This is a genomic window from Streptomyces sp. NPDC055103 (assembly GCF_053607625.1).
Genome location: NZ_JBSGTX010000051.1, coordinates 1 through 42,782, shown reverse-complemented (window position 1 = coordinate 42,782; position 42,782 = coordinate 1). Strand labels below are relative to the sequence as shown.

The window sequence follows — 42,782 nt, the reverse complement described above, 5'->3', positions numbered from 1 at the left end:
ACGCGAAGGTCGAGGAGGCCACGAAGGCCATCGCCCGCATGATGCGTCGGGTCGCGGGATTCCGCGACCCGGCCCTTCCGTACGTGTGGTCAGCGCATGAAGTCGAACATGAGGTCGAGGGTGGCCAGCTCGTCCTCGGCGGCGGTGTAGCCGCGGACGTTCAGGGTGAACTTGGCCTGCGGGATCTCCTTGGGGAGATGCATGGCGATGGTCAGCTCCAGGTCGCCGGGCTTGATGGGCCCGCCGGCCGGGTCGGGGCTCGCGGTCCACGTGGTGTTGAGGGTCTTGGCGCCGCGGAGTTCCTCGAAGAGGTCCAGTCGCTTGTGCATCACCTTGATGAGGCCCAGCTTGACCGTGACGTCGAAGTAGGCGCCGTCCTCGATGGCCTCCAGGGCGGTGCCCTTGATGGTCAGCGTGGTGTCGCTGTACGCCCGCGGAGGGTCAGGGGTGAGGGTGATGGTCTCGATCTGCAGCGGGTCCGTGGGAAGGCCCGCGTTCGTGTAGCTCCAAGCGGTCATGTCGCGGAGCGTATATCGCCCGTCGCTTACCGTGCGTGACGTCGGATGGGCCCGTCTGCCGGGTCCTGAGAGGGCGCGACGCGGTAGTCCGGTACATCTCCCAAGTACCTGGGCAAGTACCAACCCCACCTGTCCCAACCCCCGGCGGTCACCTGCGGGGCGGGTCACCCACACGAGGGAACTCTGCCAACTGGGCTGGATCTGAGGCGGGTTACCTGGCATATGCTCACGGCGACCCCAACTGAAAACAGTTCGGCCCCCGGCCGGGACTCGCAATCCCGATCGAGGGCCTGACCACGAGGAAGAGATCGCTTCCCGATGGATACCCAGCACTTTAGCGCTCCCGTTTCTCGCGGGGGCGTCATCCACGTCAACGTGCCCCACACGAGGGACTACGTCGTCGTCGGCAACCACCTCGCGCAGAACAACGACCTCTCGTTCATGGCGAGGGGCGTGGGCCTGTACATCCAGTCGCTGCCCGCCGGTACGGGCATCGGCATCAAGGAGCTGGCGAAGGATGCCAAGGAGGGCGAGATCAGCATCGCCGCCGCCCTCCGCGAACTGGAGGCCGTCGGCTACCTGAAGCGGATCCGCGTCCGGCTCCCCACCGGCCACATCACGACGGTGACGCACTCGTACAACAACCCCGGTGCGGTAGGGGGCTTGCACCCGAGCCCGGTCGGCACTCCGAAGCCGGACCCGGACCCGGATCCGGTCGGCACTCCGAAGCCGGACCCGGACCCGGATCCGAACGGCATTCCGAAGCCGGACCCGGACCCGGATCCGAACGGCATCCCGAAGCCGGATCCCGAAGGCCACCCGGAATCGATCCCCGCACCGGCTCCCGCACCGGCCCCCGCCCCCGCGCATGCCGAGGTGGCTGCCCAGCTCCCCAACGGCGCCGCCGCCGACCTCCTCGCGGGCCTGCGCGCCACGGACCCCCGCCTGCTGCTGTCGGTACGGGACATCCGGAGACTGGCCCCGGCCGTGGACGACTGGTTCGCCCGGGGAGCCACCCCGGAGGCCGTCGTGCGTACGCTGACGGCCGCGCTCCCGGTGCCCCTCCAGCGCCCGGCGGGCCTGCTGGCCCACCGCCTGGCGACCCTCCTGCCACCCCCCGTCCCCGCCCTGCCCCGCGCGGCGGCCCCGCACCCGATCCAGTTCTGCGTGACCTGCGACGAGACGGCCTTCCGCGCCCCGGAACCGGGCGAGTGCCCCGACTGCGCGGCGCTGGCGAGAGAGCGCGCGGCATGACCGGTACGAGCCCCACACGGAGTTGACGGACGACGGCCTTCGGTCTGATGGCACGTGTTAGCTTGACGGCCGATCGTCGATCATCCCGGGGGGGATACCGTGAACCGTCGAACCTTTCTGAAGAGCGCCGCCGCGCTCGGCATGGCGGCGCCGCTCGCCGCCGTCGCCGCCGCGACGCCCGCCCACGCGGCCGGCAACTACGACGTGCTCGTGACGGAGCAGCTGAAGAACAAGGCCATGCTGTTCCGCGCCATCGATCTCTGGACGCCGGACAACCTGGGGTGGGAGTGGCAGGCGCCCGCCCAGGCGGAGTGGGCCCGCCTCAACGACGCACGCTTCCGCGACACCGACCGCTTCGGCTGGGTGTGCATGGTCGCCGCCGGCGGCGGCAAGGTCGGCATGGTCAACTTCGGTGACGACGACGCCCTGTTGTGGTCGGCGACCCCCGGCGGGAACCCGCACGCGGCCGAGTACCTCCGCAGCCACGGTGTCGTGGTCGCGGCCTCGTCGGCCGCGTCGTCCGGCGTGGACTACCCGGGTTTCCTGACCGTGTACGCCCCCACGAACGCCGACGACCCCGCCACGCTCGGGAAGGTCCAGGAGATCTCCTTCCAGGGCGCGCACGGTCTCTGGTGGGACGGCTCGCACCTGTACGCCCTGGGCACGTGGACGCTCGCCAAGTACCGCGTCACCGGCAGCCTCCGGAACGCCCGGCTCGAACTCGTCCAGAAGCACGTGTGGGCGACCGAGTTCGGCGGCCACAGCCTCGACATGGACTTCACGAACTCGAACAGCCTCGTGCTGAACGGCGGCCAGGCCATCTGGACCGTCGACAAGCAGAACCTCGCGCTCACGAACATCCGGCCGGCCAGCTACGGGGTGAAGTCCTACTCCCGTGCCGTCGACGGCGAGTCCTTCTGGGTCCAGGCGATCGACGTGACGAACCCGGGCGAGACGGGCTGGTGGAACGAGTACGTACAGTTCTTCGACGCCGCCGGGAAGCCGACGTACCGCCGCGGCCTCGACTACTACGGGTACGAGGGCAGGTTCTACCGCTCGCGGATCTCGAGCATCAGGCTTTCCTGACTTCGCGACGGCCGCGGCGCGCGTGCGAGCATGCTCCGGTGCGTGAACTGAGTGAGCTGATCGAGGTCGAGGACCCGGCGTGGCCGGTGCTCGGCGAGGAGTTGCGGGGCGCGGCCGTGCCCGTCGCGGTGCTGGAGGCCGACGCGGAGCGCGCCGCCGCCGCGCTGGTGCAGACGCAGGTGACCGTGCGGTCGTTCCTGGGGGCGTTCGTGCTGCACAGCGGCGGGGCGTTCGTCGACGACGGCTGGCTGCGGGTGTACGGCAGTCCGGCCGCCGACAACGACCGGCGGCTGCCCTCGCTCGCGCGGGTCAACGGCTACCCGCCGGTGACGATCCCCGACTGGCGGCCCCAGGCCGGGCTGGTCGTGGCGCACGACGTGCTGGGCGGGGTGTTCGTCGTCCAGGGCGGGCCCGCCGAGCAGGTCGGCCTGCCGGGACAGCCCGGCGAGATGGTCTACTTCGCGCCGGACTCGCTGCGGTGGGACGCCCTGGGCGCCGGGTACGGGGCCTGGCTGTCGTGGATGCTCGCCGGCGGCACGGAGGAGTTCTACGAGGGGCTCCGCTGGCCCGGCTGGCGCGACGAGGTCCGCGAGCTGGACGGCGACCGGGGGCTCACCCTCTTCCCGCCGCTGTGGTCCGCCGAGGCGCACCAGGACCTGGCGGCGACGAGCCGCCGGATCGTGGCGATGGCGGAGCTGCTGGACTTCGAGCGGGAGACGAGCCTGCAGTTCGACGAGGCCGACCCCGGGTTCCTGGGGGCGGTGTGAGGGAGACGGCCGTACGGACCGAGCGGCTCGAACTGGTGCCGCTGGCCGTCGCGCACGCGGAGGAGATGGCCGGGGTCCTGGCCGATTCCGCCCTGCACGCCTTCATCGGGGGCGCGCCGCTGACCGCGCCCGAACTCCACGCCCGCTACGAGCGGTTGGCCGCCGGATCACCGGACCCGGCGGTCGTCTGGTGCAACTGGGTCGTGCGGCTGCGCGCCGAGGACCGGCTCACCGGGACCGTCCAGGCGACGGTCACCGACGGCGGGCGGGTCGCGGAGATCGCGTGGGTCGTCGGTACGGAGTGGCAGGGCCGGGGCATCGCCCGCGAGGCCGCCCGGGGGCTCGTCGGGCTGCTCGCGGCGGAGGGCGTACGGACGGTGCTCGCACACGTCCACCCGGAGCACGCGGCCTCCGCCGGCGTCGCCCGCGCGGCCGGACTGGCCCCGACGGAGGAGGAACACGACGGGGAGACCCGCTGGCGGCTGGAGCTCCCGCAGCCCTAGACGCCGGTCTGTCCGTCGATGAGTTCCCGTACGACATCGAGGTGACCGTTGTGGCGGGAGATCTCCTCGATGAGGTGGAGGATCACCCAGCGCAGGTCCACGTGGCGGCCGTCGCCGATGGGGCGTGCGGCCGTCGCGTCCAGGTCGGTGTCGGCGACCAGGCGGCGGTAGCGGGCGCTCTGTTCCTCGTACTCGGTGAGCAGTCGCGGCAGCGGGACGTCGACCGCCGTGCGCATCTCGGGGTCGGGGTCGTCCTCGGTCGCCAGCGTGAGCGGCCCCTCGGGCTCCTCGCCGAGGAACATCACGTGGATCCAGTGGTGCTCGACCCACCGCAGGTGGCTGATCAGCCCGCACATCGTCATCAACGGTGAGTGCGGGAGCGGTGCCTTGCGGGCGTCTTCCTCGGACAGGCCCTCGCACTTGGCTCGCGCCGTGTCACGGGCGTAGTCCAGGAACGTGGCCAGCTGCGTGCGTTCGTCCCACGTGGGGGGTGTATCGCTTCGTTGTGTCATCGTGGCCGAGGCTCCCACGGCTCGGAGGTGGTGTCGCGTGATTTGACGGCCGCGCGGGCACGCTGACCGGCCGTCAAGCCTGGCCCTCCCCGCCCCACACCGTCGTGATCAGCGCGTCCGCCGTGGTGGGGTCGCCCGCGAGGCGGCCCGCCTCGCGGACCTGGTCCGGGGTGACGCCTCCGGACTTCGCCAGTTCGATCGCCTCGTGGACGCCGTCCCCGTCGCCGTGGGCCAGCATGGCGAAGAACCAGCGCACCGCCCGCACCGGGTCCGGGTCGGTGCCGAATCCGTCGCGGTACCAGCAGGCGGCGGCGTTCATCGCGCCTGTGTGGCCGCGCTCGGCCGCCCAGACGTACCAGGTCAGCGCCTCCTCGTCCCGGTCCAGCTCCGACAGGCGGTCGGCGAGCAGGGCGCCCGCGATGTCGATGCCCTCCTCGGTGGCCTTCTCCAGGAGGCGCCGGGACTCGTCCGGGTCGTCGACGAGCTGGGCGAGGTTCAGGCACGCGTAGGCGTCCCCCGCGTCGGCCGCCGACCTGAACAGGGCGGCCGCGAGGCCCTGGTCCTCCTCGACGCCGATCCCTTCGAGCAGCATGTAGCCGTACGTGCGCTGCCCGGCCGGGTGGCCCGCCTCGGCCGCCGCGCGGGCGTACCGCACGGCGTCGGGCAGCGCCGACTCGTCGAAGTACTCCAGATAGATCCCGGCCAACAGCGCGGCGGCCTCCGCCGACCCCGCGTCCGCCAGCGGGACGAGACCGACGGTCACCTGCGTCGCCAGCTCGGCGCCCTCCGCGCTGCCCTCCATGGCGGCCCGCACGAACGCGTGCCCGGCCGCCACCCACTCCCCGGCCTCGGCGGCCTTACGTCCCTCGTCCAGATGCATGCGACGACCTTAAGGCCGGGGCCGGGACCTCCTGAGGGCGGCCGGGCGCCGGAGCGGCAGCACCACCAGCGCCGCCAGCCCCACCAGCGCCGCCGCCCCCGCCGCCAGGCCCGCCCGCAGGCCCGGTGGGCGGAACGCGCAGTCGACGGTTCCGGACGCCGGCACCGGGAGGGCGAGGAGGCCGCCGTACGCCGTCGTCCCGGTTCCCCCGGCGCAGTGCCAGCCCGCGATCGCGGGGGCCGCGACGACGACCGTGCCGGAGGAGGCGGGGACCGTCGCGGTGATGCCGTCCCGCGTGGGCCTGATCCGGGTGGGCGCCTCCGCGCGGAGGGAGCGCACCGCCGCACGCAGCCGCTCGTGGTCCAGGCAGCCGGTCTCGGCCCTCCCCCCGCCGGGCGGGACCTCCACCCTCGTGCCCGCCGTCCGCTGGACTCCCAGCGACGTCATGGCCGCACCGCGCTTCGGCCGGCCGCCCAGCAGGTCGGCCGTGCGCGCGCCCAGGCGGGCCAGGCCGGCGGCGTCGGGGGCCCAGAGGAAGACCTCGGTGCCGACCGGGCAGGCGCCCGCGCGCGGAGCCTCGTACACCTTGGCGCCCAGGAGGAGTTCCTGGTTGCGGAAGGGCGACGGGCCGTAGGCCGGGGGCGGGCCCGGCGGACGTACCGTCACCAGCGGGAGGTACGTCTCCGTACGGTGGACGGCGCCGTCCCGCCAGCGCGCGCCCACCCCGAAGACCGCGTCCGTCACGGGGTTGTCCAGGCTCAGCAGGTTCCGGCCCCGCGAGGTCCAGCCGCCGCCGAGCGCCGTCAGCGTCTCCGTGAGGACCGCCGGGGTGTGGCTGCTGTAGTACGCGGCGCCCTGACCGCCCAGGAGGAGCGGATCGTTCCCCGCGAAGCGGGGGAGGCCCGGATCCGTGCGGTACGCGGGCCAGCCGTCGGCCGCCGACAGAGCCGCCGCCCGCCGCTCCTCCTCCGCGCCCAGGGGCGGGTAGTCGTCCAGACGGATCAGCCGCTCCCGGTCCGCGTACGCCGTCGTCGCGGCCGCCTGGCCCAGCAGCGTGCCCGTGACCAGGAGCGCGGCCAGGATCCCGTACCGGCGCCGGCGCGGCAGGAGGAGCGCGCCCGCCACCGCCACGAGGCCCGCGCCCGCGAGCAGCAGCGCCCAGCGGGTGACGACCGGGCTCGGCAGCGCGCCCGCCGCGAGGGCCACGACCACGCCCGCGCCGCCGAGCAGCGCCCGGCGGTCCGGGAGGCCGTGGGAGACGGCCGTCCAGGCGGTGAGGACGAGGACGCCGGACAGGACGAAGGTCTGCCGGTACGGGCTGCCGTTCGGCGTGGCGAACACATGCCAGAGGAGGTGTGTCGGGCCCCATTGCATCGACAGCGCGACGGCCGCGCACAGGGCCGGCCACAGCCATCGTTCACGCGCCGGGACGTCCCGGCGGAACAGCAGCGTGCCCACGAGCAGCGGCACCGCCGTGCAGACGAAGGCCGCCGGGGTGGCGAAGCCGTACGTCGCCGGGAGCAGCCGGGCGAGCACGTCCGTACCGGCCGCCGGGGCGAACTCCCTGACCACGCCGGGGTGCGCGTGACGGGAGCCGAGGAAGACGGGGACGAGGACGGGGGCGGCGAGACCGATCCCGATGCCGGTGGTCACGGCTGCCCGGAGCAGCGTCCGGAGCGCGGTCCGGGGCGGTGTCCTGAGCGGTGTCCGGAGCGCGGTCCGGGGCGGAGTCCTGAGCGGTGTCCTGAGCGGAGTCCTGAGCGGAGTCCTGAGCGGTGTCCGTACGGGGGAGGCGTCCGTCGTCGTCGCGAGTCGGACCAGGAGCACGAGCGCCGCGCCGAGCGTCGCCATGTACGCGGTGTAGAAGTTCGCCAGCCAGCAGACCGCGACCACCAGCGGGCCCAGGAGCGGCCTGCGGCCCTCCCGTACCCACTCGCCGACCAGACAGAGCAGCGGGAAGGCGATCAGGCCGTCCAGCCACATCGGGTTGTACGTGCCCTCCGCGAGCGACCAGCCGCACAGCGCGTACGCGGCGCCGAGCACCGCCGCCCACCACCAGGCGCCCGGGCCGACGCGGCGCAGCAGGAACGTCATGGCCGCCGCCGCGACCGCCGTCTTCAGGACGGTCAGCGCGTACACCGCGTACTCGATGTCCGCGCGGGGGAGGAGGGCGACCAGCGGGGCGAAGGGGCTCGACAGATAGGTGCCGTAGTCGGGGAGGAAGCTCGTGCCCCAGCCCGCCCGCCAGTCGAGCAGCAGCCCGCCGTCCGCGTCGCCGCGCAGCAGGTCCCAGAGGTGCGCGTGGAACGGCACGAACTGGTTGGCGAGGTCGTTGACGGCCCGGTGGCGCGGCCCGAAGGGGAAGACGCGGGCGACGGCGTCCCCGGCGCAGACGGCGACCGCCGCGAGGAGCGCGGCCAGCAGGGACGAGCGCCCGCTGCCCGCGAAGGCGCGGGCGGCGGGAGCGGCCGGGGTGGCGCGGGCGGCGGGGGCCTCGGGGGTGGCGCGGGCGGTGGTCTTCGGCATGACGGGTCGAATATGCCAGCGCCCACCCGGGAAAGACCCGGCCCCTCGGGCCAGTTCACGCGATGGTCGCCTGGCCGTCATCCGTGCGGACCGGCCGGGTCACCGGGCTCCGTTGTCGTGGTCCGCGTGCTGCTCTCGATCGTGGTCCCGTGCTTCAACGAGGACGACGTCCTCACCCGCTTCCATGCCCGCGTGACCGAGGAATTCTCCCGTCTCGACGGGGAGTTCGAGCTGGTCTACGTGGACGACGGGAGCCGGGACCGGACCCTCCCGCTCCTCCAGGAGCTCGCCGCCGCCGACCCCGGCCGCGTCCGCTACGTCTCCTTCAGCCGCAACTTCGGCAAGGAGGCCGCGATGCTCGCCGGCCTCCGGCACGCCGCCGGCGACGCCGTCGTCATCATGGACGCCGACCTCCAGCACCCGCCGGAGCTCGTGCACCGCATGGTCGCCCTGCACGCCGAGGGGTACGACCAGGTCGTCGCCCGCCGCACCCGCGAGGGCGACCGGGTCACGCGCACCCTGACCGCCCGCCTCTACTACCGGGCGATCAACCGGCTCGTGGACGTCGAGCTCGTCGACGGCGTCGGTGACTTCCGGCTGCTCTCCCGGCGGACCGTCGACGCCCTCCTCGGCCTCGGCGAGTACAACCGCTTCTCCAAGGGCCTCTTCGCCTGGGTCGGCTTCCGCACCACGACCTTCTCGTACGAGAACGCCGTGCGCGAGGAGGGCCGCTCCAAGTGGACCTTCGGCAAGCTCCTGAACTACGGGCTCGACGGGCTCCTCTCCTTCAACAACAAGCCCCTGCGGGCCGCCGTCTACCTCGGCCTCCTCCTCGTCTCCCTCGCCTGCGTCTACGCCGCCTGGATCGTCGTCGACGCCCTCGCCAACGGTGTCGACACACCCGGCTACGTCACGCTCCTCGTCGCCGTCACGGCGCTCGCCGGCGTCCAGATGGTGATGGTCGGACTCATCGGCGAGTACGTCGGCCGCATCTACTACGAGGTGAAACGGCGCCCCCACTACCTGGTGCAGGAGACGGAGACGGGGCACGAGGAAGAGGAGTCGCGGGCCGACACCCGGGTGTCCGGTGACTCGTTGTGGGAAACAGTCGCTCCGAAGTAGTGGCTACGGCCCCGGCGACTCCCTACCATCGATCACCGCAAGGTCGTTCACCTGACGCACGACCAGCCCGGGAGGCTCCTGTGCACCGCCGCGATCGCCGCATTGCTCTCTCCGTCTCCGCCGCGCTCCTCGCGGCGCCGTTGCTCACCGCCTGCGGGAGCGACGCCCATCCAGGAGCGGCGGCCGTCGTCGGCGGCGAGCGGATCGAGGTGTCCACTCTCCAGGCGCAGGTCAAGGACGTGCGGGCCGCGCAGGCCGCCTCCCCGCAGGCGGCCCAGCTGCTCGGGACCAGCGGCGACCTCAACCGCCGCAAGCTCAACGGTCTGATCTTCGACCGGGTCGTGAGCAAGGTCGCCGACGACAACGGCGTCACCGCCACCCGGGCCGAGATCCAGAAGACGCGCACCGCGTTCGTCCAGCAGAGCGGCGGCGAGGACCGGCTCGCGGCCGTCCTCCTCCAGGAGCAGGGCGTGGCCCCCGACCAGATCGACGAGGTCGTCCGCCGCAACGTCCTCATGAACAAGATCGCCGCCAAGCTGGGGATCACCGAGACGCCCGAGGGCCAGAAGAAGCTGACGGACGTCTTCACCGCCGCGTCGAAGTCCCTCGACATCGACGTGAACCCGCGCTTCGGCGCCTGGGACGACGCACAGGTCCAGCTCGACGGCTCCTACGACGGGAGCCCGTGGCTGCGGCAGATCAGCCAGGACCCGGGCGCGTCCCAGGCCGGGGCCTGAGGGCTGCGTCCCGCGCCCTGGTCCCGAGGCCGGGCCTGAGGCCGGGCCTGAGGCCGGGGCCCGGGCCTGAGCCCCGCGCCCTGGTCCCGAGGCCCCTGCCCGAGGTCTGGTCCTGGGTCCGGTTCCCGTACCGGATCCAGGTAGGTTCGAGGGGTGACTTCTGAGAGCCCCGGCCGCATCGTCCTGCTGACCGCCAGCCACCGCGTGGCGCCCGGACTGCTGTCCTGGCCCGCGTGGCAGGCGCTGCACGGCGCGGACCGGGTGCTCTGCCCCGACGAGCACCACCCCCAGCTGCCCTACCTGAAGGACGCCGGGGTCGCCGTCGAGCACGTCCTGCCGACCGCGCAGGAGCTCGTCGAGGACTGCGCCGGAGGCCGGACGATCGTGCTGCTGCCCTCCGGCGAGGGCGACCGCGCCCTGACCGACGGGCTCGCCCGCCTCGCCGGCTCCGGCCGGGTCTCCATGCCCGACCTGGAGCTGCTCCCCGGCTCGTACGACCTGCCCGGCTCCCGCCTGCTCGACCTGGTGCAGGTCATGGACCGGATCCGCCGCGAGTGCCCCTGGTCCTCGCGGCAGACGCACAAGGACCTCACCAAGTACGGCCTCGAGGAGGCGTACGAACTTGCCGAGGCCATCGAGGAGGGCGACCGCGAGGAGCTCCGCGAGGAGCTCGGGGACGTCCTGCTCCAGGTCGTCTTCCATGCCCGCGTCGCCGAGGACGACCCGGAGGAGCCGTTCTCCGTGGACGACGTCGCCGCGACGATCGTCGAGAAGCTGATCCTCCGCCACCCGCACGTCTTCGGGGACGCGACCGCCGAGACGCCGGAGGAGGTCCGGGAGCAGTGGCTGCGGGTCAAGGCCGTCGAGAAGCAGCGGGAGTCCGTGACCGACGGCGTGCCGCTCGGCCAGCCGGGGCTCGCGCTCGCCGCGAAGCTCGCGAGCCGGGTGCGCACGGCGGGGCTCGACGTGCCCCTGCCGAAGGGCGAGGGCATCGGCTACGAGCTCCTCGGCCTCGCCGTACGGGCCGAGGCGGCCGGTGTGGACCCGGAGGCGGCCCTGCGCGCGGCGGCCCGGACGTACCGCGACGCGATCCGCGCGGCGGAGGGGCTGTGACGGAGGATCGGAAGGAGCTCCGGCGGGCGGGTGCCGCCAAGGAGTGGTCCGAGCCGACCTTCGTGGCCCTGTTCGCTGCGGTGGTGATGCTGGACGACAGTGCGCCATGGTGGGAGCTGGGCCTCTCCTCGCTGTTCGGGCTGTGGGCCCTCGCGGGGCTGGTACGGGCCACAGCGCGGCGCCTGCGCACCCGGGCGCGCGCCCGCGCTTGAGCCCCCCGCTCAACCCCCCTCGCGCGGCGCCCGCGCTTGAGCCCCCCGCTCAACCCCCCTCGCGCGGCGCCCGTGTCTCGGGGTGGTGCCAGAGGAGCTGGGGCGGGCCGAGGAGGCGTTCGGCCGCGGTGCTCGGGCGGGTCGTGAAGCGGCCGATCGCCGGGAGCGTGTCGTGGTGGATCCGGTCCGGGGCGGTGCCGAGGTCCGTCAGGACCTCGACGACCTCCGTCAGGAAGCCGGGCGGCCCGGCCGCGTACACCTCGTGCGAAGGCCACTGCTCGCAGGCCTGGAGCGCGTGGACGAGCCGTTCGGTCGCCTGGTCGCTTCGGCGGCCGGGGGCGGCGGTGATGTAGGTGACGTTCAGGCCGGGGAGACGTTCCTTCAGGGCCTCGACGTCGGGACGCCCGTACAGATGGTCCTTCGCGCGGGCCACGACGAACAGCCGGCCCTTAAGCTCCGGCTCCGCCTCGGCGGCCTCCTCCAGGAGGGCCTTCACCGGGGCCCAGCCCGTACCCGCGCATATATAGGAGCGGAGTCCGCCCGCGGGCCTGCGCGCGGTGAGGGCGCCGCCGGCGGCGCTGAGCCGCAGGACCTCGCCGGGACCGGTCTCGGCGACGAGCGCCGTGCTCATCGCGCCGCCGGGGATCCGGCTCACATGGAGGTCGAGCGTGCCGTCCGGGCGGGGCGCGTTCGCGACGGAGTAGGTGCGCCAGACGCGCGGGACGCGCGGCGAGCTGACGCTGACGTACTGGCCGGGGACGTAGGGGAAGGGCTGCCGGGGCCGCAGGGTCAGGACGGCCAGGCTGTCGCCGTACCGCTCGTGCCGGACGACGTCCGCGTCCCACCAGGCGGGCTCCCCGGCCCCGGTGGCCTCGTCGGCGCCCGCCTGCATCAGCTCGACCACGACCCCGTACGCCTCGGTCCAGGCCTTCTCCGCCTCGATGGACCACGCGGAGCCGGCGGCGCGCGCGAAGGCGCCGATCAGGCTCTCGCCGACGGCGGCGTACAGCGCGGGCGAGGCCAGGAACTTGCGGTGGTCGCGCCCGAGGTGCCCCAGATAGGCGGCGAGGGCGGGGTCCTCCAGGTGGGTCACCACATGCGTCAGCGCCGCGAACAGCCGGTCCCGCTGGGGAACCATGTCCTCGGGGAAGAGCGCCCGCACACCGGGGTTGTTCCAGAACAGGTGCGAGTAGAAGAAGGTGACGGCTTGCTCGGCCCGTCTCTCGACGATCGCGAACGTGCTTCTGATCAGCTGGGGATCCACTGACATGAATCTAGGGCACGCCGGACACCACTTGATCACGCAGTCTCCACATATCGGTGCTCCGAGGGCCGCCCTGTACGGTCGGGGAGTGAGTAACGACCCCGCCCCCGAGCTCTTCACCTGGGAGTTCGCCAGCGATCCGTACCCCGCCTACGCCTGGCTGCGGGAGCACGCGCCCGTGCACCGGACGAAGCTGCCCAGCGGGGTCGAGGCCTGGCTCGTGACCCGGTACGGAGACGCCCGCCAGGCCCTCGCCGACCAGCGTCTCTCCAAGAACCCGGCGCACCACGACGAGTCCCCGCACGCGAAGGGGAAGACGGGCATCCCGGGGGAGCGCAAGGCCGAGCTGATGACGCATCTGCTCAACATCGACCCGCCGGACCACACCCGGCTGCGGCGGCTCGTGTCGAAGGCCTTCACGCCGCGCCGGGTCGCGGAGTTCACGCCGCGCGTGCAGGAGCTGACCGACCGGCTCATGGACGAGTTCGTGGAGAAGGGCAGCGCCGACCTCATCCACGAGTTCGCTTTCCCGCTCCCCATCTACGCGATCTGCGACCTCCTCGGCGTGCCGCCGGAGGACCAGGACGACTTCCGGGACTGGGCCGGGATGATGATCCGGCACGGCGGCGGGCCGCGCGGCGGGGTCGCCCGGTCGGTGAAGAAGATGCGCGGCTACCTCGCGGAGCTGATCCACCGCAAGCGCGAGGAGCCCGGCGAGGACCTCATCTCGGGGCTCATCAGGGCCTCCGACCACGGTGAGCACCTCACCGAGAACGAGGCGGCCGCCATGGCCTTCATCATTCTCTTCGCCGGTTTCGAGACGACCGTGAACCTGATCGGCAACGGGGTCTACCAGTTGCTCCGCCATCCCGAGCAGCGGGAGCGGCTCCAGGCCTCGGTCGCGGCGGGGGAGACCGGGCTCCTGGAGACGGGGATCGAGGAGCTGCTGCGGTACGACGGGCCGGTCGAGATGGCCACCTGGCGGTACGCGACGGAGGCGCTGACCATCGGCGGACAGGAGATCCCGGCGGGCGACCCGGTGCTCGTGGTGCTCGCCGCCGCGAACCGGGACCCGGAGCGGTTCGCGGACGCGGACACGCTGGACCTGTCCCGGCGCGACAACCAGCACCTCGGGTACGGGCACGGCATCCACTACTGCCTGGGAGCGCCGCTCGCCCGCCTGGAGGGCCAGGCCGCGCTCGCGACGTTGCTGACTCGTCTGCCCGATCTGCGACTTGCCGCCGATCCGGCCGAACTCCGGTGGCGCGGAGGGCTCATCATGCGCGGATTGCGCACACTTCCAGTGGAATTCTCCCCTTCCGTACGGGTGCGGTGAACTGACGAGTCGTCAGGACTGTGATCTTTACGTGATCGGGGGTCCATCGACTTGTGACGAGCGTTCGAATGCCGCTACGTTTCCCGGCAGTCTCAGCCGTCACGCGAAAGGCCTCCGTATGCGCTCCGGGAACGGACGACACCGTCGACCCCGTCAGGCCCCCGCCATCGTCGTCGCCGCGGGAGTGACCGGATCCGCCCTGGCACTGCCGTTGCTCGCCGCCGGCTCCGCCTCCGCCGCCGACGCCGCGACCTGGGACCGGGTCGCCGAGTGCGAGTCCGGCGGCCAGTGGAGCGCCAACTTCGGCAACGGCATGTACGGCGGCCTCCAGTTCACCCAGGACAGCTGGGAGCGGAACGGCGGCCTCGCGTACGCGCCCAGCCCCGACCTGGCCAGCCGCGCCCAGCAGATCGCGATCGCCGACAAGGCTCTCGCCGCCGGCAGTACCGACTGGGCCACCTGCGCGCCCATCGCCGGACTGAGGAACGACGGCGCGGCCACCGGCATCGACCCCGGCCCGGCCGCGGCCACGAAGGCGCCCACGGGGCCCGTCGCGGAGTCGAACCGCACCGCGGGCGTCCCGGCCACCTCCTCGGAGGCCACCGCCGCGGCGAAGGCCGCAGAGGAGGCCGAGAAGGCGGCCGAGGCCGCGAAGGGCGCCGAGCCGTCCCGTGACGCGTCGACGGCCCCCGCCTCGCCCACCACGCCGGTCAGCCCGACCGCGCCGGTGACGGGGGCCACGCCCACCGCTCCGGGCGCCGCGGCCACCCCGGGGACTCCCGGCAAGCCCTCGGGCCCGGTCTCGCCGACCGCCCCGGGCGCACCGGCCACCCCGACCACGCCCGATGCGTCCCTTACGCCCGTATCGCCCGGAACGCCGACAGGTGACGCCACGTCGGCCGCGCCCGGCGGTGGCAAGCACCGGGGCGAGGCCGCCTCGGAGGAAACCGGCAAGGCGGACACTTCAGCCGAATCGGGCCGACACGCTTCATCGACGGACAAGCTGGCGGAAAACCCTGCCGCGACGCCGACGGCTGACGAGGTGAAGAATCCGGGCACAACGGACAGTCAGGACGCTTCGGGCGCCTACACCGTGCAGCCCGGTGACAACCTGTCCGAGATTGCGCAGGAGAACGAACTCCCCGGCGGCTGGAACGCCCTCTACGACGCCAACCGCGGGACCGTGGGTACCGATCCGGACCTCATCGTCCCTGGTCAGAGCCTCGACCTGACGGTCGGTTCGAAGGCGGCGGCGGGGTAGTTCGGGAGCGTATGTCCGGTTCTGGGCAAGTGAGACATGGGTCTCTTCGCCTCAACTGGCGTGTCCCGTCCGCGAACTTTGCTCCCGTCACCTCCCACCTGCGCAAACACCCCCCACCGGAAGGCAAGTAGGGGCGATATTTCCGCAATATGCCTCTTTGAACTTCCGGTGGGTCTGTGTCTACGGTCGTAACCGCTCGCCACCGCGGGCCCCGTCGACCGAAACGCCGAATCCTGCCGTCGGCCGATGGGAACGTCGCGTAAGCGCCGTAGGCAGGAGCGGGGGACCCAAGGTAAGTGCCGACCCCGGCCGTTGAAGCAGACGGCCGACGATCGGCTAGGGGTTAAGTCGCGTGCTAGGACACGCGGCCGGACAACTCATTGGTCCGAACCCGACAGCTCACCTCGTAGGCGTCGGTGAGGAGAATCTCCATGCTGTTTTCCGGCAAGGGCAAACACCGCCGTCCCTCCAAGGCCACCCAGGTCGTCACGCTCGTCGGCGTCACCGGTGTCGCCGTCGCCGCCCCGCTGATGACCGCGGGCACCGCCTCGGCCGCCACGTCCTCCGAGTGGGACCGCGTCGCCCAGTGCGAGTCCGGTGGCAACTGGTCCATCAACACCGGCAACGGCTACTACGGCGGCCTGCAGTTCTCGGCCTCCACCTGGGCCGCGTACGGCGGCACCGCCTACGCCTCGACCGCCAACCAGGCGTCGAAGTCCCAGCAGATCGCCATCGCCGAGAAGGTCCTCGCGGGCCAGGGCAAGGGCGCCTGGCCGTCCTGCGGCGTCGGCCTCTCCGGTGCCTCGTACGACGGCGGCTCCGCCGAGAGCGCGCCGCAGCAGAGCACCGAGCAGCCGCGGCAGCAGTCGCAGCGCTCGACCGAGCAGCCGACGACCCGCAGCGAGCAGCGCCAGGCCCCGAAGAAGGCCACGCAGCAGTCCGCCGCGCCGAAGGCCGCCACCAAGAAGACGGTCACCACCCCGACCGGCAAGGTCGTCAAGAAGGGCGACGGCGAGTACAAGGTCGTCGCCGGCGACACCCTCAGCAAGATCGCCCAGGCGCACGGCGTCAAGGGTGGCTGGGCCCAGCTCTTCGAGCTGAACAAGGACGTCGTCGACGACGCCGACCTCATCTACGTGGGCCAGCAGCTCCACCTCAAGTGAGCCCGGCGGCTCGGGTGAGTCCGGCGGCTCACCCGGCCCCTACGACCCTCCCGCGGTGACCACCCCGGTCCGGCGCGCCCTTCCCCCGTGCGCGCCGGACCGGGGTTCCGTGTGTCCGGGGTCCCCCTCCTCTTGTCCGGGGCCCCCTCCTCTTATAGGGCGACTTCCGCACCGGCGCCTCTCTCGGGCGACTTCATGGTTACTGTCCAGTAGATCTGGGGTCCTTCGTCCCGAGATGCCTGCCCTTGGGTCCTTTTTCGTCCCAGCGGGCGGGCGCACGGCTGGCCGCAGCCCCGGAGCCGGTTAGGCTCTTGTCGCAAGGCCGAGCGACCCTGCACCGGCCATGCGTCACATCCAGCGTCACATCCCAAAAAGGAGATGCTCGTGCCGTCCATCGACGTCGTCGTAGCCCGGGAAATCCTGGACTCCCGAGGCAACCCCACGGTCGAGGTCGAGGTCGGCCTCGACGACGGCAGCACCGGTCGTGCTGCTGTTCCGTCCGGCGCCTCCACCGGTGCGTTCGAGGCCATCGAGCTTCGCGACGGTGACCCGAACCGCTACCTGGGCAAGGGTGTCGAGAAGGCCGTCCTCGCCGTCATCGAGCAGATCGGCCCGGAGCTCGTCGGCTACGACGCCACCGAGCAGCGCCTGATCGACCAGGCCATGTTCGACCTCGACGCCACCGAGAACAAGGGCTCCCTCGGCGCCAACGCCATCCTGGGCGTCTCCCTCGCCGTCGCGCACGCCGCGTCCGAGGCCTCGGACCTCCCGCTCTTCCGCTACCTCGGCGGCCCGAACGCGCACCTGCTGCCCGTTCCGATGATGAACATCCTCAACGGTGGGTCGCACGCCGACTCCAACGTCGACATCCAGGAGTTCATGATCGCCCCGATCGGCGCGGAGTCCTTCTCCGAGGCCCTTCGCTGGGGTGCGGAGATCTACCACACCCTCAAGGCCGTGCTGAAGCGCAAGGGCCTCTCCACCGGCCTCGGCGACGAGGGCGGCTTCGCGCCGAACCTCGAGTCGAACCGCGCCGCCCTCGACCTCATCGTCGAGGCCATCAAGGAGGCCGGCTACACCCCGGGCTCCGACGTCGCGCTCGCGCTCGACGTCGCCGCGTCCGAGTTCTACAAGGACGGCAAGTACGAGTTCGAGGGCAAGTCCCGCTCGGCCGCCGAGATGACCGAGTACTACGAGGAGCTCGTCTCCGCGTACCCGATGGTCTCCATCGAGGACCCGCTGTACGAGGACGACTGGGCGGGCTGGAAGGTCCTCACCGACAAGCTGGGCACCAAGGTCCAGATCGTCGGCGACGACCTCTTCGTCACCAACCCGGAGCGCCTCGCCCGCGGCATCGAGGAGGGCACCGCGAACGCCCTCCTGGTCAAGGTCAACCAGATCGGCTCGCTGACCGAGACCCTGGACGCCGTCGAGCTGGCCCAGCGCAACGGCTTCAAGTGCATGATGTCCCACCGCTCCGGCGAGACCGAGGACGTCACCATCGCCGACCTCGCCGTCGCCGTGAACTGCGGTCAGATCAAGACCGGCGCCCCGGCCCGCTCGGACCGCGTCGCCAAGTACAACCAGCTGCTGCGCATCGAGGAGATCCTCGACGACGCCGCGGTCTACGCCGGCCGCAGCGCCTTCCCGCGCTTCAAGGGCTGAGCGACAGAACGACCGGTCAGCTGATCAGCTGATCAAGGACGAGCTTCTCTGAAGCCGCCTCCGTACGTCCCCGTACTCGGTCCCGTACCGTGTGCGGGGACGTACGTATGAACAGGGGAGGCGACACGACATGGCCGCGAAGGACCGGGACCGGTTCTCGACCGCGACCCGGATCAGGCTGCTCGGCGAGCAGACCGCCGCCCGTGTCTACCGCTCCCAGAACCGCCGCCAGGCCCGCCGCTCCCGGCTCACCGGCCGCGCGGCCTTCCTCGCGCTGGTCGTCTGCTCCCTCGTCGTCGCCCTCGCCTACCCGATGCGGAGCTACGTCTCCCAGCAGGGCGAGATCGCCGACCAGGAACGCAGGGCGGCCGAGGCCGCCGAGCGGGTCGAGGAGCTGCGGGACGAGAAGGCCCGCCTCCAGGACCCGGCCTACGTCCGCCGCCTCGCCCGCGAGCACCTGCACTACGTGCTGCCCGGCGAGACCGGCTTCACCGTGAACGACCCCGACGCGGAGCAGCGGCCCCGCGCCGACCAGGGAGCGGCGGAACGCCCCTGGTACGACAACCTCTGGGACGGCGTCGACCACGCCGACCGCCCCTGACCCCTCCGCTCCGCGACAACGATCAAGGCAACCGAAAAAACATGGAAACGCCCCCTCCGCAGACCGACCGCACCGAGCCCACCGACGCGGACATCGCCGCCTTCGAGCTGCAGCTCGGCCGGCCGCCCCGCGGCCTGCGCGCCATCGCGCACCGCTGCCCGTGCGGCAACCCGGACGTCGTCGAGACCGCGCCGCGGCTCCCCGACGGCACGCCGTTCCCGACGACGTACTACCTGACCTGCCCCCGGGCGGCCTCCGCCATCGGCACCCTTGAGGCCAACGGGGTCATGAAGGAGATGCAGGCCCGGCTCGCCACCGACCCGGAGCTCGCCGCCGCCTACCGGGCCGCGCACGAGGACTACATCGCCCGCCGTGACGCGATCGAGGTCCTGGAGGGCTTCCCGAGCGCCGGCGGCATGCCGGACCGGGTCAAGTGCCTGCACGTCCTCGTCGGCCACTCGCTGGCCGCCGGCCCCGGGGTCAACCCGTTCGGCGACGAGGCGCTCGCGATGCTGCCGGAGTGGTGGGCGAAGGGCGCGTGCGTGACGCCGTGCGCGGACAAGACCGAGGGCAAGACCGAGGACAAGGCAGAGGGGAAGGGCGAGTGACCCGGGTCGCCGGAATCGACTGCGGTACGAACTCCATCCGCCTCCTCGTCGCCGACGTGCACCCCGATACGGGTGACCTCGTCGAGCTGGACCGGCGGATGACGATCGTCCGGCTCGGGCAGGGCGTCGACCGGACGGGCCGGCTCGCACCCGAGGCCCTGGAGCGCACCTTCGCGGCCTGCCGCGAGTACGCCGCGGTCATCAAGGAGCTGGGCGCCGAGAAGCTCCGCTTCGTCGCCACCTCCGCCTCGCGCGACGCCGAGAACCGCGACGACTTCGTGAACGGGGTCATGGACATCCTGGGCGTCGAGCCCGAGGTGATCACCGGCGACCAGGAGGCCGCGTTCTCCTTCACCGGCGCCACCGGCGAGCTGCACGGCGACGACCGGCGGCTGGTCGTGGACATCGGCGGCGGCTCCACCGAGTTCGTGGTCGGCAACAAGCACGTCGAGGCCGCCCGCTCCGTCGACATCGGCTGCGTCCGGCTGACCGAGCGGCACGTCCGCCACGACCCGCCGACCGCCGAGGAGGTCGCCGCGATCCGCGCCGACGTCCGGGCCGCGCTCGACCTGGCCGCGGAGACCGTGCCGATCGGCACGGCGGAGACCCTCGTCGGGCTCGCCGGCTCGGTCACCACCGTCGCCGCGATCGCCCTCGGGCTCACGGAGTACGACTCGGAGAAGATCCACCACTCCCGGATCTCCGCCGAGCAGGTCGCCGAGGTGACCGACCGGCTCGTCGCCTCCACGCACGACGAGCGGACCGCGATCGCCGTCATCCACCCGGGCCGGGTCGACGTGATCATCGCCGGAGCGCTCGTCCTCAGGGAGATCGTGGAGCGCGTCGGAGCGACCGAGGTCGTCGTCAGCGAGCACGACATCCTCGATGGGATCGCCCTATCCGTCGCATAGTGGGCAGCTATCGAGCGTCCTGACGAGATGGCGTCGGGAAAGTTCGTGAAGTTCTTCACAAGGAAAAGGGTCCTGATGGCGCCCGAAGGGGGTTCGAGGGGGTTCTTTGGGCCCTCCGAGGGGCGTCTCAGGGCCCTTTCGTAGGCGCGGGGGCCACTTCGCTCGTTGTTTCCATCGTGTGAACGCACCCGGTGGTTCAGCGTTAACGAGGCCTCTCCAGGCCAGTTCACGGGGGGTGAACAACGTTCGCCCCCGCACCGCGGTTCCTTTGCACTGTCATGACATGGATCACGTGGGCGGCGGAGTGTAGCAGAGGTGCGCCAGGACCTTGTGAAGGGGCGCACGAGCAACCCCCCATGGCTGGGTGGATACTCGATCCCATGAGCACCACGGAGCGTCCCAGGATCCTCGTAGTAGGCGGCGGGTACGTAGGCCTGTACGCAGCTCGGCGCATCCTCAAGAAGATGCGCTACGCGGAAGCGACCGTCACGGTCGTCGACCCGCGGTCGTACATGACCTACCAGCCCTTCCTGCCCGAAGCCGCCGCCGGCAGCATCTCGCCGAGGCACGTCGTCGTCCCGCTGCGACGCGTCCTCCCCAAGGCCGAGGTGCTCACCGGTCGGGTCACCACCATCGACCAGGACCGCAAGGTCGCCACCGTCGCGCCGCTCGTCGGCGAGGCGTACGAGCTGCCCTTCGACTACCTCGTCATCGCGATGGGCGCGGTCTCCCGCACCTTCCCGATCCCCGGCCTCGCCGAGCAGGGCATCGGCATGAAGGGCATCGAGGAGGCCATCGGCCTGCGCAACCACGTCCTCGAGCAGCTCGACAAGGCCGACTCGACCACCGACGAGGAGGTCCGCCGCAAGGCGCTGACCTTCGTCTTCGTGGGCGGCGGCTTCGCCGGCGCGGAGACCATCGGCGAGGTCGAGGACCTGGCCCGTGACGCGTCGAAGTACTACCAGAACGTCAAGCGCGAGGACATGCGCTTCGTCCTGGTCGACGCGGCCGACAAGATCCTCCCCGAGGTGGGCCCCAAGCTCGGCCAGTACGGCAAGGAGCACCTCGAGGGCCGCGGTATCGAGATCTACCTCGAGACCTCGATGGACTCCTGCGTCGACGGCCACGTCGTGCTGAAGAACGGCCTCGAGGTCGACTCCAACACGATCGTGTGGACCGCCGGCGTGAAGCCGAACCCGGCGCTCTCCCGCTTCGGTCTGCCGCTCGGCCCCCGCGGCCACGTGGACTGCAACGAGAAGCTCCAGATCAACGGCCTCGACTACGCGTGGGCCGCGGGCGACAACGCCCAGGTGCCGGACATGGTCGGCCGCAGGGCCGGCAACCCGAACGCCTGGTGCCCGCCGAACGCCCAGCACGCGCTGCGTCAGGCGAAGGTCCTCGGTGACAACGTGGTGGCCGGCATGCGCGGCTTCCCGCAGGCCGAGTACAGCCACGCCAACAAGGGTGCCGTGGCCGGCCTCGGCCTCCACAAGGGCGTCGCGATGATCGTCATGGGCAAGGTGAAGATCAAGCTCAAGGGCCGTCTCGCCTGGTACATGCACCGCGGCTACCACGGCATGGCCATGCCGACCTGGAACCGCAAGATCCGCGTCTTCGCGGACTGGACCCTCGCGATGTTCCTCAAGCGCGAGGTCGTCTCGCTCGGCGCCATCGAGACGCCGCGCGAGGAGTTCTACGAGGCCGCCAAGCCCGCCCCCGCCCCGGCCGCGCCGGCGCAGGAGAAGGCCAAGGCCTCCTAAGGCACCGCGGTACACGCAACACCCCGAAAGGGCCGTCCGCCATCCGTGGTGCGGACGGCCCTTCGCGTGTTTTGCCGACTCGTTGCGCTGCGCCGGGAAGGCAAACGCCTACCCAGGGTGTTCCCTTGGTGACGAGCATTTCTGGGGCACGAGATCACGGAGGTGTGCACCATGGCCGACGCCGCGTCGCGGCTGACGACTCTCGCCGAGGAACTCCTCGGAGGACCGCTCCCGGTCCGTCTGCGAGCCTGGGACGGCAGTGAGGCCGGGCCCGCGGGAGCCCCCGTCCTGATCGTCCGCGACCGCCGTGCCCTGCGGAGAATGATCTGGAAGCCCGGCGAACTGGGCCTGGCCCGCGCCTGGGTGGCCGGGGAGCTCGACGTCGAGGGAGACCTGTACGAGGTCCTGGACCGGATCTCGGGCCTCCTCTGGGAGCGCCCCGAGGACACCAGGAGTCGCCTGAAGGCCCTGCGCGACTCCGTACGCGACCCGAGGCTCCGCGCCGCCGCCCGCGCCCTGCTGCGGCTCGCCGGGCCCCTGCCGCCCCCGCCGCCGCCCGCCGAGGAGATGCGCGGCCGCAGCGGCCACAGCCACAGCAGGCGCCGCGACAAGCAGGCGATCAGCCACCACTACGACGTGGGCAACGACTTCTACGAGATCGTCCTCGGCCCGTCCATGGTCTACTCCTGCGCCTACTGGACGGAGGACGGGACCCTGGAGGACGCCCAGCGCGACAAGCTGGACCTCATCGCCCGCAAGCTGAACCTCCGGGAGGGCGACCGGCTCCTCGACGTGGGATGCGGCTGGGGCTCCATGGCCCTGCACGCCGCCCGCGAGTACGGCGCCCGGGTCGTCGGCGTCACCCTCTCCCGCGAGCAGGCCGCCTACGCCCGCAAGCGCGTCGCCGACGAGGGCCTCACCGACCTCGTCGAGATCCGCGTCCAGGACTACCGGGACGTCTCCGACGGCCCGTACGACGCGATCTCCTCGATCGGCATGGCCGAGCACGTCGGGGCGGTGAAGTACCGGGAGTACGCCGACACCCTCTACGGGCTCCTCAAGCCCGGCGGACGCCTTCTCAACCACCAGATCTCCCGCCGCCCCGAGCCCGACGAGGAGGCCTACGAGATCGACCCGTTCATCGACGCGTACGTCTTCCCCGACGGTGAACTCGCCCCCATGGGGCGGACGTTGTCCACCCTGGAGGAGGCCGGCTTCGAGGTCCGTGACGTCGAGGCGCTCCGCGAGCACTACGCGCTGACGCTGCGCCGCTGGGTGGCCAACCTGGAGCGGGAGTGGGACCGGGCGGTCCGGCTCACCTCGCCCGGCCGGGCGAGGATCTGGCGGCTCTACATGGCGGCGTCGGCCGTCTCCTTCGAGCGGAACCGGATCGGCGTGAACCAGTTCCTCGCGGTGAGGACGCCGCCCGTGGGGACGAGCGGGACGGCGCTGCGGCCGCGCGTCTGGAACGAGAAGTCGGACTGACGAGAGGTCGGACTGACGAGAAGTCGGACTGACGAGAAGTCGGACTGACGAGAGGTCGGGCTGGCCGACGAGAAGACGGACCGACGAGACGACGGACCGCCGTACGTACGGCGAAGGGCCGGGCTCCCGGGTGGGAGACCGGCCCTTCGCCGTATCCGCGTCTACTCGGCCTTGATGGCGGAGAGCATGTTCAGCCTCGCCGCGCTCCGGGCCGGCCACAGGGAGGCGAGGACGCCGACCAGGGCGGCCAGGACCAGGAAGAGGCCGATCCGGTCCCAGGGCAGGACCAGGGAGTAGCCCGGCAGGCTGTCGGCGAAGGTCTCGCCGAGCGCCCAGCCGAGGAACGCTCCCAGACCGATGCCGACGACCGCGCCGAACACCGAGATGACGACGGCCTCCAGACGGACCATCCGCTTCACGCGGCGCCGGTCGAGACCGATCGCCCGCAGCATGCCGATCTCCTGCTGCCGTTCGAAGACGGACATCGCGAGGGTGTTGACGACGCCGAGGACCGCGATGAGCAGGGCCATGCCCAGCAGGCCGTACATGATGTTGAGCATGATGTTGATCGGGCCGCCGAAGGAGTCACGGATCTCCTTGTGGTCCATGACGGTGATGGCCGGGTTGTCGCCCATGGCCTTCGACAGGGCCTTCTCGTGGGCGTCGGAGGCGCCGCCCTCCGTGGAGACGTAGATCTCCCGCGTGTAGGGCTGCTGCTCGTGCGCGGACAGCGTCTTCTTGTCGATGAGGACGGGCGAGACGAACTCGCTTCCCTCGTAGATCGCGCCGACCGTCAGCGTGGCCTTCTGCTTGTCCATGTACGCGACCGGGACGGCGGCGCCGACCTTCAGGCCGCGCTTCTCCGCCGTCTTCGACTCGACGGCGATCGCGCCCTTGCCGAGGGAGCCCAGCGAGCCCTCCACGACGTGGAGCTTCAGCACCTTCTCGACGGCGCCGGGGGTGACGCCGGAGGCGGAGACGAAGTCGCCCTTGATCTCCAGGGCGCCGGCCTGCTGCGGGGAGACCGCGGTGACGCCGGGGGCGTTCTCCAGGGCGGTCAGTGCCTCCGGGCCGAGACCCTGGCCGGCGCCGTCGGCCATCGTGATCATGTAGTCGGCCTTGATCTGGTCGACCGTCATCTTGTCGATGGCCGTGCCGACCGTGGCGCCGATCACCGAGAGGCCGGTGACGAGGGTGAGACCGATGGCGAGCGCGGAGGCGGTGGCGCCGGTGCGGCGCGGGTTGCGGACCGCGTTGAGGCCGGCGAGCTTGCCGGAGACGCCGAAGACGTTCACGAAGAGCGGCCGGAGTACGGCGATCACGGGCCGGGACAGCATCGGGATCAGCACGATGACACCGATGAGGGTGACGAACGCGCCGCCCGCGATGAGCATGCGGCCCTCGTCGCCGCCCTGGCCGGCGCCGAGCACGATCAGGACGACACCGAGCGCGGTGAGCGCGGCGCCGATGGAGTTCCGGACGACGAGCGACTTGGTGCTCGCGGTGGCGTGGACGCTGCTCATGGCGGCGACCGGCGGGATCTTCGCGGCGCGGCGGCCGGGCAGCCAGGCGGCGAGCATCGTGATGAGGACACCGACGGAGAAGGCGGCGACGAGCGGGGTGGCGCCGAGGACGAGATCGCCGGCCGGGACCTTCATGTCGAAGGCGCTCATGGCGGAGCGGAGACCGGCCGCGAGGCCGACGCCGAGGACGTAGCCGACGGCGGAGGCGACCAGGCCGACCAGACCGGCCTCGGCGAGGACGGAGCGGGTGATCTGCTTGCGCGAGGCACCGACCGCGCGCATCAGGGCCAGTTCCTTGGTGCGCTGGGCGACCAGCATGGTGAAGGTGTTGGAGATCAGGAAGATCCCGACGAAGAGCGCGATGCCGGCGAAGCCGAGGAGGATCTGGTTGAGCATGCCGAGGCCGGCCTCGATGTCCTTGGCCTGCTGGTCGGCGAGGGCCTCGCCGGTCTGCGCGGTGGCGGCCTTCGGTACGACCTTCAGGACCTCGTCGAGGAGCTTGTCCGCGTCGGCGCCGGGGGCGGCGGTGACGGCCAGGTCCTGGAAGTAGCCGGGCTTCAGGTAGAGCTTCTGCGCGACGGCGTTGTCGAAGACGACCAGGCTGCCGCCGGCGTTGACGGCGCCGTCGTCGGTGGAGAAGACACCGGAGAGGGTGTACTCCTTCACCGGGCCGTTGGTGGCGACGCGGACGGTGTCGCCGACCTTGTAGCCGCCCTTCGCGGCGGTGTCCTTGTCCAGGGCGACCTGGCCGGCCTCGACCGGTCCGGCGCCCGCGGTGAAGGTGTACGCGCGGTCCTCGCCGTCCTTGCCGGGGGCGAAGTTGGCGCCCTTGTTGGCCCAGCCGAGGCCGATCAGCTTGCCGTCCTTGTCGGGCACTCCGGCGAAGCCGTCGACGCGCGGGGTGACGGAGGCGACCCCGTCGAGGCCCGCGACCTCGTCGACGACCTGCTGGGAGAGGCCGGGGGTCTTCCGGGCCTCCTCGGGGTCCGGCCGCATGCTGACGGCGACGGCGACGTCGTCGTAGCTCTTCGCGGACTGGTTGCGGAAGGCCTGGGAGAGGGTGTCGGTGAAGACGAGGGTGCCGGAGACGAAGGCCACGCCGAGCATCACGGCGAGGACGGTCATCAGCAGTCTCGCCTTGTGCGCGAGGACGTTGCGCAGGGCGGTACGGAACATGGGTGTGTCCTGAAGGAGGGTGGGGCGGGACGGAGGTCGGGGCGGCGCGACGCTGCGGCGTCGTCCGCGTCAGCTCGTACGGCCCTTGGCGTCGAAGGCCTTCATGCGGTCGAGCACCCCGTCGGCCGTCGGGTGCAGCATCTCGTCGACGATCCGGCCGTCGGCGAGGAAGATCACGCGGTCCGCGTAGGAGGCGGCGACCGGGTCGTGGGTGACCATGACGACGGTCTGGCCGAGCTCGCGGACCGAGTTGCGCAGGAAGCCGAGGACCTCGGCGCCGGAGCGCGAGTCCAGGTTTCCGGTCGGCTCGTCGCCGAAGATGATCTCGGGGCGGGAGGCCAGGGCGCGGGCCACGGCCACGCGCTGCTGCTGGCCGCCGGAGAGTTCGGTCGGGCGGTGGCTGAGCCGGGCGGAGATGCCGAGCATGTCGATGACCTGCTGGACCCACTGCTTGTCGGGCTTGCGGCCCGCGATGTCCATCGGCAGCGTGATGTTCTCCAGCGCCGTCAGCGTCGGCAGCAGGTTGAAGGCCTGGAAGATGAAGCCGATCTTGTCCCGGCGGAGCTGCGTGAGCTGCTTGTCCTTGAGGGTGGAGAGTTCCGTCTCGCCGATCCGTACGGAGCCGGAGGAGAAGGAGTCCAGGCCGGCGACGCAGTGCATCAGCGTCGACTTGCCGGAGCCGGAGGGGCCCATGATCGCGGTGAACTCGCCCTGCCGGAAGTCGACGGTGACGTGGTCGAGCGCGACCACCTGGGTCTCGCCCTGTCCGTAGACCTTCGAGAGGTCCGTGGCGCGGGCGGCCACCGCGGTGGCACGGGACACGGTGGGGGTGGTGGTCACGAGGGGACTCCTGTCACTGCGGGGCTGCTGCGGGAACCCCTTCATCGTGTCGGGCGTTCCGGCCCGTGGCGTCCGTCCACGTGCCCGTTCTCGGGGCAGCCTGGAGTCGGACCGGAGCCCCGGATCGTCCTCCTGAGGTATGACGGCGACCCTGACGGGCGGCTTCGAGCCGAGGTGACAGACGTGCGACGACTTTTCGTCATTCCGGTGGGCGCGGCTTTGCGCCTGCGACCCCTGTCACAGTTCGGCGAAAACGCCCTCACCTGCACTGACGCACCCTCAGGCGTCAATAAAATAAGACAACATCGGGCCGATGTTCCGCTGAACGAGGGAAGGGGCCCGGATAGGCTCCTGTGCCAACGCGGAGCCTCGCGCAACGCCCGGATGGTGGAATACGCAGACACGGCGAGCTTAAACCTCGCTGGCCCTCGGGCCGTACCGGTTCAAGTCCGGTTCCGGGCACCACCCCGGGCCGCAGGCGAGTGCCTGGGGCCCGGCGCAGGAGGGCGGGGCGGAGCCCGTGAGCCGGCCGGGGCGGAGCCCGTGCGGCGGCCGGCTCCGGTGTCGGGGGAGGCCGAAGCCTTCCGGGAAAAGATCCTCCCCGAGCACTAGGGAGTTTCTTTTGCCTACGCATTACTCTTGACGCAAGGCCGCGCCGTGCGGTCTGCCATGGAGGAGTGAGATGAGGAGCAGTAACCCGGTCTTCTCGCGACGGGGGTTCAGCCGCGACAACGGCTACGCGGTGAACGCGCAGCAGCCGCAGGCCGGGGGCCCCGCCGTCGGAACCAACCCGTACGCCACCGGTAACCCGTACGCCGCCGAGGGTGCGACGAACCCGTACGCCACCAACCCGTACGCCCCGCAGGACGCCCAGCTGGGCGCCCCGCAGCAGGCCCGCGGCAACGTGATGACGATCGACGACGTCGTGAGCCGTACGGCCATGACGCTCGGCACGGTCGTGCTCACCGCCGTCCTGTCCTGGTTCCTGCTGCCGGTGGACTCGGCCAACCTGGGCAAGTCCTACGGCATCGCCATCGGCGCCGCGCTGGTCGCGTTCGTCCTGGCGATGGTGCAGTCCTTCAAGCGCAAGCCGTCCCCCGCGCTGATCCTGTCGTACGCGGCCTTCGAGGGCGTCTTCCTCGGCGTGATCTCGGCCGCCGTCTCGACGTACATCGCCGACGGCGTGGTCATGCAGGCGGTCCTCGGCACGATGGCGGTCTTCGCCGGTGTCCTGATCGCCTACAAGATGGGCTGGATCCGGGTCAACCGACGCTTCTACGGCTTCGTGATGGCCGCCGCCATGGGCTTCATGCTGCTCATGCTGGTCAACCTGCTCTTCGCGGTCTTCGCCGGCGGTGACGGCCTCGGCTTCCGCAGCGGTGGCCTCGGCATCGTCTTCGGTGTCATCGGCGTCATCCTGGGCGCCTGCTTCCTCGCCCTCGACTTCAAGCAGGTCGAGGACGGCGTGAACTACGGCGCGCCGCGCGAGGAGGCCTGGCTGGCCGCCTTCGGTCTCACCATGACCCTGGTGTGGATCTACCTGGAGATGCTGCGTCTGCTGTCGATCCTGCAGGGCGACGACTGACGCGTCTGAACTCGGGGGAAGGGCCCGTCCGGCTTCGTGCCGGGCGGGCCCTTTCCGCGTTCCCGGTCGGGGTGCGTTCCCTGGCCGGGGTACGTTCCCGGGTCGGGTCTACGTCGCCGCGTCGATCAGGACGCGGGCCGCGGCCTTCGCCTGGGCGGCGGGCTCGGGGGAGCCCGTGATGCCCGCGACGGCCATGGCCCCGTTGGCGAGCAGGGCGAGCTGGTCGGCGAGGGCGGGCGGGGCGCCGAGGGCGTCCGTCTGGGCGGCCAGATAGGCCCGCAGAGCCTCCTTGTGGTCGCGGGCGAGGGCGGCGACGTTCGGGGCGACGCCGCCGAGCTCCCCGAAGGTGTTGATGAACGCGCACCCGCGGAACTCCGGCTCGGCGAACCAGTCGCCGAGCCAGTCGAAGACCGCGAGCGCCCGCTCGTACGGGCCGTCGGCGACCCGGGCGCCGTGCGCCACGAGGGCGTCGCGCACGGCGGCGTCGCGGCGCCGCAGGACCGCCTCGACGAGGACGTCCTTGGAGGGGAAGAGCTGGTAGAGCCGCTTCAGCGAGACCCCGGAGGCGGTGCGGAGCGCGTCCATGCCGACCGCCTGCACCCCGCGCTCGTCGAAGAGCCGCTCGGCGGTGTCGAGCACTTTCAGTTCGGCGGTTTCCGCGTCCACCGGCCATCACCCCTTGCGTAGAGAACCATCGTTCTCGTAGCCTACAGGGCATCGGGAGAACGACCGTTCTCTCGGTTCGGAGCACGAGAACGGGGAGTCCCATGTCCGCCTTCGCCCTGCGCGCCCGCACCGTCACCGTCGACGGGATCGACGTCTTCTACCGGGAGGCCGGCGACCCGGCCCACCCCACCCTCGTGCTGCTGCACGGCTTCCCGTCCAGCTCGCACATGTACCGCGGGCTGATGGCCGAGCTGGCCGACACGTACCACCTCATCGCCCCCGACCACATCGGCTTCGGCGCCTCGGCCGCGCCGTCCGTCGAGGACTTCGCGTACAGCTTCGAGAAGCTCACCGAGGTCACGCTCGGGCTCCTCGACCAGCTGGGCGTCGAGCGGTTCGCCCTCTACATCCAGGACTACGGAGCCCCCATCGGCCTCCGGATCGCCTCCCGCCACCCGGAACGGGTCACCGCGATCGTCAGCCAGAGCGGCAACGCCTACCTGGAGGGCTTCACGCCCTTCTGGGACGTCCTCTTCGCCCACGCCACGGACCGCGAGGCGAACGAGGCCGGTGTGCGGGAGCTGCTGACCGCCGAGGCCACCCGCTGGCAGTACACCCACGGCGTGCCGGCGGACCGGCTCGACCGGATCGGCCCGGAGGCCTGGACCCTGGACCAGGCGGGCCTGGACCGGCCCGGCAACAAGGAGATCCAGCTCCAGCTCTTCTGGGACTACCAGTTCAACCTCGACGGCTACCCGGCCTTCCAGGAGTACTTCCGCACCCACCGGCCCCCGCTCCTCGCCGCCTGGGGGCGCGGCGACGAGATCTTCGGCCCCGCGGGCGCCGAGGCCTTCGCGCGGGACCTGCCGGACGCCGAGATCCACCTCCTGGACGCCGGACACTTCGCCCTGGAGACGCACGGCGAGGAGATCGCCGGCCTCGTCCGCGAATTCCTCGGCCGCCATGTGAAGTGAGGGGCGGGAAGGGGGTCCCGGGCGGCGCGTAGGGTTGCGGGGTGCGTGATACGAGTGAACTGACCGCGGCCGTCGAGCGCTTCGCCGACCGGCTGCGGGCCGCCCCGCAGAGCCGCCTCCAGCGCGGGGCGGCGGCCGAGGGGCTCGCGCTCGCCCGGGAGCTCTCGGTGCGCGCCCAGCGCGCCGAGGACCCGGAGCGGGAGCCGCTGACGATGCCGGACGCGGGGGTGTTCACCGTCGCCGATCAGCTCGTCGTCGCCGGGAACGACCTGGCGGAGATCCTGCGAACGGCCCCGGCCGATTCCCGCGAGGGGGAACTGGACGAGGCCGTGAGGCTGGTACGGGAGGCGGCGGAGCGCTCGGGGCTCTGAGACCTCCGGACGTTCCAGAGGCCGACGCCGCCTTGCTGCGGTGCTGCGGGGGTTACAGCGAGGCGATGACGCGGTCCGCCAGGATGTAGACGTTCTCCTCGTCCGTGTCGCCGTACGAGAAGGTCAGCGCGAAGGCGCCCGAGACGCCCGAGCCGCCGAGCAGCACCGGGGCGCGGCCGGAGCGCAGGGCCTCGGCGAGGCGCTCCGCGGTCTCGCGGTGGCCGGGGGTCATGCAGAGCGTCGTGCCGTCCGCGAAGACGTACACGTCCAGGGTGCCGAGCGGGCCGGGGCGGACGTCGGTCAGCACGGTGCGGGTGTCCGCGAGCTCCTCGAGGCGGGCCACCGTCCGCTCGTGGTCGGTGACGACCGGGGTCTGCACCGGCACGAAGTCCGGGTGCGAGGGGTGCCGGCGGCGGGCCGCGGCCAGCTCCGCGGAGTCCTCGGGGAACTCGTCCAGCGCGTCGGCGAGGTCGGCGCCGCCGTCGAGGCCGCCGACACCGTCGAGCGCGGCCGCCTCCGCTTCCAGGGCCTCCAGGGCCATCGCCTCCAGGCCCACGAAGTCGGCCTGGCGCGGGACGAAGAAGGTGCCGTCCTCGACCGGGCCGCCGAGCCCGCCGAGCAACGACGGGGCGTCCGCCGCGTCACGGGCCTCCTGCGCGGCCCAGAAGGCACGGGCCTCCGCGAGCTCGCGCTCGCGCTCCTCGGCCAGCGCTTCGGCGACCGCGGCCCGTATCTCCGCGGCGGGCGTGGCCCTGGCCGCGGGGACCGTGATGCCGCGGGCGGCCGCCAGCTCGCTGCGGAGGCCGGTGACCTCCTTGCGGAGACCGTGGACGGCGTGCAGGGCAGCAGCGCCCACGGCCGTGGCAGCGGCCGTGGTCAGCAGCAGGGCAAGAGACATGGCGCTCACTGACGTACTCCCGATTCCGAGTCGATCCCCCGACTTCCTACATCAGCTTGTCCTGGGGTGGTGCTCGCTGTCAGTGCATTACGTCACGAATTGGACAGGTATTTCGGCCGGGCGTTTAGTCCCATTACGGCTCTGACCTGGGAAAACGAACTCCCCCGGGACGTAGGTCACATCCTGGGGGAGATTCGGTCACGGCTCGGACGCGGTGGGGTTAGCCTCGGGGCGTCAGGACAGGCGCCCGATCGGCTCGGGCGCCCGCTCCGCTCGGCTCAGGCGCGTGATCAGCTCAGGCGCTCGATGACCATGGCCATGCCCTGGCCGCCGCCGACGCACATGGTCTCCAGGCCGAACTGCTTGTCGTGGAACTGGAGGCTGTTGATGAGCGTGCCGGTGATCCGGGCGCCCGTCATGCCGAAGGGGTGGCCGACGGCGATGGCGCCACCGTTGATGTTCACCTTGTCCAGGTCCAGGCCCAGGTCCTGGTAGGACGGGATGACCTGGGCGGCGAAGGCCTCGTTGATCTCCGCGAGGTCGATGTCGCCGATGGTCAGGCCGGCGCGCTTGAGGGCCTGCTTCGACGCCTCGACCGGGCCGAGGCCCATGATCTCGGGGGAGAGACCGGAGACGCCGGTGGAGACGATGCGGGCGAGCGGGGTCAGGCCGAGCTCGCGGGCCTTCGTGTCCGACATGATCACGAGCGCGGCGGCGCCGTCGTTCAGCGGGCAGCAGTTGGCGGCGGTGACCAGGCCGTCGGGGCGGAAGACGGGCTTGAGGCCCTGCACGCCCTCCAGGGTGACGCCGGCGCGCGGGCCGTCGTCCGCGGAGACGACGGTGCCGTCCGGCAGCGTCACCGGGGTGATCTCGCGCTCCCAGAAGCCGTTCTTGATGGCCTGCTCGGCGAGGTTCTGCGACCGTACGCCGAACTCGTCCATCTCCTGGCGGCTGATGCCCTTCCAGCGGGCCAGGTTCTCGGCGGTCTGGCCCATCGCGATGTACGCGTCGGGGACGATGCCGTCCTCGCGCGGGTCGTGCCACGAGGAGCCCTCGGAGGCGGCGACCTCGGCCGTACGGGCCTCGGCGTCGGCGAAGAAGGGGTTGTGCGTGTCGGGCAGCGAGTCCGAGTTGCCCTTCACGAAGCGGGACACCATCTCGACGCCCGCCGAGATGAAGACGTCGCCCTCGCCGGCCTTGATGGCGTGCAGCGCCATGCGGGAGGTCTGGAGCGAGGAGGAGCAGTAGCGGGTGACCGTGCAGCCCGGCAGGTGGTCCATGCCCATCTGCACGGCGACGATCCGGCCCAGGTTGTTGCCCTGCTCGCCGCCGGGCAGACCGCAGCCCAGCATCAGGTCGTCGATGTCGCGCGGGTCGAGCTCGGGCACCTTGGCCAGGGCGGCCTGGATGATGGTCGCGGTGAGATCGTCCGGCCGCAGGTCCTTGAGGGAGCCCTTGAAGGCCCGGCCGATGGGCGAGCGGGCGGTCGAGACGATCACGGCTTCGGGCATCACGGCTCCAGGAGGGTGCGGAGAGGGCGGACTGAAAGGGAAGTTACCCGTACGTACCGCACGGGTCACCGGGCCGGACGTGTGATGAGGGCCTCTTTTCTAAGCGGACGCTCAGTTGGTGGCGGTGTCAGCCGGCGAGGCGCTCCCGGCCGGTCCCTCGACCGCCCCGTCGGTCACCTCTTCACTGTGCAGCGGCAACCGCCTCCGGCGGCGGTGCTTCAGCAGGGCCCACGGCGCCCGTGCGCCCGTGACCTCCGTGCCCGCCTCCTTCGCCGCCTCGGCCGCCGCCTTCGCCACCGGCAGGATGTTCTCCCGGCGCGCGGGCTCCAGCCGATCGGTCCCGGGCCACATGCCGAGCGACGCGCACAGCGTCGGCAGCACCGCCATCGCCGCCGTCGCGTACCCCTCCGCCGACGGGTGGAAGTTGTCCACCCCGAACATCTCGCGCGGATTCGCCGCGAACTCGGGACCGAGCAGGTCGCCCAGCGACACCGTCCGCCCGCCCTGTTCCACGACCACGATCGTCTGCGCCGCCGCCAGCTGCCGCGAGGCCCGCCGGGCCAGCCAGCGCAGCGGCTGGTAGACCGGCTCGATCGTCCCCAGGTCGGGGCAGGTGCCGACCACCACCTCCGCGCCCGCCGTCCGCAGCCGCCGCACCGCCGCCGCGAGATGCCGCACCGACTCCGTCGGCGGCATCCGGTGCGTCACGTCGTTCGCCCCGATCATGATCACGCAGACGTCCGGCGGCCCCACCGGCTGGGCGAGGAGCAGCGACACCTGACGCTCCAGGTCGTCCGAGCGCGCCCCCGAGAGCGCCACGTTCCGCAGGACCACCGGCCGCTCCGCCACCGCCGCGAGCCCCGAGGCGAGCAGCGCGCCCGGCGTCTGACCCGCGCGGCGCACCCCCTGACCCGCCGCCGTGGAATCACCCAGAAGGGCCAGCCGAAGGGGTCCCTCCGTACCGAAGGGCCGGCCGTAGAGGCCGTCCGTCACCGGAGGCAGGGGCGCCGTCCCGTTCCCCACCGTCCTCTTCGCCAGCTGCATCTCGGTCAGCAGCAGCCCGACCGCCGCCACGCCCAGCAGCCCGATGCTCCCGCCGCCGTACGCCGCTCCCGCCGCGATCCGCCGCGCCACCCTCGCCCTCGACATGAGGCCGTCACCTCCTTCAAGCCGTTCAGGGTCTAACTGCCCCGTAAGCCGCTCCGACTACGCATACGCTGGCCACACCATTACGGAGACCCCGGAGATTACGGTGCAATTCCACGACTCGATGATCAGCCTCGTCGGCAACACCCCGCTGGTGAAGCTCAACAGCGTCACGGCGGGTATCCAGGCGACCGTCCTGGCCAAGGTCGAGTACTTCAACCCTGGCGGCTCGGTCAAGGACCGGATCGCCCTCCGCATGATCGAGGCCGCGGAGCAGAGCGGCGAGCTCAAGCCCGGCGGCACCATCGTCGAGCCCACGTCCGGCAACACCGGCGTCGGCCTCGCGATCGTGGCCCAGACCAAGGGCTACAAGTGCATCTTCGTCTGCCCCGACAAGGTGTCCCTCGACAAGATCAACGTGCTGCGGGCGTACGGCGCCGAGGTCGTCGTCTGCCCCACCGCCGTGGATCCCGAGCACCCGGACTCGTACTACAACGTCTCGGACCGGCTCGTCCGTGAGACGCCCGGTGCCTGGAAGCCCGACCAGTACTCCAACCCGAACAACCCGCGCTCCCACTACGAGACCACCGGTCCCGAGCTCTGGGAGCAGACGGACGGGAAGATCACCCACTTCGTCGCGGGTGTCGGCACCGGCGGCACCATCTCCGGCACCGGCAACTACCTCAAGGAGGTCAGTGGCGGCTCCGTGAAGGTCATCGGCGCCGACCCCGAGGGTTCCGTCTACTCGGGTGGATCCGGCCGGCCGTACCTGGTCGAGGGCGTCGGCGAGGACTTCTGGCCGACCGCCTACGACCAGAACGTCACGGACCGGATCGTCGCCGTGTCCGACAAGGACTCGTTCCAGATGACCCGCCGCCTCGCCAAGGAGGAGGGCCTGCTCGTCGGCGGCTCCTGCGGCATGGCCGTCGTGGCCGCCCTGGAGGTCGCCAAGGAGCTCGGGCCCGACGACGTCGTCGTCGTCCTGCTTCCGGACTCCGGCCGCGGCTACATGTCCAAGATCTTCAGCGATGAGTGGATGGCCGGCCACGGCTTCCTGGAGGACACCTCCACCGCCACCGTCGCGGACGTCCTGCGCCACAAGGAGGGCGTCATGCCCTCCCTCGTCCACATGCACCCGGACGAGACCGTCGGTCAGGCCATCGAGGTGCTGCGCGAGTACGGCGTCTCCCAGATGCCCATCGTCAAGCCCGGCGCCGGCCACCCCGACGTCATGGCCGCCGAGGTCGTCGGCTCGGTCGTCGAGCGCGAGCTCCTCGACGCGCTCTTCACCAAGCGGGCCTCCCTGGAGGACGCGCTGGAGCGCCACATGAGCGCGCCGCTGCCGCAGGTCGGCTCCGGCGAGCCCGTCGCCGACCTGATGTCCGTCCTGGGCGAGGCGTCCGACGCGGCGATCGTCCTGGTCGAGGGCAAGCCGACCGGCGTCGTCAGCCGCCAGGACCTGCTGGCCTTCCTGGCCAACGGCGGCGCGAAGTAGTCCACGGCAGCGGCGCCGCGGGGTACGTGCAGTCGTTCGTACAACTGGTACGAGGGCGACACGTACCCGCAGCACCCGCTTAACACGCGTCCGGCACATTGGTCGTTGTCGGCGTCACGGACTTCCGGAGCGGCTCCCGGGCCTCCACAGACGCCGCGGACACGGAGGCCGGCCCTGACCCGGGCCCGTGTCCCTCGCGGGGACCGCCGTCGTCCCGCCCCCCTTCACCGGGGGTGCGGCGGTCCCCGCGCTACTCTTCCCGGCCTCCCCCGTTCCCTCGCCCCACCCGGCTGCATATCCTTATGCAGAGATATTCATGGGTGAATAAGCGGAAGGGGGACGGCATGAGCGACAGCCCGGCCGGACGGCTGCAGACGCTCTTCGAGGGGCACCGGCTGACGCCGACACAGCGACGGATCGCGCACTGCATGGTGCGGCGCGCCGCCGACGTGCCCTTCCTGTCCAGCGTCGAGCTCGCCGACCTCGCCGGGGTCAGCCAGCCCTCCGTCACCCGCTTCGCCGTCGCGCTCGGCTTCGACGGCTACCCGGCGCTCCGCAGGCACCTGCGCGAGGTCGCGCCGCCGGAGCCCGGCGCCGCCGCCGAGAGGGAGGGCGAGGGGTACAACGAGTACCAGCAGGCCGTGCTCGCCGAGATCGAGAACCTCCAGCACCTCGCCGGGCTGCTCGCCGATCCGAAGCCCGTCGAGCGGGCCGGGCGGGTCCTCGCGGCCTCCCGCCCGCTGCTCGTGCTCGGCCTGCGGGCCGCCTCCTCGCAGGCGCGCGGCTTCGCCTACTTCGCGGCCAAGGTCCACCCCGACGTCCGGCTCCTCGACGAGGGCGGCTCGATGCTCAAGGACCGCGTCGACGCGGCCGTACGGGCCGGGGCCACGGCGCTGCTGTGCTTCGCCCTGCCCCGGCACCCCCGGGAGGTCGTCGAGGCCCTGGAGTACGCGCGGGCGGCCGGGCTGACGGTCGTGGCCGTCGCCGACTCGGCCTTCGCGCCCGTCGCCGCCCACAGCGACCTGCTGATCCCGGCCGCCGTAGGCACCGGGCTCGCCTTCGACACCGCCTGCGCGCCGATGATGCTCGGCCGGGTCCTCCTGGAGGCCATGGCGGACGAACTCCCGGACGCGCAGGCGCGCCTGGAGGAGTTCGACACGAAGGCGGCCGCGCGGGGCCTGTTCGTCGAGTAGCCGAGGAGGGGCCCGGTCAGGCCTGGAGCCCGGTTCAGACCTGGAGTTCGGTGGCGATCTTCTTGAGCTGGTGGCGGGCCATCGCGAGGTTCGCGCGCTCCTTGTCCAGGGCGAGGTACAGGAACAGGCCGTTCGTGCCCTGGTTCCTGAGCAGCCGGAGCAGGTGGTACTGCCGGCCGAGGGTGATCAGGATGTCCTCGATCTCGTCGCCGAGGCCGAGCATCTCCATCGCCCGGACCTTGGCCCGGACCACGTCGGTGTTGCCCGCCGCGGCCACGTTCAGGTCGAGCTCCTTGCCGCCGCCGATGGTGCCGAGCGCCATGCCGCTGGTGTAGTCGACGAGCGCCGCGCCGATGGCGCCCTCGATCGCGACGGCTTCCTTGAGGGAGGTCTCGGTGTTCGCCATGGTGTCGCACTTCCTTTTCGTGATCTTCTGCGTGTTCTTCTTGAGCTTGTTCGGACGTCGGTTCAGATCGGGTCCTTACGCTCCAGCGCCCCGTCGACGAGCTCTCCTATCCGGGTGCTGGACCTGCGGGCCTCCAGGTGGAGCCGCCCGACGTTGATCCGTGGCTCCGCGAGCAGCGTCAGGACGGCCGCGCCGCCCGCCGCGTACGTCGCCACGTAACCGTTCTCGCCGCGGACGAGGAGCTCGCGGAAGCGGCCCTGTCCCGTGCAGTCGGTCAGCCGCTGGCCGACGCCGAGCGCCGCCGCCGTCAGCGCGGCCACGCTCTCCGCCTCGCCGTCGACGGTGTCGTGCGCGAGCACGAGGCCGTCGGCGCTGGCCGCGAGGGCTCCGGTCAGCTGGGGCAGCCGGGCCCGCAGCCGTCTGAGTTCGCCGAGGACCTCTGTCTCCGCGGTCATGAGCTGTCTCCTCTCGGCGCGCAGGCGCAGGGCACGCCTCATCACAGATGTGCCTCCAGGGCGTCACGGAGCCGGCGCAGCAGGGCGATGTCGGGGTCGGCCATCGGCGGGGCCGCCAGGAGTGGCGGCGATGGCGGTACGGGGCCGGGGCCGGGCTCCGGCGGGGTCTCGACGAGCCCGGCGGCGGCGAGCCGCCGGACGTCGAGAAGCGTGTGGAAGGCGGGGCGGCCGAGGAACCGGGCGAGGTCCGCCGGGGTCCGCTCCCCGTCGGCCGCGGCGAGCAGCGCGCGCTGCCGGGCCCCGACGGTCTGTCCGGGGGCGGCGGGGCGCGGCACGACCGGGGCGCCGTCGACGGAGGCGTACGGCCAGACGGCGTCGAGGAGTTCGCGGCGGCGGACGGTCTCGCGCTCGACGGCCTCGGCGGAGACCGGCCGGACCGTGCCGAACCAGTGCCCCACCCCGTACCGGAAGCGGGTCGGCCCGCTGGTGGGGGAGAGGGCGAAGAAGGCCGCGTCGAAGACGGCGCCGAGGTGGCAGATCTCCAGCTCGCCGTCGTGCAGCCGGCCGCTGTCGACGAGGAAGCGGCCGACGGCGCGGTGGGCGCCGGCCCGGTCGACGGCCTCGTCCCAGCCCTCGCGGGGCAGGCGTCCGCCGGTGGTCAGGAGGACGTCGACGCCGGGGGCGGCGGGGCTCTCGGCGTGCACGACGCGGCCGTCGACGAGGTAGAGCGTGCCGTGGTCGCGCAGCAGCGCGCCGGTGGCCTTCTCGGCGGCGAGCCGGACCAGCATGGGGGAGACCGGGGGAGCGGGGGGCGCGGGCGGCGCGGGCGGCGCGGCGACGGGGCTCATCCGAGGACCAGCCTCTCGGCGAGGTCGCGCAGGCGCATACGGGCGAGGGCGAGGTTCCCGGTGTCGCGGTCGAGCCAGAGGTGGAGGAAGACGCTGCTGTCGAAGGACGTCTCGACGAAGCGGAGGACGTGGTAGCCGGCGCGGGTGGTGACGATCAGGTCCTCGACGGGCGGCCCGGGCGGTGGCTCCGCGGCGCCGGCCGTGTTGTCCCCGGTCGCGCTCCCGGACCTGTCCCCGGCCCTGTCCCCGGCCGTGCCCCGCGTCGTCCCGCCCGTCGTCCCCGTCGCGTCCCCCGCCGTAGCGAAGGAGTCGAACTCCGCTGCGGCGCGGGCGAGTTCGGCGGTCTCGGCGGCCGTGGTCTCGTGGTCTCCGGTGGGGGACTCGCCCGCCGTCCCGAGGGCGAGCCCGCTGGTCCAGTCGACCAGGGAGGCTCCGCGAGCGCCTGGCAGGGCCATGGCCTCCAGCAGGCACTCGTCGATTCCGGGCACGCGGATTCCCCTCCCGATACGGCGCGCGAACGAACGGCGGTGACGGTGACGTTACTGAACGTTCGTGCCCTCGGGAGGCGTTCTGGCATTTTCCATCGGAACATGCCTGAGGCTGGCGGGAATTGACCGGTCCGGTTCCCTCAGGAGCGGGACTCCACGGCGTTCGCGATCTCGGACAGGTCCTTCGCGAGCGCCCTGGCGACGGCCTTCGCGCCGAAGCGGGCGAGCAGCCGGGCGACGAATCCGGGGGTGCGGTCGTTCGCCGGGCGGGCCGAGAAGGCCATCCGCAGAGCCGTGCCGCCCGTGTCGTCGGCCGTGAGGGTGAGCTCGGAGACGTAGTGCATGCCGTGCGAGTCGGCGACCGTGACGTACCGGTCGGGCGGCTCGCACTCGGTCACGGTCATCTCTTCCGTGGCCTCCTTGCCGAGCATTCGCCGCGTCTCGCGCCAGCGCGTGCCCACGCCGAAGCCGCCCTCGGTGAGCACCTCGACCTTCTCGACGCCCGAGAGGACGCGGGGCATGTCCCGGAGGTCGGTGATCGCCTCCCAGACGCGCCCGGGGGAGGCGGCGACCCGGCGCTCGACGACGACGGAGGTGGTGTCCGTACCCGTTCCAGTCATGGACTCATCGAAGCCGGGCCGCCGCGCCCGCGCTACCCGACGAGCGCGTTCGCCTGTGCCCCGCCCGCCTCCGCGACGATCTCGTCGAGCGTCTGGGCCCTCCGCACCGTCGAGAACGTCACCGACCCGTCCTCGGCCACCGCGAAGCCGTGGATCCCCGGCCGAAGAAGGCTGTTGTACGCGTAGTGGTGGGCGAAGTAGTAGGCGCCGGTGTCCGGGACGGCCACGACGTCGCCGGGGTGCAGCAGCGGGAGCTCCCGGCCGACCGCGAGCAGGTCCCCGGCGAAGCAGGCGGGACCCGCGACGTCCTGGACGGTGACGTCCCCGGCACGCGGGCGGCCCTCGGCGTCGTACGCGAGGATCCGCAGCGGCCAGGAGTCGGGGGCGTAGACCGTACGGGTGGCGAGCTGGACGCCCGCGTGGGTGACGGCGATCGGGCGGCCGCCGGAGGTCTTCGTGTACTCCACCCGGGCGAGGACCGTGCCGTGCTTGGCGAGCAGGGAGCGGCCGAACTCGGTGACCAGGCGGTAGCGGCCGTCGAAGAGCCCCGGCGCGGTGTCGGCGAGCAGCCGGGCGTACTCGGCGTACGTCGGCGTCTCCTCGTCGGAGGCGAAGTTGACCGGCAGGCCGCCGCCGATGTCGAGGGTGTCGATCTGCTGCCGGCCCGCCTTGTGGTTGATCTCCTCGGCGAGGGCGTAGGCCTCCCCGACGCCTTCGGCCATGAGGGCGAGCGGGACGCCCTGGGAGCCGGTGTGGGTGTGCAGCCGGGTCAGCCAGGGCCGGTCCAGGTAGGCCTGGACGACGGTCTCGCGGGCGCCCTCGTCGCGGAGCGCCACGCCGAACTTGGAGGTGGCGGTCGCGGTCGAGAGCGCGTCGATGGAACCGGCTCCGACCTGCGGGTTCACCCGGATGCCGAGGGGCGAGGCGGTGGGCGCGGAGGCGACGAGCGCGTCGAGGCGGTCCAGCTCCTGGAGGTTGTCGGCGTTGACGGCGATCCCGAGCGCGAGGGCCTGGCGCAGCTCGGCCGGGGTCTTGGCGGGGGAGTCGAGCACGGTGTGACCGGGCGGGATCCCGGCGGCGCGGGCGAGGGCGAGCTCGCCGGGGCTGGCGACCTCGGCGCCGAGCCCCGCGTCGTGGAGGAGGCGCAGGACGGGGACGAGCGGGGCGGCCTTCACGGCGAAGGCGTGCAGGACGTGGGCGTCGGTGACGGCGGCGAAAGCACTGGTCAGGGCCGCGGCGGAGGCGCGGATGCCGGCGGTGTCGAGGAGCGCGACGACCGGCTCGGCGGGGGAGAGGAGTCCTTGGTCGACGGAGGCTCGGACGGCGAGATCACGACGGTAGGAGGCCATACGGTCCATCCCATCATTCCGACTCACCGGCACGGGTGAAGCCGACCCTGTTGACTACAAGTATTCATCGAGTCAAGATGTGAATATCTGATCGACATTCGAGGAGGCACCCCCATGTCAGGACCCCGCCCCGTCCGAGCAGCGCGCGGTACGGAACTGAGCGCCCTGGGATGGCAGCAGGAAGCCGCCCTCCGGATGCTCCAGAACAACCTCGACCCCGAGGTCGCCGAGCACCCCGACAAGCTCGTCGTCTACGGCGGCACCGGCAAGGCCGCCCGCGACTGGCGCTCGTACGACGCCATGGTCCGCACCCTGCGCACCCTGAAGCAGGACGAGACGATGCTCGTCCAGTCCGGCCGCCCCGTCGGCGTCATGCAGACCCACGAGTGGGCCCCGCGCGTCCTCATCGCCAACTCCAACCTGGTCGGCGACTGGGCGAACTGGGAGGAGTTCCGACGCCTGGAGCAGCTCGGCCTCACCATGTACGGCCAGATGACCGCCGGCTCCTGGATCTACATCGGCACCCAGGGCATCCTCCAGGGCACGTACGAGACCTTCGCCGCCGTCGCGGCCAAGAAGTTCGGCGGCACCCTCGCAGGCACCATCACCCTCACCGCTGGCCTCGGCGGCATGGGCGGCGCCCAGCCCCTCGCCGTGACGATGAACGACGGCGTCGCGATCTGCATCGACGTCGACCCGCGCGCCATCGAGCGCCGCATCGAGCACCGCTACCTGGACGTCAAGGCCGACAACCTCGCCCACGCCCTCCAGCTGGCCACCGAGTCCCGCGACGCGCGGCGCCCGCTCTCCATCGGCCTCCTCGGCAACGCCGCCGAGCTGCTCCCGCAGATGCTCGCCGAGGGCGCCCCGATCGACATCGTCACCGACCAGACCTCGGCCCACGACCCGCTCGCCTACCTCCCGGTCGGCGTCGCCTTCGACGACATGGCCGACGCCGCCGCCAAGGACCCGGCCGGGTTCACGGTGAGGGCCCGCGAGTCGATGGCCAAGCACGTCGAGGCCATGGTCGGCTTCATGGACGCCGGCGCCGAGGTCTTCGACTACGGCAACTCGATCCGCGGCGAGGCGCAGCTCGCCGGCTACGACCGCGCCTTCGCCTTCCCCGGCTTCGTCCCCGCCTACATCCGCCCCCTCTTCTGCGAGGGCAAGGGCCCCTTCCGCTGGGCGGCGCTCTCGGGCGAGGCGTCCGACATCCACAAGACGGACAAGGCGCTCCTGGAGCTCTTCCCGGAGAACGAGTCCCTCCACCGCTGGATCAAGATGGCCGGCGAGCGCGTCCACTTCCAGGGCCTCCCGGCGCGCATCTGCTGGCTCGGCCAAGGCGAGCGCGACAAGGCCGGCGACATGTTCAACGACATGGTCGGCAACGGCACCCTCGCCGCCCCGCTCGCGATCGGCCGCGACCACCTCGACTGCGGCTCGGTGGCCTCCCCGTACCGCGAGACCGAGGCCATGCTCGACGGCTCCGACGCCATCGCCGACTGGCCGCTCCTCAACGCCATGGTCAACGTCGCCTCCGGCGCCTCCTGGGTCTCCATCCACCACGGCGGCGGCGTCGGCATGGGCCGCTCCCTCCACGCGGGCCAGGTCACCGTCGCCGACGGCACCCCGCTGGCCGGCGAGAAGATCCGCCGCGTGCTCACCAACGACCCGGGCATGGGCGTCATCCGCCACGTCGACGCGGGCTACGACATCGCCGAGCGGGTCGCGGAGGAGAAGGGCGTCCGCGTCCCGATGCGCGAGGGCGACACCGAGGGCGACACCGAGTCCGAGGCCTCCGCGTGAGCGCGAGCTTCCATGCCATGTGGCAGTCGCGGGGGGCCCACCGGCGCCCCCGCCCCGCGGGGGGGGCGGGGCAGGTCCCCCGGCACGGGCGCGCGGGCCCCCGCCCCGGCCGGGGGGCCCGGGGGGCCGGGCGCCGCGGGGGGGCGGC

General features: G+C 71.9%; 40 protein-coding genes, 1 tRNA gene and 1 riboswitch. Of the genes, 24 read left to right on the top strand and 17 right to left on the bottom strand.

All coding sequences use genetic code 11. The annotated features are described in order from the left end of the window. Nucleotides 1-89 precede the first annotated feature (89 nt). On the bottom strand, nucleotides 90-518 hold the full coding sequence (locus ACWFR1_RS27995) for an ML domain-containing protein (protein WP_453555765.1): 429 nt from the start codon (nucleotides 516-518) through the stop codon (nucleotides 90-92). Nucleotides 519-893: 375 nt separating this feature from the next. Between ACWFR1_RS27995 and ACWFR1_RS27990 the strand changes: the two genes are divergently transcribed. From ACWFR1_RS27990 to ACWFR1_RS27975, 4 genes are all read left to right on the top strand, one after another. Then, nucleotides 894-1,772 carry a helix-turn-helix domain-containing protein gene (locus ACWFR1_RS27990; protein WP_453555763.1) on the top strand — a complete coding sequence of 293 codons (879 nt, stop codon included), beginning with the start codon at nucleotides 894-896 and terminating at the stop codon, nucleotides 1,770-1,772. Between the two features lie 99 nt (nucleotides 1,773-1,871). Beyond that, complete coding sequence (locus ACWFR1_RS27985; protein ID WP_453555761.1) at nucleotides 1,872-2,858, top strand: DUF6528 family protein; 987 nt, start codon at nucleotides 1,872-1,874, stop codon at nucleotides 2,856-2,858. 38 nt (nucleotides 2,859-2,896) lie between these two features. Next, entirely contained in the window at nucleotides 2,897-3,625 is a 729-nt protein-coding gene (locus tag ACWFR1_RS27980) for a DUF2625 domain-containing protein (protein ID WP_453555759.1), read from the top strand. Further along, nucleotides 3,622-4,128: a GNAT family N-acetyltransferase gene (locus ACWFR1_RS27975; RefSeq protein WP_453555757.1), complete on the top strand. Its 507-nt coding sequence runs from the start codon at nucleotides 3,622-3,624 to the stop codon at nucleotides 4,126-4,128. Before ACWFR1_RS27980 ends, ACWFR1_RS27975 begins: the two co-directional genes overlap by 4 nt. Here ACWFR1_RS27975 and ACWFR1_RS27970 read toward each other — a convergent pair. From ACWFR1_RS27970 to ACWFR1_RS27960, 3 genes are all read right to left on the bottom strand, one after another. After that, nucleotides 4,125-4,640: a DinB family protein gene (locus tag ACWFR1_RS27970; protein ID WP_453555755.1), complete on the bottom strand. Its 516-nt coding sequence runs from the start codon at nucleotides 4,638-4,640 to the stop codon at nucleotides 4,125-4,127. The genes ACWFR1_RS27975 and ACWFR1_RS27970 overlap by 4 nt on opposite strands. A 73-nt stretch (nucleotides 4,641-4,713) precedes the next feature. Beyond that, entirely contained in the window at nucleotides 4,714-5,520 is an 807-nt protein-coding gene (locus ACWFR1_RS27965; protein ID WP_453555753.1) for a tetratricopeptide repeat protein, read from the bottom strand. A gap of 9 nt (nucleotides 5,521-5,529) precedes the next feature. Then, entirely contained in the window at nucleotides 5,530-8,046 is a 2,517-nt protein-coding gene (locus ACWFR1_RS27960) for a YfhO family protein (RefSeq protein WP_453555751.1), read from the bottom strand. A gap of 126 nt (nucleotides 8,047-8,172) precedes the next feature. Between ACWFR1_RS27960 and ACWFR1_RS27955 the strand changes: the two genes are divergently transcribed. The 4 genes from ACWFR1_RS27955 (at nucleotide 8,173) to ACWFR1_RS27940 (ending at nucleotide 11,230) form a co-directional block, all read left to right on the top strand. Next, nucleotides 8,173-9,168 (top strand): glycosyltransferase family 2 protein, encoded by a 996-nt coding sequence (locus ACWFR1_RS27955; protein ID WP_453555749.1) that lies wholly within the window; start codon nucleotides 8,173-8,175, stop codon nucleotides 9,166-9,168. A gap of 80 nt (nucleotides 9,169-9,248) precedes the next feature. Further along, nucleotides 9,249-9,905 (top strand): SurA N-terminal domain-containing protein, encoded by a 657-nt coding sequence (locus tag ACWFR1_RS27950; RefSeq protein ID WP_453555747.1) that lies wholly within the window; start codon nucleotides 9,249-9,251, stop codon nucleotides 9,903-9,905. A gap of 153 nt (nucleotides 9,906-10,058) precedes the next feature. Next, nucleotides 10,059-11,018 carry a nucleoside triphosphate pyrophosphohydrolase gene (locus ACWFR1_RS27945; RefSeq protein WP_453555745.1) on the top strand — a complete coding sequence of 320 codons (960 nt, stop codon included), beginning with the start codon at nucleotides 10,059-10,061 and terminating at the stop codon, nucleotides 11,016-11,018. After that, nucleotides 11,015-11,230: a hypothetical protein gene (locus tag ACWFR1_RS27940; RefSeq protein ID WP_453555743.1), complete on the top strand. Its 216-nt coding sequence runs from the start codon at nucleotides 11,015-11,017 to the stop codon at nucleotides 11,228-11,230. The genes ACWFR1_RS27945 and ACWFR1_RS27940 overlap by 4 nt, the downstream gene beginning before the upstream one ends. 49 nt (nucleotides 11,231-11,279) lie before the next feature. Here ACWFR1_RS27940 and ACWFR1_RS27935 read toward each other — a convergent pair whose 3' ends face one another. Then, on the bottom strand, nucleotides 11,280-12,494 hold the full coding sequence (locus ACWFR1_RS27935) for a globin domain-containing protein (RefSeq protein ID WP_453555741.1): 1,215 nt from the start codon (nucleotides 12,492-12,494) through the stop codon (nucleotides 11,280-11,282). A 4-nt stretch (nucleotides 12,495-12,498) separates the two neighbouring features. Between ACWFR1_RS27935 and ACWFR1_RS27930 the strand changes: the two genes are divergently transcribed. The 9 genes from ACWFR1_RS27930 (at nucleotide 12,499) to ACWFR1_RS27890 (ending at nucleotide 23,284) form a co-directional block, all read left to right on the top strand. After that, nucleotides 12,499-13,830: a cytochrome P450 family protein gene (locus tag ACWFR1_RS27930; RefSeq protein WP_453555739.1), complete on the top strand. Its 1,332-nt coding sequence runs from the start codon at nucleotides 12,499-12,501 to the stop codon at nucleotides 13,828-13,830. A 184-nt stretch (nucleotides 13,831-14,014) separates the two neighbouring features. Then, on the top strand, nucleotides 14,015-15,091 hold the full coding sequence (locus ACWFR1_RS27925; protein ID WP_453555737.1) for a transglycosylase family protein: 1,077 nt from the start codon (nucleotides 14,015-14,017) through the stop codon (nucleotides 15,089-15,091). Between the two features lie 254 nt (nucleotides 15,092-15,345). Next, nucleotides 15,346-15,519: riboswitch (cyclic di-AMP (ydaO/yuaA leader) on the top strand. 3 nt (nucleotides 15,520-15,522) lie between these two features. After that, a complete protein-coding gene (locus ACWFR1_RS27920) occupies nucleotides 15,523-16,254 on the top strand; it encodes a transglycosylase family protein (RefSeq protein WP_453555735.1) in 732 nt (243 codons plus the stop codon). Nucleotides 16,255-16,632: 378 nt separating this feature from the next. Beyond that, complete coding sequence (gene eno, locus ACWFR1_RS27915; RefSeq protein ID WP_015034101.1) at nucleotides 16,633-17,919, top strand: phosphopyruvate hydratase; 1,287 nt, start codon at nucleotides 16,633-16,635, stop codon at nucleotides 17,917-17,919. 130 nt (nucleotides 17,920-18,049) lie between these two features. After that, the gene (locus tag ACWFR1_RS27910; protein WP_453555732.1) at nucleotides 18,050-18,520 is read left to right on the top strand and encodes an FtsB family cell division protein; all 471 of its coding nucleotides are present in this window, start codon (nucleotides 18,050-18,052) and stop codon (nucleotides 18,518-18,520) included. A 41-nt stretch (nucleotides 18,521-18,561) separates the two neighbouring features. Further along, the gene (locus tag ACWFR1_RS27905; RefSeq protein ID WP_453555730.1) at nucleotides 18,562-19,128 is read left to right on the top strand and encodes a DUF501 domain-containing protein; all 567 of its coding nucleotides are present in this window, start codon (nucleotides 18,562-18,564) and stop codon (nucleotides 19,126-19,128) included. Next, nucleotides 19,125-20,039 (top strand): Ppx/GppA phosphatase family protein, encoded by a 915-nt coding sequence (locus ACWFR1_RS27900; protein ID WP_453555728.1) that lies wholly within the window; start codon nucleotides 19,125-19,127, stop codon nucleotides 20,037-20,039. The genes ACWFR1_RS27905 and ACWFR1_RS27900 overlap by 4 nt, the downstream gene beginning before the upstream one ends. Before the next feature lie 380 nt (nucleotides 20,040-20,419). Beyond that, on the top strand, nucleotides 20,420-21,799 hold the full coding sequence (locus ACWFR1_RS27895; protein WP_453555726.1) for an NAD(P)/FAD-dependent oxidoreductase: 1,380 nt from the start codon (nucleotides 20,420-20,422) through the stop codon (nucleotides 21,797-21,799). Nucleotides 21,800-21,970: 171 nt separating this feature from the next. Beyond that, on the top strand, nucleotides 21,971-23,284 hold the full coding sequence (locus tag ACWFR1_RS27890) for a class I SAM-dependent methyltransferase (RefSeq protein ID WP_453555724.1): 1,314 nt from the start codon (nucleotides 21,971-21,973) through the stop codon (nucleotides 23,282-23,284). Between the two features lie 161 nt (nucleotides 23,285-23,445). On the opposite strand, the gene ACWFR1_RS27885 is transcribed toward ACWFR1_RS27890, so the two are convergent. Both ACWFR1_RS27885 and ACWFR1_RS27880 read right to left on the bottom strand, forming a co-directional pair. Next, nucleotides 23,446-25,983 (bottom strand): ABC transporter permease, encoded by a 2,538-nt coding sequence (locus ACWFR1_RS27885; RefSeq protein ID WP_453555722.1) that lies wholly within the window; start codon nucleotides 25,981-25,983, stop codon nucleotides 23,446-23,448. A gap of 69 nt (nucleotides 25,984-26,052) precedes the next feature. Next, nucleotides 26,053-26,823: an ABC transporter ATP-binding protein gene (locus ACWFR1_RS27880; protein WP_453555721.1), complete on the bottom strand. Its 771-nt coding sequence runs from the start codon at nucleotides 26,821-26,823 to the stop codon at nucleotides 26,053-26,055. Nucleotides 26,824-27,201: 378 nt separating this feature from the next. Between ACWFR1_RS27880 and ACWFR1_RS27875 the strand changes: the two genes are divergently transcribed. Both ACWFR1_RS27875 and ACWFR1_RS27870 read left to right on the top strand, forming a co-directional pair. Beyond that, nucleotides 27,202-27,288: transfer RNA gene (locus ACWFR1_RS27875), tRNA-Leu, on the top strand. 217 nt (nucleotides 27,289-27,505) lie between these two features. Continuing rightward, nucleotides 27,506-28,408, top strand: a complete 903-nt coding sequence (locus tag ACWFR1_RS27870) for a Bax inhibitor-1/YccA family protein (RefSeq protein WP_453555719.1) — start codon at nucleotides 27,506-27,508, stop codon at nucleotides 28,406-28,408. A 108-nt stretch (nucleotides 28,409-28,516) separates the two neighbouring features. Here ACWFR1_RS27870 and ACWFR1_RS27865 read toward each other — a convergent pair whose 3' ends face one another. Continuing rightward, complete coding sequence (locus tag ACWFR1_RS27865; RefSeq protein ID WP_453555717.1) at nucleotides 28,517-29,074, bottom strand: TetR/AcrR family transcriptional regulator; 558 nt, start codon at nucleotides 29,072-29,074, stop codon at nucleotides 28,517-28,519. 101 nt (nucleotides 29,075-29,175) lie between these two features. Here ACWFR1_RS27865 and ACWFR1_RS27860 point away from each other — a divergent pair, with 101 nt between their 5' ends. Together ACWFR1_RS27860 and ACWFR1_RS27855 are read left to right on the top strand one after the other, a co-directional pair. After that, on the top strand, nucleotides 29,176-30,048 hold the full coding sequence (locus ACWFR1_RS27860) for an alpha/beta fold hydrolase (protein ID WP_453555715.1): 873 nt from the start codon (nucleotides 29,176-29,178) through the stop codon (nucleotides 30,046-30,048). 41 nt (nucleotides 30,049-30,089) lie between these two features. Next, entirely contained in the window at nucleotides 30,090-30,419 is a 330-nt protein-coding gene (locus ACWFR1_RS27855) for a hypothetical protein (RefSeq protein WP_453555713.1), read from the top strand. Between the two features lie 52 nt (nucleotides 30,420-30,471). Here ACWFR1_RS27855 and ACWFR1_RS27850 read toward each other — a convergent pair whose 3' ends face one another. The 3 genes from ACWFR1_RS27850 to ACWFR1_RS27840 all read right to left on the bottom strand — a co-directional run bounded on the left by ACWFR1_RS27850 (nucleotide 30,472) and on the right by ACWFR1_RS27840 (nucleotide 33,977). Then, nucleotides 30,472-31,317, bottom strand: coding sequence for a hypothetical protein (locus ACWFR1_RS27850; protein ID WP_453555802.1), 846 nt, complete (start codon nucleotides 31,315-31,317; stop codon nucleotides 30,472-30,474). Between the two features lie 290 nt (nucleotides 31,318-31,607). Then, a complete protein-coding gene (locus tag ACWFR1_RS27845) occupies nucleotides 31,608-32,828 on the bottom strand; it encodes an acetyl-CoA C-acetyltransferase (RefSeq protein ID WP_453555711.1) in 1,221 nt (406 codons plus the stop codon). 111 nt (nucleotides 32,829-32,939) lie between these two features. Continuing rightward, nucleotides 32,940-33,977, bottom strand: coding sequence for an SGNH/GDSL hydrolase family protein (locus ACWFR1_RS27840; RefSeq protein WP_453555709.1), 1,038 nt, complete (start codon nucleotides 33,975-33,977; stop codon nucleotides 32,940-32,942). Nucleotides 33,978-34,080: 103 nt separating this feature from the next. Between ACWFR1_RS27840 and ACWFR1_RS27835 the strand changes: the two genes are divergently transcribed. Together ACWFR1_RS27835 and ACWFR1_RS27830 are read left to right on the top strand one after the other, a co-directional pair. After that, nucleotides 34,081-35,469 carry a cystathionine beta-synthase gene (locus ACWFR1_RS27835; protein WP_453555707.1) on the top strand — a complete coding sequence of 463 codons (1,389 nt, stop codon included), beginning with the start codon at nucleotides 34,081-34,083 and terminating at the stop codon, nucleotides 35,467-35,469. A 344-nt stretch (nucleotides 35,470-35,813) separates the two neighbouring features. Beyond that, nucleotides 35,814-36,662 carry a MurR/RpiR family transcriptional regulator gene (locus ACWFR1_RS27830; protein WP_453555705.1) on the top strand — a complete coding sequence of 283 codons (849 nt, stop codon included), beginning with the start codon at nucleotides 35,814-35,816 and terminating at the stop codon, nucleotides 36,660-36,662. A gap of 34 nt (nucleotides 36,663-36,696) precedes the next feature. Here the strand turns inward: ACWFR1_RS27830 and ACWFR1_RS27825 are convergent, their stop codons facing one another. The 6 genes from ACWFR1_RS27825 to ACWFR1_RS27800 form a co-directional block, all read right to left on the bottom strand. Continuing rightward, nucleotides 36,697-37,068: a hypothetical protein gene (locus tag ACWFR1_RS27825; RefSeq protein WP_453555703.1), complete on the bottom strand. Its 372-nt coding sequence runs from the start codon at nucleotides 37,066-37,068 to the stop codon at nucleotides 36,697-36,699. A gap of 62 nt (nucleotides 37,069-37,130) precedes the next feature. Further along, nucleotides 37,131-37,523, bottom strand: coding sequence for a roadblock/LC7 domain-containing protein (locus ACWFR1_RS27820; protein ID WP_453555701.1), 393 nt, complete (start codon nucleotides 37,521-37,523; stop codon nucleotides 37,131-37,133). Between the two features lie 41 nt (nucleotides 37,524-37,564). Further along, nucleotides 37,565-38,371: a transcriptional regulator gene (locus ACWFR1_RS27815; protein ID WP_453555699.1), complete on the bottom strand. Its 807-nt coding sequence runs from the start codon at nucleotides 38,369-38,371 to the stop codon at nucleotides 37,565-37,567. After that, complete coding sequence (locus ACWFR1_RS27810; RefSeq protein WP_453555697.1) at nucleotides 38,368-38,859, bottom strand: hypothetical protein; 492 nt, start codon at nucleotides 38,857-38,859, stop codon at nucleotides 38,368-38,370. The genes ACWFR1_RS27815 and ACWFR1_RS27810 overlap by 4 nt, the downstream gene beginning before the upstream one ends. 140 nt (nucleotides 38,860-38,999) lie before the next feature. Continuing rightward, nucleotides 39,000-39,479, bottom strand: coding sequence for an SRPBCC family protein (locus ACWFR1_RS27805; RefSeq protein ID WP_453555695.1), 480 nt, complete (start codon nucleotides 39,477-39,479; stop codon nucleotides 39,000-39,002). A gap of 32 nt (nucleotides 39,480-39,511) precedes the next feature. Then, the gene (locus ACWFR1_RS27800) at nucleotides 39,512-40,837 is read right to left on the bottom strand and encodes a diaminopimelate decarboxylase (protein ID WP_453555693.1); all 1,326 of its coding nucleotides are present in this window, start codon (nucleotides 40,835-40,837) and stop codon (nucleotides 39,512-39,514) included. A gap of 105 nt (nucleotides 40,838-40,942) precedes the next feature. Here ACWFR1_RS27800 and hutU point away from each other — a divergent pair, with 105 nt between their 5' ends. Next, nucleotides 40,943-42,634, top strand: a complete 1,692-nt coding sequence (gene hutU, locus ACWFR1_RS27795; RefSeq protein WP_453555691.1) for a urocanate hydratase — start codon at nucleotides 40,943-40,945, stop codon at nucleotides 42,632-42,634. Nucleotides 42,635-42,782 lie beyond the last annotated feature (148 nt).

Excerpts from the sequence above, each read along its gene's own strand:
- ACWFR1_RS27995 (WP_453555765.1), bottom strand. The coding sequence starts at position 518 with ATGACCGCTTGGAGCTACACGAACGCGGGCCTTCCCACGGACCCGCTG.
- ACWFR1_RS27970 (WP_453555755.1), bottom strand. The coding sequence starts at position 4,640 with ATGACACAACGAAGCGATACACCCCCCACGTGGGACGAACGCACGCAG.
- ACWFR1_RS27965 (WP_453555753.1), bottom strand. The coding sequence starts at position 5,520 with ATGCATCTGGACGAGGGACGTAAGGCCGCCGAGGCCGGGGAGTGGGTG.
- ACWFR1_RS27960 (WP_453555751.1), bottom strand. The coding sequence starts at position 8,046 with ATGCCGAAGACCACCGCCCGCGCCACCCCCGAGGCCCCCGCCGCCCGC.
- ACWFR1_RS27930 (WP_453555739.1), top strand. The coding sequence starts at position 12,499 with ATGAATCTAGGGCACGCCGGACACCACTTGATCACGCAGTCTCCACAT.
- ACWFR1_RS27920 (WP_453555735.1), top strand. The coding sequence starts at position 15,523 with ATGCTGTTTTCCGGCAAGGGCAAACACCGCCGTCCCTCCAAGGCCACC.
- eno (WP_015034101.1), top strand. The coding sequence starts at position 16,633 with ATGCTCGTGCCGTCCATCGACGTCGTCGTAGCCCGGGAAATCCTGGAC.
- ACWFR1_RS27910 (WP_453555732.1), top strand. The coding sequence starts at position 18,050 with ATGGCCGCGAAGGACCGGGACCGGTTCTCGACCGCGACCCGGATCAGG.
- ACWFR1_RS27905 (WP_453555730.1), top strand. The coding sequence starts at position 18,562 with ATGGAAACGCCCCCTCCGCAGACCGACCGCACCGAGCCCACCGACGCG.
- ACWFR1_RS27895 (WP_453555726.1), top strand. The coding sequence starts at position 20,420 with ATGAGCACCACGGAGCGTCCCAGGATCCTCGTAGTAGGCGGCGGGTAC.
- ACWFR1_RS27890 (WP_453555724.1), top strand. The coding sequence starts at position 21,971 with ATGGCCGACGCCGCGTCGCGGCTGACGACTCTCGCCGAGGAACTCCTC.
- ACWFR1_RS27885 (WP_453555722.1), bottom strand. The coding sequence starts at position 25,983 with ATGTTCCGTACCGCCCTGCGCAACGTCCTCGCGCACAAGGCGAGACTG.
- ACWFR1_RS27870 (WP_453555719.1), top strand. The coding sequence starts at position 27,506 with ATGAGGAGCAGTAACCCGGTCTTCTCGCGACGGGGGTTCAGCCGCGAC.
- ACWFR1_RS27860 (WP_453555715.1), top strand. The coding sequence starts at position 29,176 with ATGTCCGCCTTCGCCCTGCGCGCCCGCACCGTCACCGTCGACGGGATC.
- ACWFR1_RS27850 (WP_453555802.1), bottom strand. The coding sequence starts at position 31,317 with ATGTCTCTTGCCCTGCTGCTGACCACGGCCGCTGCCACGGCCGTGGGC.
- ACWFR1_RS27845 (WP_453555711.1), bottom strand. The coding sequence starts at position 32,828 with ATGCCCGAAGCCGTGATCGTCTCGACCGCCCGCTCGCCCATCGGCCGG.
- ACWFR1_RS27840 (WP_453555709.1), bottom strand. The coding sequence starts at position 33,977 with ATGTCGAGGGCGAGGGTGGCGCGGCGGATCGCGGCGGGAGCGGCGTAC.
- ACWFR1_RS27830 (WP_453555705.1), top strand. The coding sequence starts at position 35,814 with ATGAGCGACAGCCCGGCCGGACGGCTGCAGACGCTCTTCGAGGGGCAC.
- ACWFR1_RS27825 (WP_453555703.1), bottom strand. The coding sequence starts at position 37,068 with ATGGCGAACACCGAGACCTCCCTCAAGGAAGCCGTCGCGATCGAGGGC.
- ACWFR1_RS27820 (WP_453555701.1), bottom strand. The coding sequence starts at position 37,523 with ATGACCGCGGAGACAGAGGTCCTCGGCGAACTCAGACGGCTGCGGGCC.
- ACWFR1_RS27815 (WP_453555699.1), bottom strand. The coding sequence starts at position 38,371 with ATGAGCCCCGTCGCCGCGCCGCCCGCGCCGCCCGCGCCCCCCGCTCCC.
- ACWFR1_RS27805 (WP_453555695.1), bottom strand. The coding sequence starts at position 39,479 with ATGACTGGAACGGGTACGGACACCACCTCCGTCGTCGTCGAGCGCCGG.
- ACWFR1_RS27800 (WP_453555693.1), bottom strand. The coding sequence starts at position 40,837 with ATGGACCGTATGGCCTCCTACCGTCGTGATCTCGCCGTCCGAGCCTCC.
- hutU (WP_453555691.1), top strand. The coding sequence starts at position 40,943 with ATGTCAGGACCCCGCCCCGTCCGAGCAGCGCGCGGTACGGAACTGAGC.